Raw genomic sequence first — 56,409 nt, forward strand, 5'->3', positions numbered from 1 at the left:
ACCTGACCTACATCTGGGAGCAGGACAACACGGGGCTCGGCACCGCGTTGACCGACAACCGCAAGATCTTCGGTCCGCTCTTCCGGATCTTCAGCGACAACGCCGTGGTCACCAACGACGCGGCGCTGCTGAGCCCCTCACCCGGGCAGAACAACGCCGGGAGCAGCGCCAAGCGCAGCTTCCCCGACCTGGGCCAGGTGATGCGCGGCGTCACCAACGCCGAGACGGGCGCCTGCCCGACGCCTCGCATCGACACCGAGGAGGAGGAAGAGGCCGAGACCGTCATCATCACCGACGCCGAGCTGGACTGCTTCTCGGAGTTCCTGCCCGCCCGCGACTACGAAGGCACTGCGTCGGAGAACAACCGCAAGCTGGTCTTCCGGCTCACCGCCCGCGACGGCTTCACCGAGGGTGGCGGCTCGTCGTACGACGACGTGAAGCTGCGGCTGAAGAAGAAGGCCGGGCCGTTCCTGGTCAAGAACTTCGACGACGGCGAGGCCATCAAGGGAGGCAAGAAGGTGCGTATCGCGTGGGACGTGGCCCGCACCCGGTCGCTGGCCAAGAACGTGCGGATCAAGCTGACCACCGACGGTGGCGAGACGTGGCGCAACGTGGTCCGCAAGACCAAGAACGACGGTGCGGTGCGGGTCAAGGTCCCGGACGTCACCAGCGACGACGCGTGGTTCAAGATCGAGGCGCGCGGGAACGTCTTCTTCGACACCAATGACGAGGCGTTCTCGATCGAGTAGTTGTGCTTGAGGTCCCGCGGGCGGGCTGGTGCCTTGCTCGCGGGGTCTCGACGACACTCGTCGCTGGCGCTCCTCGTTGCTCGACCAACGGTGCGGGTTAAAGGATCCAAGTGGCTCTGGGGGATGATGTGCGTGCTGCGCACACGACTCTGCTGGGAGACCGCATGACCTCGACGGCCACCGCAACGGCGGGGACCCTCACCGACGACGAGCTGGCGCAGGCGGGGGAGCTGCTCTCCGGGGTCGCGGCCGCGTTCGACGCCAAGGTCGTCGGCCAGCAGCGGCTGCGCACCGCGATGCTGGTCGCCCTGATGACCGAGGGCCACCTGCTGCTCGAGAGCGTGCCGGGCCTGGCCAAGACGCTCGCGAGCTCGACGCTCGCCGAGGCGGTGCAGGCGAAGTTCGCGCGCATCCAGTGCACGCCCGACCTGCTGCCCAGCGACATCATCGGCACCCAGGTCTACGACCCGCGCCACCACACCTTCGAGACCCAGCTCGGGCCGGTGCACGCCAACATCGTGCTCCTCGACGAGATCAACCGCGCCAGCGCCAAGACGCAGTCGGCCATGCTCGAGGCGATGCAGGAGCGCCAGACCTCCATCGCCGGGCAGGTGCACCGGCTCCCGCGTCCCTTCCTGGTGCTGGCCACCCAGAACCCGATCGAGGAGGAGGGGACCTACGTCCTCCCCGAGGCGCAGATGGACCGGTTCCTGCTCAAGGAGGTCCTCGACTACCCCAGCCACGAGCAGGAGATGACGGTGCTCGACCGCATCGTCGACGGCACCCTGGGCCGGGGCTCCCAGCAGCTCGCCAGCGATGGCGTGGTCACGCCCGGCCAGGTGCAGGAGCTGGCAGTGCTTGCCGAGCGCGTCTACGTCGACGACGCCGCCAAGCGCTACATCGTCGACGTCGTGCACGCGACCCGCGACGCCTCGCGGGTGCTCGGCGCCGAGGTCGGCGCCTACGTGGAGACCGGTGCCAGCCCCCGCGCGACCATCGCCTTCCTCCAGGTCGCCAGGGCGCTGGCGGTCCTCCACGGTCGCGGCTACGTGGTGCCCGAGGACGTGCGCGAGCTGGGGCACAGCGTGCTGCGCCACCGGCTGCGCCTGTCCTTCGAGGCCATGGCCGACCGGGTGCCGGTCGACAGCATCATCGACGCGCTCTTCGCCGCCGTACCGACCCCCTGAGCACGCGGTGACCGGTCACGTCCCGCGGGTCAAGGCCCGGTTGAGCCTGCACGCCCACCGCCGGGTGCGCGGCCACCTCGAGGGCGAGTACGCCTCGGCACAGGTGGGGCGCAGCATGGACTTCAACGACCTGCGCGAGTACGTGCGCGGCGACGACGTGAAGGACCTGGACTGGAAGGCGTCGGCCCGCACCGGCCAGATGCTGGTCAAGCGGTTCGTCGCGCAGCGCAAACACACCGTCCTGCTCGCGGTCTCCACCGGGCGCGAGATGGCGGCCGCGAACGCAGTAGGCGTCCCCAAGCGCGACCTGGCCGTCTTCACCGCTGGTCTCGTGGGCTGGTTGGCCGTGCGCCACGGCGACCTGGTCGCCCTGGCGCACGGGGACGCCGAGACACAGGCGGGGGAGCGGGCCGCCGGCGGTGAGCTGCACCTGGAGCGCTGCCTGGGCGCCGTCCACGATGCGACCACGACGCGAGCGGCCGCATGCGACCTGCCTGCCCTGCTGCGCCACGTGGCCCGCACCGTGCGGCGCCGCACGCTGCTGCTCGTGGTCTGTGACGACACCGAGGCCACCCCGGCGCTGGTCTCGGCGCTGCGACGGATGACCGCCCAGCACGAGGTCCTGATGATCACCATCGGCGACCTCGACCCCACCGTGCTGCCCGCCGAGGCGGCTCCGGCCCTGGACCTCGGGCGCGGGCGGCTGCTGCCCTCGTGGGTGCGTGGCGACGACGAGCTCGCGCAGCAGCTGGCCGAGACCAGCGCAGCCGAGTCCCGGGCCTTCCGCGAGACCTGCGCCTCGTTGGGCGTCGTGCACGAGCACGTGAGCGACGAGGCGGGCGCCCTGGCCGCCGTGGGCCGGCTCCTGGAGAGGCAGCGTCATGCGCGCCGGCGGTGAGCTGCGCCCGCCCGCGGCGTACGACGACCAATGGCTGTGGTGGGCGGTGGCGGCCCTGGCCGCGGTGGCGGTCTACTACGTGCTGGTGCTGTGGGCGACCCGGACCCGCCTGGAGCGGAGCCAGCCCACGGCGGGGCACCGCCCGGACGACGTCTCCTCGCGCCTCGACCGCATCGCCGCCGCGGTCGGCAACGGGAGCATCACCCCACGGGAGGGGCACCAGCAGATCAGCGAAGCCGTCAGGGCCCACGTGGCCGCCGTCAGTGACCTCCCTGCCCGCAGCATGACCCTGGCCGACCTGCAGCAGGCTGCCCCGGGGCCGTTGGCGGACCTGGTCGAGCTGGTCTACCCACCGGCCTTCGCGCCCGGCAAGGCGACGGCCCGCGAGCGGTTCGACATCGCCTTGCAACGAGCACGTGAGGTCGTGGCGACGTGGTGAGCCTGCCCGATCTGCGGTGGCCCTGGGTGCTGCCGGCGGTCCTGGTGCTGCTCGTCCTGCTGCTGTGGTGGTGGGGAAGGGCGAGGCGACGTCACGCCTGGGACAGCCCCGGGGTCGTGCTGGTGGCCGGCGTCGAACGGCTGCGCCGGCTGCCGCGCTACCAGTCCCTGCTCCGCCGCCGCCTCGCGGCCTACGCGGCCGTCGCGGTGGCCACGCTCGCCGTGGTGGCCGTCGCCGCGCTGCTAATGGCGCGGCCGCAGACCATCGAGGTCGAGCAGCCCGACCGGCGCAGCCGCGACATCATGCTGTGCCTCGATGCCTCGGCGTCGATGGACGACGACAACGTGGCCGTCGTCGACGAGGTCCGCGACATCATCGGTGAGCTGCCGGGTGACCGGATCGGGCTGACTCTCTGGTCGCAGACCGCCGTCACCGTGCTGCCGCTCACCGACGACGTCGACTACGTGCGGGCGGCGCTGGAGTCGTCGCGCGAGGCGTTCCGGACCAGTGACGAGACGTTCTTCGGCGGGGTGCAGCTGAACTCGAAGGGGGCGTCGCTGATCAGCGACGGCATCGTCTCGTGCACGCAGCGCTTCGACAGGCCGTCGCAGGAGCGGACCCGGATCGTGCTGGTCTCCTCCGACAACGACCCCAAGGGGGACCCCGTCTACACCCTGCCGCAGGCCGCGGCGTACGCCGCCGAGCAGGACGTGGTGGTCTACGCCGTCGCGGCCCCCGAGCTCGGAGAACAGGCGAGGGCCGAGGATCGGGCCGACTTCGCCGACGCGGCCGCGACCACCGGCGGTTTCCTGGCGCTGGTCGGGCAGGACGGTGCGACCGGCGAGATCGTGAGCCGGATCGACGACCTCGAGAGGCGCAAGGTCGCGGAAGCCCCGCGGCAGGTCAGGCGGGACGACCCGGCGACCGCGGTGCGACTCGCCTCGGCGGCACTGGTGGTCCTGCTGGTGGCGTGGGTCGCTCAGTGGGTGCTGCTGGGGATGCGTCTCCCGACGCACTCGCGACGTGCCGGAGGGGAATCGTGAGCCGGGCGAGCGTGGTGGTCGTACTGCGGCGGTCGGCCATCGTCGCCGTGCTGCTGGCGATCGCCACGGGGCTCGGCAACGTTGACGCCCCCACCCCGGAACGTCGACCGCTCCTCGATGTGGTCGTCGCCGTCGACACCACCACCTCGATGGCCGCCCAGGACCACGACGCGGGTTCGAGGTTGGCGGCGGCGCGCGACGACCTGGTGGCCCTCACCCAGGCGCTCCCGGCGGCGAGGTACACGCTGGTGTCCTTCGGCTCCGAGGCAGAGGTCGAGCTGCGTTCCGGCACCGACCCCGTCGTCGTCGAGGAGGAGGTGCGCGCCCTCGAGGTCGAGGCCCCCACCGACGGTCAGGGGTCCCGGGTGGATCGCGGCCTCCCCCTGCTGGAGGACCTGGTCGCGCCGGAGGCGTTGGAGGAGTCGGCTGGACTCGTGGGCGGTGCCGACCTGCGGCGGGTGCTGGTCTTCATCAGTGACGGTGAGAACACCGCCGAGGGTGAGCAAGCCTCGTTCGAACCGCTCAGCGACGACCTCGACGCCGCTCTCGTGCTGGGGTTCGGCACCGCGCAGGGAGGTCGGATGCCCGCTGACGCGGGACAGCGCCGGCAGGACGAGAACGCCGGATGGGTGCTCGACCGCGAGACCGGGGCGCCGGCACTGTCGCGCCTCGATGAGGACAACCTGCGCGACATCGCCGAGGAGAGCGGTGGCTCCTACGTGCACCGCACCGGTGCGGACGGCATGGTGACCGTCGCCGCGGAGCTCGAGGAGGCCGCCTACGCCGGTCTGGAGGAAGTGGACGCCGAGCGCCAGGTGACCTGGCTGTGGGCGACCCTGCTCCTGGTCCTCCTCCTGCTCGAGCTCCGGGTCGCGTGGCGGGAGATCTCCGAGGGCATGAGCGAGGTCAGGTCATGACGGCGACCACTCTGCGAGAGAGGTGGCGCAAGGGCCTGCTCGTCGCAGGGCTCCTGCCGTTGCTGCTCGCCGTGGCCCTGGTGGTCAAGGTCGCGTTGATGGTGGGCTACGACCGAGGGGGCCGCGCGGCGTACGCCGAGGAGTCCTTCCGCGAGGCACGCTCGTCGTTCGCCGCCAATGCCGTGCTCAACTGGTTCGAGCCCTGGGTCGCGCCCTACGACGAGGGCCTGGCCCGCTACCGGTTGGAGGACCACGACGGCGCGGTTCGGCTCTACCGACTGGCGTTGGTCGAGGCCCCGGCGACGGAGCAGTGCCGAGTGCGGGTCAACCTCGCCCTCGCGCTGGAGGCGCGTGGGGACCGTGCCTCGGCGGAGGGGCGACCCGATGACGCCCGTGTCGAATGGACGGAGGCCCTGTCGGCTCTGGACGCCGGGAGGTGCCTGGACCTGTCGGAGGCGTCCCGACCCGCCGACGTCGCAGCGGCTCAGATCGTCGACGATCGGGTGCGGGGCAAGATGGCCGAGGAGACCACCGACCCGCCGCTCGAGCCCGAGCCGCCGCGGGAGGAGCCCGAACCCCCGCCGCCGACGTCCGAGCAGCTGGCCCAGCTGGAGGAGCAGAACCAGAAGGCGCAGGAGCGGCGTCGCGAGGAGCAGGAGCGGCGTGAGGACCGTCAGCGGCCGACGCCGCCGGAGGGGGAGCCGCCGGTCTACGAGTGGTGAGCCGAGGCCGCGTTGGACGGTTGCCTACCCTGGGGGCATGAGCGCCACGCGGACGTCGGTCGATCGACGAGGCACCTGGTTGCCCGCGATCGTCATTCCGCTCGGCTTCGTGGCGCTGCTGTGGGTCGTCGAGATCGGCGACCAGCTCACCCCGGGCGCGACGCTCGACGACAACGGCATCCGACCCCGCACGGACGAGGGTCTGGTCGGGGTGCTGCTGGCCCCGCTGCTGCACGGCGGCTGGGGGCACCTGGTCAGCAACTCCGGGCTCGCGTTGCTGCTGTTCTTCCTCGTCCTCGTCGGCAGCGTCTCGCGCGGTCTGCTCGCCACCGCGGTCATCTGGGCGGTCGCCGGCCTCGGCACCTGGCTCGTCGCCGGCTCGGGCACCAGCCACATCGGCGCCTCGGGGCTGGTCTTCGGGTGGCTGACCTACCTGGTGGTGCGCGGCTTCTTCGCCCGGAGCGCGGGGCAGATCGTGGTCGGGCTGGTGCTGTTCCTGATGTACGGCTCGATCTTGTGGGGCGTGCTGCCCGGGCAGCCCGGGATCTCCTGGCAGGGGCACCTCTTCGGGGCCCTCGGCGGGCTGGTGGCTGCGAGGCTGCTGGCATCGCGCCCGGCCGCTACTCGCTGACGTTGAGAGCGGCCCGGCAGTAGTCGACCAGGGCGGCGTCGGCCTCCACCGGCTCGAAGCCCGTCGACTCCAGCTTGGACAGGTCGAGGACGCTGGTGGCCGGGCGGGGCGCCGCCTGCTTGCCCTGCATGTAGTCCGCGGTGCTGATCGGCGTCACGTCGTCCGATGAGCGGCCGGCCAGCTCGAAGATCCGGCCCGCGACGTCGGCCCACGACGTCGCGGCTCCACCGTTCGAGACGTTGTAGGTGCCATGCGGCGCGCCGGTGTCGACCAGGTGCCTGGTCGCCCGTGCGAGCTCTGCGGCGAAGGTCAGGCGACCCACCTGGTCGTTCACCACGGACGGGCTCACCCCTCGCCCGGCCAGGTCGAGCATGGTGCGGACGAAGTTGCGTCCCTCGCCCACGACCCATGAGGTGCGCAGGAGGTAGTGGCGGTTGGCGGTCGCCACGGCTAGGTCGCCCGCGGCCTTGCTCTGGCCGTAGACCCCCAGCGGGCTGAAGGGTTCGGACTCGTCATGGACGCGCGAGCCGTCGAAGACGTACTCCGAGGAGTAGTGGACCAGCGTGAACCCGTGCTCGGCCGAGAGCGTGGCCAGCGTCGCCGGGCCGCGGGCGTTGGCAGCCCAGGCGGAGCGTCGGCCCTCGGCGGTCTCGGCGTCGTCGACGGCGGTATAGGCGGCGGCGTTGACAACCAGTCCGTAGTCGGACCACGGCCAGGCTGCCAGTGCCGCGTCGTCGGTGAGGTCGAGGGCCAGGACACCGCTGGCCTCGTCGGCGCGACGACCGGCCAGGTCGGCTTGGGGGAACTCGGCAGCCAGCGCGCGTCCGAGCTGTCCGGTGGCTCCGATGATCAGGGTCTTGAGGGGGCGTACCGGCTCGACGGCGTCGAGGCTGGGGTTGGCACGGTCCTTGTCGGAGACCTCAGCCTCGTCGAGGCTGATCGGCCAGGGGATGGCAGCCGTCGGGTCGCCCAGGTCGAGGGCGGGGTAGCGGATGCCCGGTCGCCAGTGGGCGTTGACCAGGTAGCTGTAGACGGTGTCGTCCTCAAGCGCCTGGTAGCTGTTGCCGACGCCCCGGGGCACGAACACCGCTACCGCGGGGTCGAGCTCGAGGTGCACGGTCGCACCGAAGGTGGGTCCCTCCCGCATGTCGACCCAAGCGGCGAAGACACGCCCGGCGGCGATGGAGACCAGCTTGTCCCAAGGCTCGGTGTGGATGCCGCGGGTGGCGCCACGGTGGGCGTTGTAGGACATGTTGTTCTGCACGGGGCCGAAGTCGGGCAGGCCGGCTGCCACCATCTTCTCGCGCTGCCAGTTCTCCTTGAACCAGCCACGCGAGTCCTCGTGCACCGGCATCCGGACCACGAGCAACCCGGGGATCGCGGTGGCCTCGACGCTCAGGGCGGCGGGGGAATCAACCACGGGTCACTGCCCCTTCGCGGCGTACGTCGCCTCGACGCCCTCCTTGTGGGGCCGCCACCAGCTCTCGTGGTCGACGTACCACTCGATGGTTTTGGTCAGCCCGGCCTCGAAGTCGCCGAACCGGGGCTGCCAGCCCAGCTCGTCGCGCAGCCGGGTGGAGTCGATGGCGTAGCGCAGGTCGTGTCCGGCCCGGTCGGTGACGTGGTCGAAGTCGTCGGCGGGGCGACCGAAGTGGCGCAGGATCAGGCCGACCACGTCGAGGTTGTTCTTCTCCCCGTCGGCGCCGATCAGGTAGGTCTCGCCGATCTGTCCCTCGTTGAGGATCGTCCACACGGCCGAGGAGTGGTCGTCGGCGTGGATCCAGTCGCGGACGTTGAGGCCTGCGCCGTAGAGCTTGGGGCGCTGGCCGGTGATGACGTTGGTGATCTGGCGGGGGATGAACTTCTCGACGTGCTGCCAGGGGCCGTAATTGTTGGAGCAGTTGGAGATCGTGGCCCGGACGCCGAAGCTGCGCACCCACGCGCGCACGAGCAGGTCGGAGCCGGCCTTCGTGGCGCTGTAGGGGCTGCTGGGGTTGTACGGCGTCTCCTCGGTGAACCGCTCGGGGTCGTCGAGCTCGAGGTCGCCGTAGACCTCGTCGGTGGAGATGTGGTGCAGCCGCGTGCCGGCCCGTCGCACCGCCTCGAGGATCGTGTAGGTGCCGACGATGTTGGTCTGCACGAACGGCGACGGGTCGCTCAGGGAGTTGTCGTTGTGCGACTCGGCCGCGTAGTGCACCACCGCGTCGTGCTCCCCCACCAGCCCGTTCACGAGGTCGGCGTCGAGGATGTCGCCCACGACGAGGTCGACCCGGTCTGTCGGGAGTCCGTCGAGGGACTCGCGAGTGGACGCGTAGGTGAGCTTGTCGAGGACGGTAACGCGGGCGTCGGTGTGCTCCACCAGGTGGTGCACGAAGTTCGAGCCGATGAAGCCGGCGCCGCCGGTGACGAGGATGCGATCCATGGGGCGCAGCCTAGAGATCCAACGTTGCTCTAGGGTAAACGCCATGCGCGGCATCATCCTGGCCGGTGGGACCGGCTCTCGTCTCCACCCGATCACGCTCGGCATGAGCAAGCAGCTCGTGCCGGTCTACGACAAGCCGATGATCTACTACCCGCTCTCGACACTGATGCTGGCCGGCATCCGCGACATCCTCATCATCACCACCCCACATGAGGCCGCGCTCTTCACCCGGCTGCTGGGGGACGGCAGCCAGTTCGGCATCAACCTGACCTACGCCGTGCAGCCCAGCCCCGACGGGCTCGCCCAGGCCTTCACGATCGGCGCCGACCACGTGGGCGACGAGCCGGTCGGGCTGGTGCTCGGAGACAACATCTTCTACGGCCCTGGCATGGGCCACCGGCTCAGCCGGTTCGCCGATCTAGACGGCGCAGCTGTCTTCGGCTACCGGGTGGCGGACCCCACTGCCTACGGTGTCGTCGAGTTCGACGACCGGAAGCGCGCCATCTCCCTCGAGGAGAAGCCGACGCACCCGCGCAGCCACTACGCCGTCCCCGGGCTCTACTTCTACAGCCCCGACGTCGTCGACTACGCCCGCGACCTCAAGCCCTCCGACCGCGGCGAGCTCGAGATCACCGACCTCAACCGCATCTACCTCGAGCAGGGGCGCCTCCAGGTCGAGGTCCTGCCGCGGGGTACCGCCTGGCTGGACACCGGCACCTTCGACTCGCTCAACGACGCCAGCAACTTCGTGCGCACCCTCGAGCACCGGCAGGACACGAAGATCGGTGCGCCGGAGGAGGTCGCGTGGCGGGCAGGCTTCCTGACTGACGAAGAGCTCGCCGCCCGAGCCGCGCCGTTGGTCAAGAGCGGCTACGGCAGCTATCTCCTCCGCATCCTGGAAGAGAAGTAGCTGACGCCCGCTCTGCGAACGGGCGCCGACATCCGTGCTAGCGCGTGCTGGCTAGAGTCGCTGGCGTGGTGAGCCCTGGGGTCAAGATCGCGCTGGTGCCGGGCGTGCTGGCGCTGCTGCCGGCGTACGCCGGGCGGGTCGACCCGGTGGCGGGGCTGCGGGCAGCTGCTCTGGCTGCCGTGGAATGGCTGGGCCCCGATGTCCAGGTCATTGGGGATTCGCAGGGGTTGCGGGTGGCTGAGGCGCTGGGTGTGTCACCGGGCCTCGACGACGCTCGTCGCCGGGGCTCCTCGCTGCTCGACCCACGACGGGGCGGGTCGGTGCTGGTGGTGGCGAACGGGTCGGCTCGGCGGTCGGAGAAGGCGCCGGGCCATCTCGACGAGCGCGCCGCCGCCTTCGACGCCGAGCTCGAGAAGGCACTGCGGTCAGGTGATGTCCAGGCGCTGCGGGGTCTCGACCGTAGCCTGGCGACTGAGCTGTTGGTCGGCAACCCCGACGGGCTGGCGGGATTGGGCGACCTGATCGTGCCGGGTGTCGGCGCCGAGATCGACTACGCCGACGACCCGTTCGGAGTGCAGTACTGGGTGATGCGTTGGAGCAACCCGGCGTGATCGCCACCCACCGGTGGGACGACTGGTCGCTGGCCGACCTCCTCGAGGCCAAGGGTGAGCACCGGGTCAGCCTGGTGGTGCCGGCGCGCAACGAGGAGGGCACCGTCGGGGAGGTCGTCGCGCGCACCCGCGATGCGCTGATGGAGACCGTCGCGCTCGTCGACGAGCTGGTGGTCATCGACTCCGACTCCACTGACACCACCTTCGCAGTCGCCACCGACGCCGGTGCCGCGGTGCACCGCTCCAAGGAGGTCCGTCCCGATCTGGGCAGCCACCCCGGCAAGGGCGAGGCGATGTGGAAGTCGCTCTTCGTGACCACCGGCGACCTGATCGTCTTCATGGACGCGGACCTGCTCGACTGGGACACCCACTTCGTGCCCGGCCTGCTCGGCCCGCTGCTCACCAACTCGCAGACCTCGCTGGTCAAGGGCTTCTACGAGCGCCCCGGCGCCGATGGGCTGCAGGGCGGCCGGGTCACCGAGCTGGTCGCCCGGCCCTGGCTCGCGCTCCGGCACCCCGAGCTCGCCGGGCTGGTGCAGCCGCTGGCGGGGGAGTGGGCGGTGCGCCGCTCACTCTTCGAGTCGCTCTCGGTGCCCACCGGGTACGCCGTCGAACTCGCCGCCCTCGTCGACAGCGCCCGACTGCACGGCGTCGAGGCGATTGCCCAGGTCGACCTGGGGCTCCGCTCGCACAGCCAGCAGCCGCTGCTCGACCTCGGCGCGATGGCCACCCAGATCCTCGCGGCCATGCTGGCGCGCGAGGGCGGCGCCGCGTCCGAGATCGTTGAGGTGGCGCTGCGCCAGTTCCGCCCGGCCGGAGGTGCGATCGAGGCTGTCGAGCGCGGCGTACCGACGCTCGAGCGACCGCCGGCTCGAGATTTGACCGCGCGTCCCGTCGCTCCCACCCCGGGTGAGCCGCCTGGTTGAGACACTGCTCCGATGAGAGTGGGGGACCAGGGCGTCGGCGAGCGCGCGAGCGGCGAGGAGGCCGAATCGACCAGCAGCGAGATGCTGCGCGCCACCCTTGATGCCGTGCCTGACGCCGTCATAGTCGTCGGTGAGGACGGCGTCATCACGGCCGCCAACACGCAAGTCGAGCCGGTCTTCGGGTGGCGGCCCGAGGAGCTGGAGGGCCAGCGCATCGAGGTGCTGGTCCCGCCGCGGCTGCGCGCCACCCACCCGCAGCGGAGAGACGGCTACAGCCACCGCCCGATGGGGCTGCTCCAGCTGCCGGCGTACCGGCGCGATGGTGTGGAGTTCCTCGCCGAGATCTCCCTGGCCTCGGTGCCGCTGGGTGAGCGACGGCTCGCGGTCGCCACGGTGCGCGACATCACCGAGCGGCTGCGCCTCGAGGCCGAGGCCGACCGGCTGCGCGACGAGTTGCTCGCCACCGTCACCCACGAGCTGCGCACTCCGCTGACCTCGATCATCGGCTACGCCGAGCTGCTCGACGAGCTCGAGCGGGATGCGCTGACGCCACTGGGTCGCGACATGCTGGAGAGGATCCGCAGCAACGCCGATCGCGAGCTGCGCCTGGTCACCGACCTGCTCACCATGGCCGTCGGCAACCTCGACCAGATCCGGTTGCGGCTGCAGGACGTCGACGTGCTGGCATTGGCCGGCGAGGTCGTCACCGAGCGCCGCCGTGAGGCTCGCCGCAAGGGCGTGTCCCTGCACGTGCGTGGCGACGCCGAGACCCTCACACCGGTCCGCGGCGACCGGCACCGCCTCACCCAGGTCATCGACAACCTCGTCGGCAACGCCGTGAAGTTCACCCCGGCCGGCGGCCGGGTCGACGTCACCGTCAGCGCGCTGGCCGACTCGATCGTCATCACCGTCGCCGACACCGGCGCCGGCATCGTGCTGCAGGAGCAGAAGAAGGTCTTCGAGCGGCTCTACCGCAGCCGCAGCGCCACCGCCGACCAGGTCCCCGGCACCGGCCTGGGCCTGGCGCTGGTCGACGGCATCGTCGACGCCCACCGCGGCAGCGTCGCCCTCACCAGCACCCCCGGCGAGGGCACCACCGTGACCGTGCAGCTGCCGCTGCGCCCGCCCGAGGACTGAGACGGACGTCACTTGCCTCCCCGCCCCTCGTTGAGCGGGCATGCGTCGCCTCTCCGCCGGCCCGTCGGCTGCGAGCTGGTGCTGCCGTTCGTGGGCGGCCCGCCGCCCGCCTGAGCGAGAGGCGGCCGCCGGTTGGCCATCACGGGAGAACCGACTGGTGCGCAGTGACTGCGCCGGCCATAACATCTGTCGGCCTCGACTGCCCCGATTGGCGCTGCGACCGCCGCCGTGCAGGCCGGCGCCACGACGCCCGCAAAGATCACCAACGCAGCGGCGGCTACCTATCGGCAGCCCGTGATCGTGCCGTCCGAGTTGGCAACCGCCCCCTCGCCTGTGCCTACCCCCTCCGACCTGACGGTTGCGGCGGGTCGAATGGTTGTGGACTATCGCCGCCAGGTCGGCACCGTCAGCAACAGGTGGCAGCGAGGCAGCGTGCAGCACACCGAGGTGTTCGGCGCCGACGCTGGCGCCGTGGGCGACTACGCCGCCGACAACGGCTTTATTGTCGCGGTCGACGCGATCCTGGTCGACGGCACGGACGGTAACGGCGAAGGCGGCACCACGCACCGAGACAAAAACGTCGCCGGCTACTTCGGGACGCACCGCTCGGGCGGCACCCGCTCGGGATGGGCCCTCAATAGCGTCACCACCACCGAGGTCTCGCCGTCTTCGACCATGCAGACCATCGGCTACGAGATCGACATCAACAACAACTCCGGTGTCGACGCGGGCGAACTCACCTCCCTTGACGGCCTCGTGGTCATTACGCCATCCCCCGGTTTGGCGTCCTCCTCGATGCCGCCAACGGCACGAAGTGGCTCGTCGGACACCCGCTACATCTTCGATGCGGAGGTCGGGGCGCACCAGTCCCGCACCTGCGTTGCTGGCGTCGACCGGCAGGTCGGGGAGCTTGACGCCCGCGGCGTCCTGACCCTGAGCAATAACATCGGCGGTGCGCCGACCATCACCGCGGGCGGCAGCGCCGCCGCCGTGCCCCTCACGCCCTCAACGAAGGGCGGCACAATTATCGCCCTCAACGCGCCGACGCGCCTGCCGGCCTACACCACGGCTGGACGCCCTGCCGCGTTTGTCGGCGTCGGGCTCACGGTGTGCCCGAGCAGGCGGCCGATGCACTCGAATGGCGCGACGTGGCGCGACGCGGCAGGGGTGGCGGTCTGATGCAGGGCATGCCCTACGGCCTCGCGGTCACCATTGACCAGCAGGCCTTAGCCCTCGCCCAGGGTGGCGATCGAATCGAGGCGTTGGAACGCGAAAACACTGAGCTTCGCGCACAGCTCTCTTCCCCTCCGCCCGACTGAGCGCCTGGCGGGCGGTGCCTTAACCTTGCCCGGTGGACCCGATACTCGCCGCGACCGCAGGCGGAGCAACCTTCACCCTGTGCGTCCTGGTGGGCTCATCGCCGCGGCTGTTCGTCACGCTCACCGCTGGCTACATCCTGTTCTTGCCAAAGGTCAGCGTCGTCCCCATCCCCGGCACCACAGTGGGACTTCGCGGCGAGGACGTGCTCATCGCCCTCCTAGCGGTCAAGGTTGTCCTCGACCTGCTTGGCTCGGCCCTACCCGCGGAGCTGATCCGCGTCGCCAAGTGGCTCTTTGCGCTCCTGCCGATCGGGCTGGTCGGGATCGTCATGGGACTCGATGACGGGATCTTCGAGTCTCCCCTAGTGGCGATCCTGTTCCTGGCGCGTCGTTACGAATACTTCGTCCTAGCCGTCGCCGCCTATCTCTACTTCCGCGACCGGCAGGCTCACCGAGATCAGGCGCTGCGGCTCCTGGCAGCAGCCGTGTGGGTCAACGTGGCCGTGGCGCTCGCACAGGCGTTCGGCGTCGTTGGGGGCATTCCTGACGGCGAGTATGTCGACGTCTCGGACCGCGTGATCGGCCTAACGGGCGGCCCCTACGAGCTGGCCGCGCTCCTCACGATCGCCCTGCCGCTGTTCGTATGGCGAGTCACGTCGGGGCACCAGCGAACCTCCGCGCTGGTCGCGGTCGTCGCGATATTGACGGCCCTGTGGTTCACCCAGTCCCGCGTCGGCCTGGTCTCCGCCGGACTTGTCATCGTCGCGATGCTGATCGTGGCCGCACGCAGGAGCCCCAACCTGATTGTCGCTGGCACCTTCGCGACCGCCCTCGGGGTCATGGCCGTTGTCCTGCGACCTGCCGCCACATCGTCGGGGGAAAGCCGGTTCGCCACCGTCGAGCCGGCGAGGATGTGGGAAGCGACCAAGGTTGCATACTCAAGTGGCGACTACCGCCTGATCGGCAACGACCGGGTCGTCTCGAGCATCAGCGACCAGTCCTTCGCGTTGCGCATCGACCGCTGGTTCAACTACCTCGACGGACTTATGCGGTTCAACCCCATCGCCGGCCTCGGGCCCTCTGCGGGCAAAGAGGCTGTGGATGGCAACTATGTGCGGGTGCTGTTCGAGTTCGGGCTCTTGGGGCTGGCCGTTCTCGCGCTGCTAATTCTGGCCGTGCGCCGCGCTGCGCTGCGGATGCCGGACGGTCCGCTGCGGGCGATGGCAGTCTGGGGCGGTCTGGGCCTGCTGGCACAGGCCACATTCATCGACGTCTTCGAGGCGTCGAAGGTGGCCGAGACCTATTGGTTCGTGTTCGGCCTCGGCATCGCGGGCATGATCGCCGAGCGCGACTCTGAGCCGAACGAAGCGTCCTCAACCAATCCCGCGTCAGCGCTAGGCAGGTAGCCGACGCACTCCCACCTCTGCACCCCGCAAGACGTCGGGGTCTATCGGCGCTCCCTCATCAAGCCCGCCAAATGACCGGGATAGGCTGGATAGCTGTTACGGCGCCGGTAGGAATCACGACCCCGAGGAGGAAGCGGGAGCGAAGCGCCCAAGCACGAGACCAACACCCCGAGAGCGTGCCCCGGCTCAGTTGCCTGCATGTCGCGCGATGACACCGTCTGACACGTGACGACGCCAGGCCCGACGTCACTGGGGGGTGTGTACACGCCGGGCCTGGCGTCACTACTTCTGTTCCCCGCACGTCGCGACTCATGCACCCGATCGAGTTATTTCATGATTTGTTGTTCGAGGGCCCGCCTGGCCGGTCCGCCCGCCCCTTTCGCCGGGGAATGCGGACCCCGCCCGGGACGTTGAGATAGATCGTGCCCATCGACGACTCACGCCGCGTGTCCATGCTCATCGGCGTCCTGTTCGGTCTGGCGGGCATGGGCTCGGCCGCCGCGGCCGTCGCGCTGCCGGCGCTGGGTCAGGACTTCGGCATCGGGGTCGGCGCCACTGCCTGGACGATCAGCCTCTACGCGCTGATGTTCGCGGTGACCACCGCGCTCTACGGCCGCTTCTCCGACCTCGTCGGCATCCGCACCCCGCTCCTGGTCGGCATCGGCCTGATGACCGGCGGCGCGCTGCTGGCCGCCCTCGCGCCGACGTACGGCGTGCTGCTCTTCGCCCGCCTCGTGCAGGGCGCCGGTGCCGCGGCCGTGCCGACGCTGGGGGTGGCGATCCTCAGCGGCCGGTACGACGGCGCCGTGCGCGGACTCGCGCTCGGCCGGCTCGCCGGCACCGCGGCGGCCGTCACCAGCCTCGGCCCGCTGCTCGGCGGGGTCGTTGAGCACGCCTTCGGCTGGCGCGCGGTGATGGCGATCCCGATGCTCGGGGCGCTGGTGATCCCGTTCGTGTGGCGCGCGCTGACCACCGAGGGCAGCGGCGCCCAGCTCGACGTAATCGGCGCGATCCTGGTCGCCCTGACCGCCGCCGGGCTGGTGCTGCTCATCCAGTCGCCCTCGACCGGCCTGGTCATCGCGCTCGTCGGGCTGCTGCTGCTGGGTCTCGGCACCCCGCTGGTCGCGCTGCAGGTGCGACGGCGACCCGACGGCTTCCTGCCACGCGACGTGATCCGCAACCCCGTCGTCGTACGCTCCGCGCTGGCCGCGGCCGCGGTGCCCGCAGCCTGGTTCGGGCTGCTCATCGCCGTGCCGGCGGTGCTGGTCAGCGGAGCCGGCTGGGAGCCCTGGCAGGTCGGACTGCTGCTGCTGCCGTCCTCGGTCGTGGCGGTCCTGATGCCCCGCTTCACCGGCCCGATGCTCACCCGCATCGGGGCGGTCCGCACCCTGGCCATCGGCGCCGTCGCCTCGTCGCTGGCGCTCTTCCTCGCCGCCTGGGGCGCCGCCGTGCTCTCCCCGGTGCTGCTCGCCCTCGTGCTGATCCTGGTCACCTTCGCCTTCGGCGCCGGGCAGCCCGCCCTCTCCGCCTCGGTCGGGGAGGCCGTGCACGTGCACGTGCGCGGCGTCGCGCTCGGTATCGCGACCCTGGTCTTCATGACCGGCGGCTCCGTCGGCTCGGCGATGGTCGGCGGGCTCGGTGGGGTCACCGGGCTGCCGTGGGCGCTGGCGATCCTCGGGGTGCTGCCGCTGCTGGGCATGACCGCGCTGATCAAGATCCTCAAGCACTCCCCGGAGGCCGTGCTGGCCGAGGCGGACATCGAGCTCGACTGAGCCGCGCCGTCATCGGGCACGGAGCCGGTTAGTAGCGGGCGAAGTTCTGGGTGTAGTAGCGCCCGTACTCGCTGTCGGGGTGGGTGGCGTAGCCGATCCCGATGTGGGTGAAGTCGCCGAGCATGTTGGCCTTGTGGCCGGGCGAGGCGTACCAGCCGTCGACGACGTCGTCGGGGCCGTAGCCGGCAGCGATGTTCTCCCCGGCCCGTCGCCAGCCGGACGGGTACTGCTCGGAGTAGCTCGGGTTGTGGTGGAAGACGTCGTTGGCGGCCATGTGGCGCGACCAGTCCTGGGCGACGGTGTCGAGCTCGTCCATGAGCGTCAGCGGTGCGAGACCGTGGGCGGCCCGGTAGGCGTTGGTCTCCTCGAGGATCTGCTGCCGCACGGCTTCCTCGGTCGCGGGGTCCGGCCCGAGGTCGCCCGGCTCCTCGGGGGCGTCGGTGGCGACCGTGATCGTCCAGTAGCCCGTGTCGTCGTCGCGCAGCTCCATCCCGATCCCGAGCCAGGTGCCGTCGGCGCCGAGCACGTCGCGGGCGTCCGCCTCGAGGGCGCCCATCAGCGCCTCGGGCAGCCCGCCGAGGACGGTGTGCTCGGCGACCACCTCGTACGACGCCGGGGCGTCCTCGAAGGAGGTGCGGGTCAGCACCTGGCCCCGCTCGGCCTGCTCGACGCTCCAGGCCTGGGCGTAGCCGCCCAAATCGTCGGTCTGCCAGAGCTCGCCGAGACCCCGATCGTCGCGGTGCTCGTCGATCAGGGCGCCCAGCTCGGCGCGCAGGTGGCGCATCGGTTGCGACGACAGCTGCGGCTCCGAGGCCGCACTGCCGGTCACCTCGAGCGTGGGGGAGGCGGCCCGGCGCAGACGGTGGTTGCGCAGCACCTGCACCCGGTACGTCGCCCGCCCGTCGAGCGCCTCGGTGGCGAGTCGGTAGCGGCCCGACCGGCGCACCTTGCCGTCGTCGACCACCCGCCACGGGCCGTCCTGCTTCTCCTGCAGACGGACCCGGGCGCCGCGCGAGGACCCGCTCACCGAGCCCTTGAACTTCACCGCGTCGCCGGTGACCGGCGTGGTGTCGCTCGCGGAGATGCTCACCGTCGGTTTGACCCGTCCTTTGGCCCCGGCGGGCGTCGCGCCCACCGTCAGCAGGGGCGTGGCGGCCAGTGTCAGCACCAGGGCAGGGACGAGGGGCGCGCGCAGCATGGTGCCTCCTGGGGGACGTCGACCGGGGGGTGCCGACGACAGCACGCTACTCAGGACCGGGGCGGTGGGTGTGCGTTTCGAGAACCCGCTCGTCGGGACCGGGAGTCGAGCTCAGCCGCCTGCGACCAGCCCGGCGTCGCGGAAGGCCTGCTCCAGGCTCGTGGCGATCAGCTCGTGCCCGGCGTCCAGCGGGTTGCCGGCGGGGCCCTGGGGCAGGTCCCCCCAGCCCTCCTTGGTGGGGCGCAGCACCAGCGCGTCGTCGACCGCGCGCCACGCCTGGGTCATCTGCTTCTCCTGCTTGGAGCTGACGCCCTCAGGGCGGAACGAGCTGATCGCGACCAGCGGCGTGCCGGGCAGGTCGGCGGTGATCCGGTCGCCCAGGTCGGCGATCGCGTCGGTGACGGCGTCGGCGTCGGTGGCGCCGGCGTACCCTGCCTGCACGAGCACCGCGTCGGGGTCGATCTCGGCGAGCGGGGCGTCGGCGTACAGGTCGGTGACGGTGCTGCCGCTCTCGCCGGGGACGGTGTAGCCCGCGCCGGGCTCGGCCACCACCCGCACCGTCCAGCCGAGGTCGGCGGCCAGCAGGGAGGTGTACGCCGCGGCGTCGCCGGAGGCGCCGTCGCCCGCGGCCCAGCCGTCGCCGATGACCAGCAGCTCCGGCCGCGGACGGTTGTCGGTCGGGGTGAGCGCCTCGAAGGTGGGCGGCTCATAAGCCGGCGGCTTGGGCTCGGGGGCGGGCGTGGGCGAGCCGGGGGCCTCGGGCAGCCGGTCGTTGCTCGAGGCGGGGTCGACGGCCGACTCGACGTCGGTGTCGGCCGCGATCTGGTCGTTCCAGCGAGACCAGGCGTACGCGGTGCCGCCGACGACCCCGAGCGCCAGGAGCGCGACGAGGATCGCGGCGATGGGCAGTTCTCGGCGTCGGCTCACCCACGTGAGTGTAGGGAAGAACGAGGTCGTGGCCGAGCCAGGGACTTCGTCTCTTACCAGCGGTGCTGGGGGGTCGGTGGTGGAGGAGGTTGCGCAGCAGCCGGCTCGGAACCCGGTGGAGTGCGGCATAGGGCGGGTTCGGTTCTTGCGGGGTCTCGGCGACGGTCGGCGCCGGGGCGCCTCCCTGCTCGACCAACGGTGGATGGTTTCGAGACGGGACTTCGTCCCTCCTCAACCAACGGGGGCGGGGTGGGGCGTTGTCTTTGGATCGTGTGAGGAAGCGGGCGGATCGGGGTGGTGTGGCTGGCGTCACGCGTGGCCGGGGTCACATGCTCGGGGCTCCAGATCCCAGGAGGCACCATGACGACCACCCCGTACGCCGGCATCCAGCCGGGCACCGACGCCGGCGGCCCGCCGCGCTGGCGGCTGATCGGCCCCGGCCTGGTCGTCGCGGCGACCGGGGTGGGCGCGGCCGACCTGGTCGCCACGATGATCGCGGGCAGCAAGTACGGCTACGCGCTGCTGTGGGCCGTGGTCGTGGGCTGCGTGATGAAGGTGGTGCTCGTCGAGGGCGCGGGGCGCTTCTCGCTCTCCACCGGGCGCACCATCTTCGAGGGGTGGAGCAGCCTGGGGCGCTGGACCCACGCCTACTTCGGGCCCTACATCGTGATCTGGGGCTTCGTCTACGGCGCCGCCGCGATGGCCGGCACCGGCCTGGCGCTGCACGCGCTCTTCCCGGTGCTCGGCGTCACCGCCTGGGGCATCGTCTCCGGCCTGATCGGGCTGGCCCTGGTGTGGTCGGGGCGCTACGCGGTCTTCGAGAAGACGCTGAGCGTGCTGGTGCTCCTGATGTTCGTCTGCATGGTCGCCGCCGCCGTCGTCACCCTGCCGAACCTGCCCGACATGGCCGCCGGGCTCGCCCCGCGCATCCCCGACGGCGCCCTGATCAACGTGCTCAGCGTCGCCGGCGGCGTCGGCGGCACGATCACCCTGGCGGCGTACGGCTACTGGCTGCGCGAGAAGGGCTGGAGCACCCCGGCGTTCATGCGGGTGATGCGCCTCGACAACGGTGTGGCCTACCTGGTCACCGGCATCTTCGTCATCGCCACCCTCGTCGTGGGCGCCGAGCTGCTGTACTCCGCCGGCATCGCCGTCGACACCGGCGACAAGGGCATGCTCGACCTCTCCGAGGTGCTGCGCGACCGGTACGGCGCCGCCACCGGCACGATCTTCCTGGTCGGCTTCTGGGCCGCCGCGATGAGCTCGCTGGTGGGTGTGTGGAACGGCGTCAGCCTGATGTTCGCCGACTTCGCCGGCCACGTGCGCGGCCTGCCCACCGACCACCCCGACCGCCAGGGCGGCGGCCGCTGGTACCGCGCGTACGTGCTGTGGCTGACGCTGCCGCCGATGCTGATGCTCTTCCTCGGCAAGCCCGTCTACCTGATCCTCGCCTACGGCGTGCTCGGCGCGCTCTTCATGCCGTTCCTCGCGATCACCCTGATCTGGCTGCTCAACACCGACCGCACCCCCAAGCAGTGGCGCAACAAGCCCTTCGCCAACGTGGTGATGGTGCTGTGCGCGCTGACCTTCCTGGCCCTGGCCGTCGACCAGGTCCGCTCCGCGGTCAGCGGGGTGCTCTGAGCCAGGCGGCGTACGATCCCGGGGTGCAGCTGCTGCTCGTCGAGGACGACGCCGGGGTCGCCGCGGCCCTCGTGGAGACCCTCGAGGGCGCCGGCTGGGACGTCACCCACGCCCGGCGCGGCGACGACGGGCTGCACCAGGTCGCGGCCGCCGACCTGGTCGTGCTCGACCTGGGGCTGCCCGACATGGACGGCCTCGACTTCCTGCGCACCCTGCGCCGCGCCTCCACCGTGCCGGTGCTGGTGCTCACCGCCCGCGACGGCGACGGCGCGACCGTGCTCGGGCTGCGCGCCGGCGCCGACGACTACCTGGTCAAGCCCGTCGGACAGGCCGTGCTGGTGGCCCGGGTGCACGCGCTGCTGCGGCGCAGCCGCGTCGACGAGGCCACCCGTGAGCCCGCCGCCCTGGCCTGGGGCGGGCTCGAGCTCGACCTGGGTGCGCGGCGCGCCACCCGCGACGGCGCCGAGGTCGCGCTGACCGCCACCGAGCTCGACGTGCTTGAGGCGCTCGCCGCCCACCCCGGCGAGGCCGTCAGCCGCGAGGCGGTGCAGCTGCACGTGTGGGGCACCCCCGCGCTGGGCCGCTCCCGCTCGCTGGACTTCTTCGTCGCCTCGCTGCGCAGCAAGCTCGGCCCCGACCTGCCGCTGCACACCGTCCGGGGCTTCGGCTACCGGCTCGGCTGAGCCGGCTCGGGCAGGGGAAGCAGGTGGAGAGACGGGTCCGGCTCGTGGTGGGGCTGCTGCTGGTCGGCGCGCTGCTGGCGCTGTCGGTGCCGCTCGCGCTCGCCCTGGCCGACCGTCGTACGGCGGCGCTGGCGGTGGAGCGCGACCGGCAGCTGGTGGCGCTGGCCGAGCTGGGCGCACGCGAGGGCGACGTGGTCGCGGCCGTCGCGCGCTACCACGAGCTCTACGGCGAGGACGTGCTCGTCACCGACGCCGGAGGTGCGGTCGTGGCCGCCGCCGGGTCCCTCGACGTCGACGCGGCCGAGGTGGCCGACGCGGTGCGGGTCGGGCTGGTCGGCCAGCCGAGCCCGGCGCTGGAGCGGGTGCTGCCCTGGTCGGGCGCCGAGCCGCTGCGCAGCGCGGTGGCCTTCGAGGACGGCGAGGTCGCGGCCCTCGCGCTGCTGCGCGTCGACACCGGCGACGCCGCCGCCGACGTGGCCCGCGGATGGGCGTGGGTGCTGCTCGTCGGGGTGCTGCTGATGCTCGCCGCGCTCGGGCTGGCCCGGTGGCTGTCCCGGTGGGCGGTGCGGCCGGTGCGCTCGCTCGAGAGCGCCGCGCGAGACCTGGCCGCCGGCGGGCGCGGCGACGCGGTGCTGGCCAGCGGACCGCCCGAGCTGCGCGGGCTGGTCGACGAGTTCAACCGGATGGTCGAGGTCGTGCAGCGCTCCCTCGACGACCAGCGGCGCCTGGTCGCCGACGCCTCCCACCAGCTGCGCAACCCGCTGGCCGCGGTGCGGCTGCGCGCCGACTCGCTGGGCCGCCACCTGCACGAGTCGGGGGCCGCCACCCACGCCGGCCTCACCGCCGAGCTCGAACGCCTCGAGCGCCTGCTCGACCAGCTGATGCGTCTCGCGCGCGCCCAGGAGAGCGGCACCTCCGGGGTCGCCGGCGCCCGCGCCCCGCAGGCCCGCGGGCCGCTGGCGCGGGTGCTGGCCGAGCGGGTCGAGGCGTGGGCGCCCGCCTTCGACGCGGCGGGGCAGACGGTCGCCGTGGCGGGGCCGGTGCCCGACGTCGAGGTGGCCCGCGACGACGTGGAGCAGGTGCTCGACGTCGTGCTCGACAACGCCGTGCGGCACGCCGGGGCGGGCGCGGCTGTGGCGCTGCGGGCCTCGGCCTCGGGGGCCGCCTGCTCCGGGCTGGTGGTGGTCGAGGTCGACGACGACGGGCCCGGCCTGGCCGAGGGGGAGTGGGAGCGCGCCGCCGAACGGTTCTGGCGCGGCTCCGACGACCCGCACGGCTCGGGGCTCGGGCTCGCCATCGCCCGCGAGCTGCTGCTGGCCGCCGGCGGCGACCTGGTGGTCGGGCCGGGGCCGCGCGGCGGGGTCCTGGTGCGGATCACCCACCCCGTCGACGGGGGCCTCTCGTGACCGGGGTGACGGGTGTGAGCCGCCGGGTGCTGCTCGGGGGCGCCGGGGCCGGGGTGCTCGCGGCCGTCCTGGCCGGGTGCGGCACCGACGTACGGCGGCTGCGGGTGGCGGCCGGTGACGACGGCGGGATCTACGCGGCGTTCGCGGCGCTGCTGGCGCCGCGGCTCGAGGTGCGCGTCGACGGTCTGGACGTCGAGGTCGCGGTGACCGCCGGGTCGGTGGACAACCTGCGCCGACTCGGGCGCGGCGAAGCGGACGTCGGGCTGGCGCTGGCCGACAGCGTCGGCGACCCGGGCGGCGATCCGGGCAGCGGTGACGTGGTGGCGCTGGCGCGGACGTACGAGAACTACCTGCAGCTGCTGGTGCGCGCCGACTCCCCGGTGCGCGACGTGGCCGGGTTGCGCGGGCGCTCGGTGGTGCTGGGCGCGGCCGGGTCCGGGGCGGCGGTCTCCGGGGCGGTGCTGCTGGAGGCGGCCGGGCTCGCGGCCCCCGCGGCCGACGTGCGGTACGCCGGGCTGGCCGAGTCGCTGCGCGAGCTCGACGACGGCTCGGTCGAGGCGGTGCTCTGGTCGGGCGGCATCCCCACCCCCGCCATCGCCGCGCTCGACGGCACCCGCCCGCTGCGGATGCTCGACCTCGGCGGCTGGGCCGAGCCGATGGCCGAGGTCTCCGGCTACCCCTACCGCGCCCGCCGCGCCCCCGACGTCGCGTACGCCGCCGCCGGCACCGCCACCATCGGCGTCCCCAACCTCCTCCTGGCCCGCCCCGACCTCGCCGACGACCTCGCCGGCGCCGTCGTCGAGACCCTCGCCCGCGACGCCGCCGCGCTGGTGCCGAGCTCGGCCCGCGGCGTGCAGTACCTCGCCCCGCCCTCGATGATTCAGACCGGCTCGGTGCCCCTGCACCCCGGCGCCGCGGCGGCGTACCGGCGGTTGCACGGCTGACAGCCGAGCAGTCACTTTCGAACCACCGACCGGTCAGGTTTGAACCCTCGACCGGTCACTTCTGCACCTCGAGATCCATGCTCGAAAAAGTTTTCGATCTGCCTGTTGAAAACGGGGTTTGACCTGGTGCTTTGTCGGTGGGCCCTGAGATACTTTACTCATGTCGACCACCGCCGCGCACCCTGTCGGGAGTGCTGTCGCGCGGGTGCGTTCGGTGCTGAGCGAGGTCGCGGGTACGCCGTTGTGGTCGATGAGCCAGGGCGAGGCTGCTGAGGTGCTGGCGGAGGTCGCGCGGGTGGAGGCCATGTTGGTCGAGGTGCGCTCGGGGTTGCTGACCCATGCCGATACCGTCGGGGTGCAGGAGCGCAACGCCTCGCCGTCGTTGGCGGTGTGGCACTCCAACGTCACCCGGTGCACCAAGCGGGAGTCGTTCCGGCAGGTACGCCTGGCCGAGGGCCTGGCTCGTCACGTGCTGGTGCGTGAAGCGCTGGGGCGCGGGGACCTGGTCGCGGAGCAGGCGTCGGTGATCTGTACGTCGTTGGACGCGTTGCCCGACGACCTCGACCCGGCGGTCCTCCGAGACGCCACTGCGGCGTTGGTCGAGTTCGCGCAGGTGCACGACGCGAAGGCGCTCAGGGTGCTGGGGCGTCGCATTCTCGATGTGGTCGCCCCGGAGGTGGGGGAGGCGTGGGAGGCCGAGCTGCTCGATCGTGAGGAGCGCGAGGCGGAGAGGTCGTCGGTGTTCCGGATGCGTGAGGACGGCCACGGCCGTATCCGGGGTTCCTTCACGGTGCCGCTGCTCGTGGGGCAGATGCTCGAGCGGGCGCTGCTGGCCTTCGCGGCCCCCAAGCACCAGGTCGCCACCCGTGTCACCGGTGACGACCAGGACACATCTGACGAGGCCGCGGTGCCGGTACGTCGTCCGACCGCGCAGCGCCTGGGGGCTGCGTTCGTGGAGCTGGTCGAGCGCCTCGACCCGGCTGGGCTTCCGCGGGCCGGTGGGGTGAACGCCACCGTGGTGGTGACGATGACGCTGGAGTCGCTGCAGGGTGGGTTGGCCGCGGCCACGCTCGACACCGGTGCGCGGGTGAGCGCTGCGACCGCGCGCCGGCTGGCGTGCGAGGCCGGGATCGTGCCGGTGGTGTTGGGCGGCCGGAGCGAGCCGCTCGACGTGGGGCGCAGCCAGCGGCTGTTCACCGTCCCGCAGCGTCTTGCCCTGGGGGTGCGTGACGGCGGCTGCACCGCGAAGGGGTGCGATGCCCCGCCCGCGATGTGCCACGCCCACCACGAGGACTTCTGGTGCAGGGACGGCCACACCAAGGTGGAGCGGGGGCGGTTGCTGTGCCCGTACCACCACCGACGCATCCACGACCCGGAGTACGAGACCGAGATCGGTGGGGACAACCAGGTCAGCTTCCACCGGCGGACGTAGGGGTCTGCTCGGTCCTCGCCGGGTCTGGACGACGGTCGGCGCTGGGGTGCCTCCCTGCTCGACCAACGGTGGTGCGTGCCTGCTCGACCAACGGTCAGGGGGAGTCGTCGCGCCACAGCGCGACGCTGCACGCCATGCCGGCGAGCCACAGCAGGATCACGGGGATGTCACCGGCGTGCATGCCGTGGCTCTGGCTCACGGTGAACAGGACCCGGCCCGTCCACGGTCCGTGGCCGGCGACCAGGAACAGCGCGAGGACCGACACGATCAGGTAGATCGCGATGGCGATCAGGCGTCGGCGCTGCACCGGGAGAGGGTAGTCGGGCGGTGGCGGGCTGGTGGCTTTCGCGTACCCGGTTCCGTGTAGAGGTCTGCTCGGTGGTTGCCGGGTTTCGACGACGGTCGGCGCTGGGGCGCCTCCCTGCTCAACCAACGGACACGACGGTCGGCGCTGGGGCGCCTCCCTGCTCAACCAGTGACTCCGCTAGCGCCCCTCTCTACTCTGTCAGCTGCTGCTAGCGGTGCTAGCGAACGGGTTCCCCATGTTTCATTGGGGTTACTCACCGGTAGTGACTCGTCACACACCCGCTAGCACTTGCAAGCGCTAGCAGCAGCAAGCATGATGGGGGACATGGCAAAGGGAAAGGTCTCGAACGCAGTCGGGACGCTGGGTGACTACCTCAAGGAGCAGCGCACCAGTGCGCAGCTCTCCTTGCGGCAGCTCGCCGAGCAGGCCGGCGTGTCCAACCCCTACCTGAGCCAGATCGAGCGCGGGCTGCGCAAGCCGTCCGCCGAGGTGCTGCAGCAGCTGGCCAAGGCGCTGCGCATCTCCGCCGAGCAGCTCTACATCCGTGCCGGCATCGTCAGTCCTGACGAGGGCACCGGCGGGTCCGTGGAGCTCGCGGTCTTGGGCGACCCCGCCCTGACCGAGCGGCAGAAGCAGTCGCTGCTCGACGTCTACCAGTCCTTCATCGCGATGAACATCGCCACCGGCGAGGCTCAGCCGCCCGTCACCGACGAGGACTGAACGACCACACGACGTACGCCGCTCGCCCGAGCGGTACGACCAGATCGCCCGGCGTCCACCGGGAAACCAACCGAAGGAGCCGACATGGCCAAGACCAAGTTCGACATCAAGTCCGAGGCGACCAAGGGTCTCTACGCCGGTGCCGGCGTGGCCGACCTCGTCGTCGAGACGGTGCGCGAGTACGTCACCGACGTGCAGACCCGCATCTCCGGCGTCCAGAAGGACGTGCAGACCCGCGTCGCCGACGTGCAGAAGTCGGTCACCGACATCGACCTCAAGCCCGAGGCCCTCCGCAAGCAGGCCGTGACCACGGTCAACGCCCGCGTCGACGCCCTCACCGAGGACGCCAAGGCCCGCCGCAGCGCCATCGAGGCCCGCGTCGCCGAGCTGCAGTCCGAGGCCCTCGCCCTGCCGGGCAAGGTCCAGGGCACCGCGACCGCGACCTACACCGACCTCGCCAAGCGCGGCGAGACCCTGGTGACCCGCATCCGCCGCCAGGAGTCGACCAAGGCCACCGCCACCTCGGCCAAGACCACCACGGCCAAGGCGAAGACCACCAAGACCCAGGGCACCAAGGCGGCCACCACGACCGCCAAGAAGGCCTCGACGTCGACCAAGACCGCCGCCAAGAAGTCGACCACCGCGACCAAGACCGCCGCGAAGAAGACCTCCACGGCCGCCAAGACGGGCGCGAAGTCGACCACCACCACCGCCAAGAAGGCCTCCGCCCCGGCGCAGTCCTCGGCCAAGGCCACCGGCACCGCCGCGGCCAAGACCGCCGAGAACGCCGCCAAGGCGACCACCGAGGCCGCCAAGAAGGTCGGCGACTGATCGTCTCCTCCGCCTCGCGCTGAGGTTCGGTCACGCGTCACCAGCGCGCCGAGGCACCAGGACCCCCGCACCCACCAGGGTGCGGGGGTCCTGCGCATGTCGGACCGGGACCCCGGCTCCTTGCCCGGACCGGGGCCCCGGCACCCCGTCCACCCCGAGTCGGGTGGAGAGCTACCACCCGGGCGTGGTGAGGTCTCGGGGCTGGGCTTTACCCAACGCGACCGACCACCCCCGCGGCTCACCCCCGCGAGGACAACCCAGGGGGTGGGCTCAGTCGCGCAGCGCGGCGACGAGCTCGCCCAGCTGCTCCGGCGCGACGTCGTACCCGGGGAAGTAGCAGCAGACCCGGTCGGTCAGGTCGCCGAAGCGGCGCTTGAGCTCGGCCGCGCACTCGCTGGGAGTGCCGCGCACCGCGATCGTCTCGATGTGGCGGGTGGTCACCAGCGCCATCATCTCGGCGACCGCGCCGGTCTTCGACAGCGCGTTGAGCTCGGGCTGCAGGTCGCCCCAGCCCTCCATCTCGAGCACCGAGCGGTACGCCGGCGTGGAGCCGTAGAAGGCCAGCAGCCCGCCCACGCCCCGGTCGGCGGCGGCCTGCTCCTCGGGCGTGGTGCCCATCGAGACGATCGCCTGCGGGTAGATCCTGAACTCCTCGCGCGGGCGGCCCGGCCCGCGACCGGCCAGGCCCTCCTCGAGCGCCGGCAGCGTGCGCTCGCGCACGTGGCGGTGGCTGTGGAACGGCATCACCAGCAGGCCGTCGGCGACCTCGCCGGCCGCGCGGGTCATCAGCGGGCCGAGCGCACCGAGCAGCACCGGCGCCACCCCGTGCGGGTTGGGGCCCGGCACGAACGTCGGCGGCATCAGCGTGTGCTTGGTGAACTCGCCGCGGAAATCGAGGCGGGTGCCGTCCTGCCAGGCGGTGAGGATCGCGCGGGTCGCCAGCACCGCCTCGCGCATGCGGGCCGCGGGCCGCGACCACGTGGCGCCGTACCGGTTCTCGATGTGCGGGCGGATCTGGCTGCCCAGCCCGAGCCGGAACCGGCCGCCGCTCATCAGCTGCAGGTCGTACGCCGCGTGCGCCAGGTGCAGCGGCGAGCGCGGTGTGGCGATGGCGACGTTGGTCATCAGGTCGACGTCGACGCCGGCGCTGGCCGTGGCCGCGAGCGGGAGGAAGACGTCGTGGGGTCCCTCGAAGGTGAACAGCCCGGCCACCCCCGTCGCGGCGAGCTCGGCGGCGCGCGTGGCGGCCTGGTCGGGGCGGGCGTCGAGCTGGATGTCGAGGAGCACGCGCTGATCTTGACACGTGTCAGTTCCCTTGGGGAGGGGTCGCGTCCCCAACATCGGGTATTCGTCCGCAGGAGCAGTGACGCGGCGCGGCGCCGGGTGCATCCTGTTCCTGCGGATGCCCGGGCCCGCGGTCTTGAGACTCCCGCCGGCCCGGACACCCGCCTACCTTCGCCGCCCAGTTCCTGGTGCGTAGCCTCGTCGCATGCACGACATCCGCACGACCAGCCTCGCCTCGGTCCACGCGCTCTACGTCGCCAAGGTCGAGCGCAAGGGCCGCACCCGCGCCGAGGTCGACGAGGTCGTCCGCTGGCTGACCGGCCTCGACCAGGCCGGCCTCGAGCGCCACCTCGAGGCGGGCACGACCTTCGCCGACCTCTTCGACGAGGTCGAGCTGCACCCGGCGGCCGACCGGATCACCGGCGTCGTCTGCGGGGTGCGCGTCGAGGAGGTCGAGGAGCCGCTGATGCGCAAGATCCGCTATCTCGACAAGCTCGTCGACGAGCTCGCCCGTGGCAAGGCTATGGAGAAGGTGCTGCGCGGCTGAGCGGCGGCCGGTCGAGCAGCACCGCGCCGACCCCCGCCACCACCCACACCGCGGTCAGGGTCAGCAGCGCGGCGGTGAACCCGCCGTCGCCCCCGCCGTACGCCGCCACCAGCGCGACGCTCAGCGCGCTGCCGACGGTGAAGCCGAGGTAGCGCAGCACCTGGTTGAAGGCCACCGCCGAGCCGGTCTCGGCGCGCGGCACGTGCGGCACCATCAGCACCGCCAGGCTGGAGAAGGTGAAGCCCGACCCAGCGCCGCCGAGCGCCATCGCGAGCAGCGCCTGCCACAGGTGGTCGTGGAAGAGGCCCAGGCCCAGGGTCGCGGCCAGGAACATCGAGCAGCCGGTCGGCAGCAGCCAGCGCGGGCCCAGGCGGCGGCGCACGACGCGGGCCAGCTGGTTGCCGAGCACGCTCATCAGCGAGTACGGCACCAGGATCAGCCCCGCCACCAGCACCGAGCGGTCCAACCCGAAGCCCGGCTCGTCGGCGCGCACCAGCACCACCACCAGGGTCAGCAGGGCGTACATGCCCAGCCCCGCGACCGCTGCGACCAGGTTGGGCGCGGCCACGCCCGGGCGGGTGGCCAGCCGCAGGTCGACCAGGGGCGAGGGGCTGCGCAGCGTCACGCGCACCCACACGACCAGCCCCGCGAGACCGGCCGCGGCCAGGCCGAGCGTGCGCGGCGAGGCCCAGCCCCACACCTCGCCCTCCGAGACCGCGAGCAGCACTGCGAGCATCGCCGCGCTCAGCAGCAGCGCGCCCCACCAGTCCACCCGCGCCGGCGTCTCGTCGGCGCTGCTGGGCAGGTGCCGCCACGCCAGCAGCCAGGTCAGCCCGGTCATCGCGGTGCCCAGCGCGTACGCCGCCCCCAGCCCGCCGAGCTGCGCGACCAGCGCCGTCACCGGGTAGCCCAGCCCCGCGCCCGCCACGGTCGTCACCGACAGCAGCGCGATCGCCCGGTCCTGCCGCTCGTGGGCCAGCGCGTCGCGGGCCACCGCGATCGCCAGCGGCAGCAGCGCCATCCCGATGCCCTGCAGCGCCCGCCCCGCCACCAGCACACCGAAGCCCTGCTCCAGCGCCGCCGACACCGCGGAGACCACCGTGCCGAGGGTGACCACGCCGAGACCCACCAGGATCGTGGGCCGGCGCAGCCGCCCGCTCGCGAAGCGCCCCACGACCGGCGTCGCGACCGCGCCGGCCAGCAGCGCCGCGGTCAGCGACCACTGCGCCGTGCCCAGCCGGACGTCGTACGCCGTCGCGACGCTGGGGACCAGCGGCGCGCCCAGGCTGCTGACCACCGCGGTGATGGTCGTCAGCAGCGCCAGCGTCGGCAGCAGCGCCAGCGTCGGCAGCAGCGCGCGGGACGGGGTGCCGCCGACCTGCGGGACGGGGCGGCGGCTCACCCCCCGAACCTAGGCCCGCGGGCAGGGGCGACCCTCACTAGGGTGTGTCCGATGAACCAGCCCCCGCGCGACCCGCACCGTGTCCAGGCAGACCTGGAGGCGGCGCTCGAGGCCGCGGCCGAGCAGGCCCGGCTGGCCACCCGGCTGCAGGTCGCCGACACCGAGCTCGCCGCCGCGGAGGCGCAGGTGGCCGAGGCCCGGGGTCGGCTCGCCGACGAGCGCGCCGACGTCGCCCGGCTGGAGTCGTTCAGCCCCACCCGGATCTGGGCGGGGCTGCGGGGGAGCCGCGAGTCCGACCTCGACCGCGAGCGCGCCGAGCAGCAGCGCGCCGAGTACACCGTCGCCGTCGTCGAGCTGCGCCGCGACCGGGCGCGCGAGGCCTGCGCGGCGCTGCGCTCGGCGTACGACGCGCTCGGTGACGTCGCCGCCCGCCGCGCGGCAGCGCTCGACGCGAAGGCGGCGTGGCTGGCCGAGACCGGCGCCCCCGAGGCCGAGGAGCTGGCCCAGCTCGCCTCCGACCTCGGCGCGGTGCGCTCGACGACCACCGAGCTGCGCGAGGCGCTGGGGGCCGCCGACGACGCCGCCGACGCGCTGGCCCAGGCCGACAACCTGCTCAGCTCGGCGCGCGGCTGGTCGACCGCCGACACCTTCTTCGACGGCGGGCTGCTGACCGACGTGGTCAAGTACGACCGGATGGACCAGGCGCAGGCGCTGATGCGCCGCGCCGACGACGCCCTCTCCGACCTCGGCGTCGAGCTCGCCGACGTGGGCATGGAGCCCGTCGGCGGCATCGAGATCACCCAGCTGGTGCGCGCCTTCGACGTGTGGTTCGACAACATCTTCAGCGACTGGGCCGTGCGCGAGCGGATCGGCGAGGCCGCCACCCGCGTCGCGGAGGCCCGGGGCGCGGTCGGCGAGGTGCGCCGCCGGCTCGTCGACCGGCTGCTGCAGGCCGAGTCGAAGGAGGCGGTGCTGGTGGCGCGCCGCGACGAGCTGCTCGGGGCGGGCACCTAGGCCAGCAGCTGCCGCTCGAGAGCGGCCAGCTCGCCGTCGCCGAGACCGCGGTCGCGCAGGTAGGCCCGCGCGCCGCCGTACGTCTGCTCGACCAGGCGCAGGAAGCGCCGCATCGTCTCGGGGGTGGAGCCGAACGCCTCGGCGGGCAGCGCCTCGAGCCGCTCCTGGTAGGACGGCAGCCGGCGGAACTGCTCGCGCAGCAGCGGCATCGCCTGCTCGGTGCGGGCGTAGTCGGCGACCACGTCGTCCTCGCGCACCCCCACCGCGGCCAGGGTCAGCGCGACGGCGGTGCCGGTGCGGTCCTTGCCGGCGGTGCAGTGGGCGAGCACGGCGGTGCGGGCCGGGTCGGCCACCAGCCGCGCGAAGCCCACCAGCGAGTCGGCGGAGTGCTCGGTGAAGCGCAGGTAGTGCCCGGCCACCCAGTCGCTCTGGTGGGCGGAGTCGAAGTCCCAGCGCGCCGGGCCGGCGTGCACCTCCAGGTGCTCGGCGGCCACCGCGTCGAAGGCGGGACTGGTGGCCTCGACGGCCTCCTTCTCGCTGCGCAGGTCGACCCGGGTGGCCACGCCCAGCTCCTCGACCAGGCGGGCGACCTGCTCGGCGTCGACGAACGCCGGGGTCGCGCAGCGCAGCAGCACCCCGGGGCGCACGGTGCGCCCGTCGGTCGTGCGCAGACCCCCGACGTCGCGCAGGTTCAGCAGGTCCGGGGCGGGGGAGGGGGCGGTGCTCACGCCCCCGATCGTGCCTGGTCGACGGTTGCCCGGCGCTCCCGGGGTGGCCCGGACCGCACCCGGGGCCCGGGGACGACGACGCGCCCCGCCCCTCCCACGCGGGAGGCGACGGGGCGCGTCGGCGTACGGCGTCAGGCGCGGGTCAGGACTTGTTGGCCTTGCGCGCCTGCGAGGCGGTCTTGGCGCGGGCGTTCGCGTCGAGCACCACCTTGCGGATGCGGACCTGCTCGGAGGTCACCTCGACGCACTCGTCGTCGCGGCAGAACTCCAGGCACTGCTCCAGCGACAGCTTCTTCGGCGGGATGAGCTTCTCGAAGTTGTCGGAGGTCGCGGAGCGGATGTTGGTCTGCTGCTTCTCCTTGGTGATGTTGACGTCCATGTCGTCGGCGCGCGAGTTCTCGCCGACGATCATGCCCTCGTACACCTCGGTGGTCGGCTCGACGAACAGCACGCCGCGCTCCTGCAGCGAGGTCATGGCGTACGCCGTCGCCGCGCCCTTGCGGTCGGCGACCAGCGAGCCGTTGTTGCGCGAGCGGATCTCGCCGGCCCACGGCTCGTAGCCCTCGGAGATGTGGTGGGCGATGCCGGTGCCGCGGGTGTCGGTGAGGAACTCGGTGCGGAAGCCGATCAGGCCGCGGGCGGGGACCAGGAACTCCATGCGCACCCAGCCGGTGCCGTGGTTGGTCATCTGCTCCATGCGGCCCTTGCGGGAGGCGAGCAGCTCGGTGATGGTGCCGAGGTACTCCTCGGGCGCGTCGATGGTCAGGCGCTCCACGGGCTCGTGGACCTTGCCGTTGATCTCCTTGGTGACCACCTGCGGCTTGCCGACGGTCAGCTCGAAGCCCTCGCGGCGCATCTGCTCGACCAGGATGGCCAGGGCCAGCTCGCCGCGGCCCTGCACCTCCCAGGCGTCGGGGCGCTCGGTGGGCAGCACGCGCAGCGACACGTTGCCGATGAGCTCGGAGTCGAGACGGTCCTTGACCAGGCGCGCGGTGACCTTGGCGCCCTTGACCCGGCCCACCAGCGGGCTGGTGTTGGTGCCGATCGTCATCGAGATGGCCGGCTCGTCGACGTGGATGAGCGGCAGCGCGACCGGGTTCTCGGGGTCGGCCAGGGTCTCGCCGATGGTGATGTCGGGGATGCCCGCGATCGCGACGATGTCGCCGGGGCCCGCGGACTCGCCGGGCTTGCGCTCGAGGCCCTCGGTGACCAGCAGCTCGGTGATCCGCACGTTCTTGGTCTCGCCGTCGCGCTTCATCCACGCGACGGTCTGGCCCTTCTTCAGGGTGCCCTCGTGCACGCGCACCAGCGCGAGCCGGCCCAGGAACGGCGAGGAGTCGAGGTTGGTGACGTGCGCCTGCAGCGGCGCGCCCTCGGTGTAGGTCGGGGCGGGGATCGTGTCGAGGATCGTCTGGAAGAGCGGCTCGAGGTCGGGGGAGTCGGGCAGCTCGCCGTTGGCGGGCTGGTCGGTGCCGGCGACACCGGCGCGGCCCGAGGCGTAGACGACCGGGAAGTCGAGGGCGTCCTGGCTGTGGCTCTCGTCGAGCAGGTCCATGAACAGCTCGTAGGTCTCGTCGACGACCTCGGCGATGCGGGCGTCGCCGCGGTCGGTCTTGTTGACGACCAGGATCACCGGCATGTCGGCGTTGAGCGCCTTGCGCAGCACGAAGCGGGTCTGCGGCAGCGGACCCTCGGAGGCGTCGACCAGCAGCACGATGCCGTCGACCATCGACAGGCCGCGCTCGACCTCGCCACCGAAGTCGGCGTGGCCGGGGGTGTCGATGATGTTGATGGTCATCGGCTTGCCGCCCGCCGCCGGACCCGCGTAGTGGATCGCGGTGTTCTTGGCGAGGATGGTGATGCCCTTCTCGCGCTCGAGGTCACCGGAGTCCATGACGCGCTCGGCGACGCCCTCGGCCTGGTGCTCGGTGAACGCGCCGCCCTGGCGGAGCATCGCGTCGACCAGCGTGGTCTTGCCGTGGTCGACGTGCGCCACGATGGCGACGTTGCGGAGATCGGTACGAGTGGTCTGTCCAGACATGCGGGAGCGGCGTCGCTTTCGATTGACGAACGGCCGGATCCGGCCGCATCGATTCTACCGGCGGCGCCGCCGTACGCCGATTCGAGCGGTCTGCATGAGTCCCCGGCCGGCCGGGGACTCCGGTACTTGTCAGGTGTTGCAACCCCTGACAAGTGCATGAGTCACCGGTCAGCCGGGGACTCATGCACGCGGGCCGAGGGCGCTCAGCCGGCCAGCGAACCGCCGAAGATCTGCCAGGCCAGCAGGCTCTTGGCGACCAGGCTGAGCACCAGGTACGCCTTCTCGCCGAAGGCGTAGGAGCGCCACGGGCCGATGCCCTTGTACTGCAGCCACTGGTTGAGCCCGAAGCTCATGAAGAAGACGAACAGCGAGGCCACGATGCCGTAGACGAAGCCCGGCACGGTGTCGGCGCCGACGGTGTTGACCAGGATCGCGACCCAGGGGGCCAGGCCGGCCAGGGTGCCGAACCAGAAGGGCAGCATGGTCGTGTGCTGGCGACCCGGCGGGTTCATCACCTCCTGGATCCAGCCGAAGAGGATCATCGAGACGTTGGCGCCGATGATCGCGATCAGCGCCTCGACGCCGGTGATGCCGTTGTAGAAGGCGATCAGGATGATCATCAGGGTCGCGCTGAGCGAGTACTCCACCCAGCGGAAGCGGTTGATGCCGCCGCGCAGGTCGGCCTCGTAGCGTCCGCGCCACAGGGTGCCGGTCAGGCCGTGGTCGAGCGCCGCGAGCAGCAGGAACGCCGCGATCGCCCAGCCGATCCGCACGTCGAAGAGCACCTCGGGCGCCGGCGGGGTGCTGCCCGGGGGGCCCTGCGGGAAGGTGGAGGTGACGCCGATGGCGAAGTCGGTGGCCAGCACCAGCACCACCACCGCCTGGGCGGCGTGCAGGACCGCCAGCCCGATGTTCCAGCGCTTGAGCGAGGTCAGGGCCTCGTCGGTGACCCCGCTGGCCACCTCGCGCTCGGGGGAGACGTGCCTCGCGTGCGTCATCGGACCACCAGCTCCTTGCCGTCCATCGCCACCTCGGTGGCCTCGCCACCGATGGCCTCCAGGATGGCCCTCACGACCTGCTCGTGGGGCATCGGTGCAGGTAGGCGCGGCGGTTCGCCGGCCAGGGCGCGGGTGTCGAGGCCGGTGTCGAGGTGCGGCGGGCGTACGTCGAGCACCCGGAAGGAGCGGCGCTGCTCGCGGCGCAGCACCTGCAGCCAGGTCGCCAGCGCCGCCTTCGCCGCGGAGTAGTCGGCCATGCCCGCGGTCGGCAGGTCGGCCAGCACGGCGCTGAGCACCGCGGCGGTGCCCTCGCCGTCGCGCGCCTCGGCGAGGTACGGCGCCGCGGCGCGCACCAGCGCGATCGGCCCCAGCGTGTTGACCGCGAACAGCTCCTCGGCCACCGCCTCGTCCAGCTCGACCGCCCTGCCGAACCCGGCCGCCCCGGTGGCCACGACCAGCAGGTCCAGCCCGCCCAGCTCCTCGACGGCCCCGTGCACCGCCGCGGCGCACGAGCCCGCGTCGACGACGTCGAGGTGCCGGCCGGTGGTGCCGAGGCCGGCGGCGACCTCGCCCAGCCGCTCGGGGTCGCGGCCGGCGGCCACCACCCGCGCCCCCTGCTCGTCCAACCCCTCGGCCAGGGCGCGCCCCAGCACGCCCGTCGCACCCGCCACCAGCACCCGTGCTCCCTCGGTCCTCATCCCTCGAACCTAGGCCGGGTCGCGGCCCGGACCAGGACCCCTGGGGGTGGGTGCCGCGTGGCTATCGTCGACTCCATGGCCTCCATCGCGACCACCGACCGTGTCGACCTCGACGGGCTGCTGGAGTTCGTGCGGCCGCGGCACAGGATGACCCTGATGACCCTGCGCGCCGACGGCCGCCCGCAGGTCTCGCCCGTCACCGGCGGCGTGGACGCCGACGGCCGCCTGGTGGTGTCGACGTACCCGCAGCGTGCGAAGGCCGCCAACCTGCGCCGCCGCCCCGAGGCGACGGTGCTGGTGCACTCCGACGACTGGGACGGGTCCTACGTGCAGGTCGACGGCACCGCCGAGGTGCTCGACATGCCCTCGCAGGAGGCCGAGGACGCCCTGGTCGAGTACTTCCGCTGCATCTCCGGGGAGCACCCCGACTGGGAGGAGTACCGCGCCGCGATGCGCCGCCAGGGCAAGTCGCTGCTGCGGATCACCCCGGTCTCGTGGGGCCCGGTCGCCACCGGCGGGTTCCCGCCGGACCGCGCCCCGGCCTGAGGCGGGCCGCTCGGGGGCCTTCCCACCGTCGGTGGCCGGGTGTTGGCTGGGCGGATGACTCTCGGACCCGCCCGGCGCCCGCACCACTGCTTCGTCCCGCCGTACCTCCAGCGCGCTCTCGGGTACGACGCCACCCTCGCCGTCGACGAGGCGCTGCGCTCGGCCAGGCTGGCCGGGCCCTCGCCCGCGGCGACGCTGATCACCACCCCCGGAGCGCCGGCCTGGACCGTGCACGACGCCGGGTCCACCACCACGCTGCCGGGCCGGCCGGTGCGCGCCACCGGGGAGCCTGCCGTCGGGGACGCGGCGGTCGACGAGGCCGCCACCGGGATCGCGGCGTCGCTGGCGCTGCTGCTCGAGGTGTGGGGCCGTGACTCCTACGACGGCGCGGGCGCCCCGGTGTCGCTGAGCGTCCACTACGGCCGCGACTACGCCAACGCCTTCTGGGACGGCACCCAGCTGGTCTTCGGCGACGGTGACGGGGTGGTCTTCGACCGGTTCACCAAGCCCGTCGACGTGCTGGGCCACGAGCTGGCGCACGCGCTGACCGAGCACACCGCCGGGCTCGTCTACGCCGACCAGCCGGGCGCGCTCAACGAGCACGTCTCCGACGTGGTGGCCGCCTGCCTCAAGCAGCGGCTGCTCGACCAGCGGCCCGACGAGGCCGACTGGCTGGTGGGCGAGGGGCTCTTCCTGCCCGGTGTGCAGGCGCGTGGGCTGCGCGACATGGCCCGGCCCGGCTCGGCGTACGACGACCCGCGCCTGGGTCGCGACCCGCAGCCGGGCCACATGGACGACTTCATCGTCACCACCGACGACCACGGCGGGGTGCACCTGAACTCCGGCATCCCCAACCGGGCCTTCCACCTCGCCGCGCTCGCCATCGGCGCCGCCGACCCCGGGCCGGCCGGCACGTCCTGGGCCGGCGCCGGCCAGGTCTGGTACGACGCCCTGACCGGCGGCGCGGTCGGGCCCCTCACCGACTTCGCCGGGTTCGCCGCCGCCACCGTGGCCGCCGCCGGGCCGCACGCCGACGCGGTCGCCGAGGCGTGGGCCGCGGTCGGGGTCACGCCGGGCGCGCCCACGGCGGGCGCGCCCACGGCGGGCGCGCCCACGGCGGGCACGCCCGCCGGCTCCCCGGACGAGGAGGGGTCCACCACCGGTCCCACCGCCGGGGTCGTGCGGGTGCGGCGCACCGGGGGGTTCGCGGGGCTCGCGACCGAGGCCGACGTCGACCTGGCCTCCGACGACCCCCGGGTGCCCGAGCTGCGCGGCCTGGCCGGGCGCGTCGACGTCAGCGCCGTCGCGGCCCGCCAGCCCGAGCCCCAGCCCGACCGGTTCGTCTACGACCTCGACGTCTGCGGCGACTGCGCCAGCGTGGGCGAGCAGGCCCTCACCCCCGACCTGGCCCGCCTCGTCGAGCTCGTCCTCGACCTCCGCCACCGCTGACCAGGCGCAGATCTCGCACCGACCCGGAGATGTCGCGTCGAGCCGGCGCGAACCGTCACCAGGCGTCGCCGGGCCGGTCCTCGCAGACCACGTCGACACGCAGGTCGGGCACTAGGAGCGGGTCGAGGCGCAGGATCATCAGCCCGTCCTGCTCGCCGTCGGCGACCGTGCCGGTGGGGGTCCGGGTGTACGACGTGCCCTGCCAGCGCTCCCAGCCGAGCCGCTCGTAGAAGCCGGTGGCGCTGCCGGTCGAGAGCATCGCGACCGGCCAGCGGCCCGCGATCTCGTCGTGCAGGCGCTGCATCACCGCCCGCCCGAGACCCCGACCCCGGTGGGCGGGGTGCGTGGCGACGGCCTCGACGTACGCCACCGTGTGCCACGTCGGCCCGAACCGGATGCGGCGGGGCACGGCGCTGGCGTGGGCGACCGGGTCGCCGTCCGCGCGCACGAGCACGTGGACGCCGCCGTAGGCGTGCGCCTCGTCCTCGTCGCTGAACCCCTCAGGGAACGCGAGGTCCCACAGGGCCCGCAGCCCGGCCCGGGTGGCGTGGTCGAGGTCGGCGCTGCCGAGCGCGACCAGCTCCACCGGACCGGCGTCCGCTCAGGACAGGGCGCGGGCCAGGGCCGCTTCGACGTGCAGGCTGGTCGAGCCGAGCACGGGGATGTTGGCGTCCGACTGGTGCACCAGCAGCTCGAGCTCGGTGCAGCCCAGGATCACCGCGCCGGCGCCGGCGTCCCACAGCTCGTCGATCAGACCGACGACGGTGCGCCGCGACTTGGTGACCACGCGGCCGTGGCACAGCTCGTCGTAGATGATGCGGTTGACCGTGTCGTGGTGGTCGGGGTCGGGCACGTGCACCGTCAGGCCGCGCTCGCGCAGCCGGTCGGTGAAGAAGGAGCGCTCCATCGCGAAGGTGGTGCCCAGGAAGCCGACCTCCTTGACGTCGTTGGCCACGCACGCGTCGGCCAGCACGTCGGCCAGGTGCAGCAGCGGGATGTCCACCGCCGCGGCCACCTGGTCGGCGACCCGGTGGAAGGTCGTGGTGCACAGCATCAGGAAGTCGGCGCCGGCGCGCTCGACCCCCTGCGCCGCGGCCACCAGGATCGCCGCGACGGCGTCCCAGTCCTCGGCCTCCTGCAGGGCCGTGACCTCCGCGAAGTCGACCGAGGTCATCACGGTGCGGGCCGAGTGGAGGTCGCCGAGGCGCTTCTCCACACCGGTGTTGAGGGCTTCGTAGTAGGCGGCGCTGCTCTCCCAGCTCATCCCGCCGATGAGTCCGATGGTCTGCACCGGCGCAGTCTCTCACGCCCGGCCGAGCGGTCAGTTTTGAACCACCCAGTGGTCAGTTCTGAACCCGCACAGCGCACGGGAGCGACCGGTCGATGGTTCAGAAGTGACCGCTCGGCGGTCGAGGCGTTCGCGGGCTCACGCCTGGCGGTGGACCTTGTGCTGGGCGGCCTGGGCGCGGGGGCGGATGACGAGCTCGTCGACGTTGACGTGGGGCGGGCGGGTGACCACCCAGGCGATCGCGTCGGCGACGTCCTCGGCGACCAGCGGCTCGGCCACGCCGGCGTACACCGCGTCGGCCTTCTCCTGGTCGCCGTCGAAGCGCACCAGCGCGAACTCGTCCGTGCGCACCATCCCGGGCGCCACCTCGCAGACCCGCACCGGCTGGTCGAAGAGCTCCAGGCGCAGCGTCTCGGTCACGACCTGGGTGCCGTGCTTGGCGGCGGTGTAGCCGGCGCCGCCCTCGTAGGCGATCCGCCCGGCCGTCGAGCCGACGTTGCAGATCACGCCGGCGCCCGAGGCGACCAGCCGCGGCAGCAGCGCCTTGGTGACCTGCATCAGCCCGATGACGTTGACGTCGTACATCGCGCGCCACTGCTCGGCGTCGCCCTCGGCGACCGGCGCCGAGCCGAACGCGCCACCCGCGTTGTTGACCAGCACGTCGAGCCCCGGGCGGCCCAGCTCGCCGGCGAGCCCGCCGACCCGGGCGGCCAGCGCGTCGACCGACGCGGCGTCGGTGACGTCGCAGACGACGGCGGTGCCGCCGATCTCGACGGCCAGCGCCTCGACCCGCTCGGCGCGGCGGGCCGCGCACACCACGTGGAAGCCCTCCGCGCCCAGGCGCCGCGCGGTCGCGGCCCCGATCCCGCTGCTGGCTCCGGTCACGACGGCGAGGAGGGTGCTCATGGGCGCATTGTGGCCCACCGGGCCCGGCGCGCCGACGCGCTGGTGGACCCACCGTCCACCTGCGAGCATGGGGGCGGAGGTCTGAGGAGGGGGTCCGCTGTGGACAGGGGTACGACGTCCGCGGCCGTCGCCGGTGCGCTCGCCGCGCTGGTCGGCGGGCTGCTGTGGGTGCTGGCGTGGGCCGGGGTGGGCCCGCTGGCCTGGTGGCCCGGCGCCGTGCTGCTGGTGCTGTCCGCCGTCGCGGTCGGCGCGGGCCTGGTCGACCGGGGCGCAGCCCCGCTGCGGCTGGTCGTCGGGCTCTGCCTCGCCGTGCTCGGCTGGGCCCTGCTCGCCGTCGTCGGCGGGGTCAGCGGGGTGGTCGACGGCGACGCCGCGGCCCGGGTCGACGGCCTCGTGGGCGCCGTCGCGGCGCTGCTGGGGCTGCTGGTGCTCGGGCGCGAGCTGCGCCGTCGGCGCCGCGGCGCCCGGCCCGGCAGCCGGGCCGCGCGGCGTACGCCACCGGGGCGGCGCCGTACGGGTGGGGCGCACGCGGGCTGACGGGTGTCAGAGTTTCATCGGGCACCCGATGGAGCTCGCGCCACCACCACGAAGGTTCAGACAGGTGGCGCCAGTTCCATCGGGTACCCGATGAACCTTCGAGCCCGCCCCCGCGACCCCGACCGGCCCGTCACCAGGGTGGGGGAATCAACCGGCGTCGACGCTGGTTGAGCGACGAGGACCGATGACACCCGCACCACACGGACGGAGGCCTGCGTGAGCAGCCAGCAGCGGATCGAGCGCCCGGTGCGGCGCCTGGCGATGATCAGCCTCCACACCAGCCCCCTCGACCAGCCCGGCACCGGCGACGCGGGCGGCATGAACGTCTACGTCATCGAGCTGGCCAAGCGCCTGGCCGCGCAGGGCACCGAGGTCGACATCTTCACGCGCGCCACCTCCTCGGCCCTCGAGCCCGTCGTCGACCCGTACGACGGGGTGCGGGTGCGCCACATCCACGCCGGCCCCTTCGAGGGGCTGACCAAGACCGAGCTCCCCGGCCAGCTGTGCGTCTTCGCCCGCGAGGTGCTGCGCACCGAGGCCGCCCACCCGGTGGGCCACTACGACGCCGTGCACAGCCACTACTGGCTCTCGGGCCAGGTCGGCGCGCTGGCCCGCGACCGGTGGGGCGTGCCGCTGGTGCACTCGATGCACACGATGGCCAAGGTCAAGAACGAGGCGCTCGCCGACGGCGACACCCCCGAGCCGCAGGCCCGGGTGATCGGTGAGGAGCAGGTCGTCGAGGCCGCGGACCTGCTGGTCGCCAACACCGACCTCGAGGCCAAGCAGCTGATCAATCTGTACGACGCCCACGCCGGTCGTGTCGAGGTGGTCCACCCCGGCGTCGACCTCGACGTCTTCCGCCCCCGCGAGCGTGCCGACGTACGCCGCGAGCTCGGGCTGCCCGTCGACGCCGACGTGCTGCTCTTCGCCGGGCGGATCCAGCCGCTGAAGGGCCCCGACGTGCTGCTGCGCGCGGTGGCCGAGCTGCTGCGGCGCGACCCCGGGCTGCGCGAGCGGCTGGTCGTGCCGGTCGTCGGCGGCCCGTCGGGCAGCGGCCTGGAGCACCCCGACGCCCTCGCCACCCTGGCCCGCGAGCTGGGGCTCGACGACGTGGTGCGCTTCGTGCCGCCCGTCGCCCAGGACGACCTGGCGCGCTGGATGGCCGCCGCCACGCTGGTGGCCGTGCCCTCGTACAACGAGTCCTTCGGGCTGGTCGCCGCCGAGGCCCAGGCCACCGGCACGCCGGTGGTGGCCGCGGCCGTCGGCGGGCTGACCACGGTGGTGCGCGACGGCCACAGCGGGCTGCTCGTCGAGGGCCACGAGGCCGGCGACTGGGCGGACGCGATCGCGCGGGTGCTCACCGAGCCGGTCCTGGCCCAGCGGCTGCGCTCCGGTGCGGTGCTGCAGGCCAAGGGCTTCTCCTGGGAGGCGACCGCGCAGTCGATGCTCGCCGGCTACGAGCGGGCCCGGTGGATGATGCGGCAGGAGGCCACGGCATGAGCGAGCAGCAGGACCCGAGCGGCACGAGCGGCCCCAGCGCCCCGGCCGGCCCCGAGCAGCAGCGGGTGGCCGAGGTGGTGCGCGGCTGGCTGGCCACCAACGAGATCGAGGTCGAGGAGCCCAGCCCCGGGCTGTTCTCCTTCGCGCTGCCCGGCGAGAAGAAGCTGCAGACCCCCGTGCGCCTCGACGTCGGCGCCCACGCCCTGGGCGTGCACGCCTTCGTGTGCCGCAATCCCGACGAGAACCACGAGCGCGTGTGGCGCTGGCTGCTGGAGAAGAACCTGCGCCTGTACGCCGTCGCGTTCGCCGTCGACCGCACCGGCGACATCTACCTCGACGCGCGGCTGCCGCTGGGCGCGGTCGACGAGGCCGAGCTCGACCGGCTGCTGGGCTCGGTGCTGACCTACGCCGACGAGTCCTTCAACGCCATCCTCGAGCTCGGGTTCGCCTCCTCGATCCGCAAGGAGTGGGAGTGGCGCACCCTGCGCGGGGAGTCCACGCGCAACCTCGAGGCCTTCCGCGGCTGGCTCGAGTCGGGCGCGGAGCCCACGGTCGACTGACCCCGGGAGGGTAAAGACGACTTACCCCATGTGGGGTATGACGCGGGGCCGCCCCGACCAGCAACATCGTCCCCACGACGCCTCAGGCGCGTCGGCGGGGAGGAACCAGGTGAACGCGAGCTCTATGTCCCGGCTCGTGGTGGCCGCTCTCCTCCTGAGCGTCTCTCCCGTGGTGGGGGCCGCGGGAGAGACGCCTTCCGCCCCCGGTGTACAGATCAGTGCACCGGGCGGCGGCGAGCGCGTCGCGACGGGGTGGAGCGGCCCGGTCGTGGTCGAGGTCTCCGGCGCCACCGCCCTGCACGAGGGGCACCTGAGCCTGTCCTGCCCCTCCAGCGGCTACGAGCACCGGACGACCTTCAGCGTCACCGAGGGCCAGGTCGAGGTGCCGGTGGCGCCGGTGGAGGCGCCCGCCGGCGACTGCTCGGCGACCGCCGAGGTGCGGGGTCCGCTCGAGGCCGGTCCGTCCGACGAGCCGGGCGGCAGCGCCCGGGTCCACTTCTCGGCCTGGCACCGCGTCGGTTTCACCGACGCCCGGATCAGCCCGGTCTTCTACCCCACGGTGCGCGACGGGTACGCCGACGCCGCCGACCTGGTCTTCGGCCTCACGGCCGCCGCCGAGGTCGACCTGCTGGTCTTCGACCCGGTCACCCAGCGGGTGGTGCGGGAGGAGAGCCAGCGGTTCGAGGCCGGCTCGCACACCTGGTCCTGGAACGGCGCCACGAGCGCCTGGCGCCGTGCGCCGGTCCTGCCGACCGGGCGCTACCTGCTCGCCGCGGTCACCGAGGACCCCGTGACCCGCACGTCGGTCGGGGTGATCGGCTGGACCGAGATCGCGCGCCGAACCCTCACCCGGCGCAGCGTGCGCACCGTGCCGGCGCTGCAGGCCGAGCGCGTCCTGCGCGGGGCCTGCGGCAGCGGTGCCGGCGAGGCGGTCGTCGCACTGGTCTGCCGCGGCACCCGGACGTCGTACGCCGAGCTGTCGGGCGTCGTGCAGGTGCCGCGCGGGGCCCGGCTGCGGCGGGTCGGCTCCCACCACGACAAGCCCGCCGCCGACGAGCGCCCCGGACGGGTGCTCCACGACCTCGAGCGGCTCTCCGCCAAGCGGGCGCGGGTCACCCTGCGCATCGACGGCCGCCGCGCCCTGGTGGTCGAGGACCTGTACGTCGTGTGGGCGCAGCGCATCCAGCAGCGCCCGGTCTCCACGGTGCCGGGCCCGGAGGGCATCGTGGCCGGTGAGGTGACCGGTGGGCCGGGGCGGTGGCACATCGAGCTCGCCGACCCCGACGGTCCCTGACCGCTCCGCCACGCGCTCCGCACGCTCAGGCGACACCCGACGTCATGTCGCCGACCTGGCCGGGACCGTCGGCGCGCCCCAGGTCCAGCGACGACAGCGGGCCCGGTCGGCCCAGGTGGTAGCCCTGGGCGAGCTCGCAGCCCAGGAGCCGCAGGCAGTCGACCTGGTCGGCTGTCTCGACCCCCTCGACGACCACGTCGACGGGGGCGGTGGCCAGCAGCGCCAGCACGGCGCGCACGAGGTCGAGGTCGGCCGGTGAGGTCGCGATCCCGGCGACCAGCGACCGGTCCACCTTCACGGTGTCGACGGGCAGCCGGTGCAGGTGGGAGATGGAGGAGTAGCCGGTGCCGAAGTCGTCGATGCCGATGCGCACGCCCAGGCGGCGCAGCCGCAGCAGGGTGGCCAGCACGTCCTCGTCGCCGGTCATCACGTCGGTCTCGGTGACCTCGAGGAGCAGCCCCGAGGGTGGCACGGCGTGGCGCCCCAGCAGGTCGGCGACACGCTCGGCGTACCCGGGGTCGCGCAGCTCGCCGGGGGAGACGTTGACGTGCACGGTCGCGGTGTGTCCCCGGCGACGCCAGCCGGCGGCCGTGGCCAGCGCCCGGTCGAGGACCAGGGCACCCAACCGGTGCACCAGGCCGGACCGCTCGGCGGCCGCGACCGCCTGCAGCGCCGGTACGGCGCCGCGCACCGGGTGCGTCCAGCGCAGCAGCGCCTCCACGGCGTGCACGGAGCCGGTCGCCAGCGAGCGCACCGGCTGGAAGGCCAGGTCGATCTGGGTGGGGTCGTCGAGGGCCTGGGCGAGGTCGCGCAGCAGGGCCAGGTCGTGGTCGGGACGCGAGAGCACCTCGGGCCGGAACCAGCGCACCCCGCCGGGGGAGCGGCGGGCGGCGTCGAGCAGGGTGGCGCGCACGTCGCGCAGCAGGTCCTCGGGCGGGTGCTCGTCGGTGAAGCCGCGCAGGCCGAGCGTGACCACCGGCCAGATCTCCGCGGGCGTCGTCCACACCTTCCCGCGCATCCGTTGCGCCACCTCCATGGCGTCGCGGTCGGCCTGCAGCGGCGCCGAGAGCAGCACTCCCAGCGCGCCCCCGAGCGGGGAGATGCGCAGCGGGCGGAACTCCACCGACCCGGCCATGGCGCGACGCACCACCACCTCGGTGACGGTCTCGAGCGTGCCGGCACCGTGCGCGTCGGCGATGTCAGCGGCGTTGGAGACCCCGACGGCCACGAGCGTCATCCGCAGCCCGCGCCGGGTCGCGCGCTCGTGCATCTCGCACAGCGTCGTGACCAGGCGCTCGACCCCGGCGTACGTCGCCTCGTGGCCCTGCAACGAGCCCGGCGTCACGTCGCGGCGCAGGACCCCGTCGCGCGGCGGCGGGCTCGGCTGCAGCGCCGGGACCGCCGGCGTGCGTGTGTCCTCTCGCATCGTGTCGACCCCCATGTCGTCGTCGAGGCGTGCCCGACGGAGAGCGGCGCGGGGGCGCAGTTCTAGACCGGACGGAGGTCACCGTGGCCCATCTCGCCATGTGGGCGCAGTCTGGTCTAGACCTGAAACCCCTGTGGCTGGTGGGTTTGCGGCCCAGGATTTTACGTTGGCGGTGGATCAATTGTCCGGAGCGGGCACACCGTGAGGTCAGGCGAGCCCGGTCAGTCGCAGGTAGGCGCCGGCGACCGGGTGGCCGGCGAAGAGGCCGACGCCGGCGCCCACGAGCATGAACGGCCCGTACGGGACCCTCGTCCCGCGGCTCACGGTCCCGGTGACCAGCAGCAGCCCGCCCACCAGCCCGCCCAGCACGAAGCCGGCCCCGAGCCCCACGAGTGCGCTCCCGGTGCCGACGGCGCCCAGCGCCAGGCCCAGCACCGGTGCCAGCGCCACGTCGCCGAGGCCCATGCCGCGCCCGCGCGTCGCCGCCCAGGCGCCGGCGTAGACGACCGTCCACGCGCCGGTCGCGACCAGCATGTCCAGCACCGGGACCGACCCGCCCAGCGCCTGGTCGAGGGCGAGCAGTCCGACCAGCGGGACCGCGGCGGCACCGGTGACGGCGAAGGGCAGGCGGCCGTGCTCGAGGTCGATCAGCGCCAGCGCCACCCCGGCGCTCGCCACGACCAGCAGCGCGCCCATCACCTGGGGGTCGTCCACCCGCAGCGCGACGGCGACCATCAGCGCCGCGGTGCCGGCCTCGACGAGGGGGTAGCGCACGGGGATGGGCTCGCGGCAGTCGCGGCAGCGCCCGCGCAGCAGCACCCACGACACCACCGGCACGTTGTCGCGCCCGCGCACCTCGTGCCCGCAGGCCGGGCACGCCGAGCCCGGGGAGACGACGGACAGCCCGAGGGGCACCCGGTGGACCACCACGTTGAGGAACGAGCCGACCGCCAGGCCGAGGGTGCCGACGAGGCCCACCAGGAACGGCAGGGGCAGGCCCGCACTCACGCGCTGCGCCTGCGGTTCGCACCCACCGCGACGTCGTACGCCGAGCGCTGCTGCTCGCTCAGGAGCACCCACAGCTCGGGCGGCAGGCCCCCGCGGGTGGTCGGCAGCGCCGCAGCGTGCCGTCCGCGGGGCATGGGCTCGGCCGGGACGAGGGCGGCCAGGTCCTCGAGCGGAGCGAGGGCCGGCCCCGGCGCAGCGGGGTCGACGAAGGCCTGCGCCGCCTCCCGCGCGCAGCGCAGCAGCGCAAGGGGATCGCGGTCGTCGAGGGCACCCACCAGGTCGCCCAGCTCGCGGCCGGCACCGGCCAGGTGCGGCGAGAGGGCCGCCAGGTCGGCGGCCCACTGGCACAGCACGGCTGCCTCGAGGTCCCCGACCTCGGCCAGGCGCCGCGCCAGGCCGGCGTACGTCGTCGGCACCGGGCCGGGCGCGGGCACCTCCGCAGCCTCTGGCTGCTCGAGCAGGCGAGGTCCCTCGGTCGTCTCGGTCGACGCGGGGCGCACCGGCAGCGCCGGCAGGCCGGGCAGGTCGGGCAGGTCGGGCAGGTCAGGCACGTCGGCACCGGCCCGGCGCCGGCGCAGGACGACGAGCACCGCGACCAGCGCGGCGGCCACGAGCAGCAGCCCGATCAGGGGTAGGAGCGGTGCGACCGCGACATGGGGGACGGGGGCAGGGTCAAGGACGCGCACGGACACTCCTGGCGAGGGCTCCGGGTATGGGGGGGCACCAGGAGCATCGGCACCGGGCAGCCCGGTCTGTAGCCCCGCTAGCGGTCGAGCCGCGAGGCGCTGACCCGGTGCCACTGGCCGACCCAGTCGCCCAGCTCGTCGAGCGGCATCGGGGCGCCCAGCCAGTAGCCCTGGAAGGCGTCGCAGCCCATCGCCCGCAGGCGGTGGACCACCTCGGCCTCCTCGACGCCCTCGGCGACCACCCGGATGTCGAGGCCGTGGGCGGCGTTGACCATCGCCCGGCACAGCCGCTCGGCCTCGGGGTCGGCGCCGACCTGGCGGACGATGGCGGGGTCGATCTTGATCTCCCGGACCGCGGAGTACTGCCACAACGCCGTCAGCGACGTCTGCGCCGATCCGAAGCCGTGCACGCTGACCCGGCAGCCCAGGGTGCGCAGCGACTCCAGGAGCCCGCGCACCTCGGTGGTCGCCCGGGGCGCCGGCTCGGTGATCTCGAGGACCAGGTCGGAGGGCGAGGCACCGGTGTGGCGCAGCAGCGCGGCCACGTCGTCGAGCAGGCGCGGGCCGAGCATGCTGCGCGCCGAGACGTTGACGGCCACCGAGCAGCCCGGGGCCAGGCGCTGGAGCTCGATCCGGTCCGCGAGCGCGTGGGCCAGCACCAGCCGCGTGAGCGGCACGATCGCGTCGCTGCGCTCGGCCTGCGGGAGGAAGGACTCCGGCAGCAGCAGTCCGTGCTCGGGGTGCTGCCAGCGCACGAGGGCCTCGAAGCCGGTCACCGCGCCGCTCCAGCCGTCGACCTGGGGCTGGTAGTGCACCCGGACCTCCTCGCCGCCGGCGATGGCCGCGAGCAGCTCGTCACGCAGCTGGCGGCCCAGACGTCCGGCCGCCGCCGGCAGGGGCCGTCGCCACCCGGCCGAGGGGCTCGACTTGGCGTCGTACATCGCCTCGTCGGCGACCCGGAGCAGGTCGGGGACGGTCCGGGCGTCGACGCCGTGCACCGCCAGGCCGAGCGAGGGGGCGACCGTGAGGCTGACGTCGTCGACGTGCACGGGCGCGGAGAGCACGTCGAGCAGCGCAGAGGCCCGTCGCTCGAGCGCGGCGTCGTCCTCGCCGATCACGATCATCGCGAACTCGTCACCCCCCAGACGCACCGCGAGCTCGTGCTCGCGCTCCTGGGAGCGGGTACGCCGCGCGACCTCGGCGAGCACCTGGTCGCCGGCGTCGTGACCCAGGGTGTCGTTGACGTGCTTGAAGCCGTCGAGGTCGAGGACCACGAGCCCGACGCGGCAGCACCCGGACTGCTCGGACCGGGCCAGCACCGCACGTCCCTGCGACTCCAGCGCCGCCCTGCCGGGCATCCCGGTCAGCGGGTCGCGGGGATCGTCGGCACCGCCGAGCCGACGCAGCCGAGGCACCCAGGGCCACCGGCCCCGGTGGCGCTGGGGGTGCTCACGCGTGGGGAGGGTGATCACGAAGGGACCCCAGCGCCGCAGGGCGACGAGCACGAGCAGACCGAGCAGCAGCACCGCGGCGGCCGTGACGGCGGCCGCGGGGGGCTCGGTGAGTCCAGGCATGTCATCCCGACTGGCTCGTGATCCGCGTGTCGGGCTCGGGCACCGGCGGCGCCACGAAGGTGGTTCCCGACAGGGTCAGGGTGAGCGTAGGCGACCCTGCCTCGCCCGAGAGCGAGATGGAGCGGACCAGCACCGCCCGGTCCAGCCCACCGAGCCGGTCCAGCAGTCGGGTGGCCTGCTCGTAGCTGCCGGTCAGGGTCATCGAGACCGTCTGCACCGCGTACTCCGCGACCGGTGCGGCCGCGTCGGGCTGCTGCGTCGCCGGGTCGCCCGCTTGCGGCGCGGCGACGGGCGCCGGGGCGTCGGGGCCCGCCCCGACCGGCACGGGCGCGCTGGGGCTGAGGGTGGTGATGTCACGGGCTGCGTAGCCCGCCTGCGTCGCTGCCTCGTCGACGAGGGCGAAGAACCCCGGCTGGTCGGCGGTGGCCGGCACCAGGCGGTCGAGCACCTCGGCGGCCTTCCTGGTGGAGCCGAGGTCCTCGGCCCGCGACTCCAGGTCGGCCAGGTCAGCGGCCAGCACCCGGTTCCGCTCGACGGCGTCGTCGGTGGCCCGCCGGGCGTTCCCGACGTCCTCGGTGAGCGGGCCCAGCAGCAGCAGCCAGCCCGCCGCGGCGAGCAGCAGCAGCGTCAGCGAGCCCAGGACGAGGGTGGCGGAGGGGGAGCGGAGGCTCACGGGGTGGCTCCTTCGGCGGGCTCGAGGGTGCCCAGGCGGGCGCCCAGGTCGTCGTAGCGCTTGCTGAACACCTTCACGGCCAGGGCGACCGAGCCGCTGAAGGTGATGGGGGCGCCCTCGCTGGTGGTCGTGCTGGTGACGAAGGGCTCGTCGAACCACGCGCTCTCGTCGAGGGCGGCGACGAGCTCGCCGACGCTCCCGCGGTCGGTGGCGGTGCCGGTGAGGTTGAGGCAGCCCACGACCACGAGCGTCGCGAACGGGTCGGGGCCGGGGCAGGCCGCGGCCTCCAGGCCACGGGTGGGGTCGGCGACGCTGCCGTCGGCGGCCACCACCCGGCCCGCGTCGGGCCTGCGGCCGGGCAGGTCGACCGTCACCGACTCCAGGCCGGCGCCGGGCGGGAGGGCCCCGTCGAGCTCGACCAGGACCCTCGCGAGGTCGACGTCGGTGGCCATCGCCTCCTGCACCGTGCCCACCCGGCGCGACACGCCCCCGACGTAGGCCTGGACGGGCGCGAGCGCCGCGATCTCGCGGCCGAGCTGGGCGCCGACCGCCTCCTCGCCGCGCAGGTCGGCCTCGGCGCCGGCCAGCGCGAGACGTTGGAAGGTCCACGCGCCGCCCGTCAGCAGCACCAGCGCGAGACCGGCCGCGCCCAGCCGGCGGCGCCAGCGGTGTACCCGCAACCGGTCGTGGACCCAGGGGGAGAGCAGGTCGACCGTCGCCGGGCCCGGGCCGGTGACGGCGGTGTCACGGCCGGACCGACGGCCCCCGGTGCGTGCGGTGCTCATGCGCTGCGCCCCAGGCACAGGCCGCCGGGCAGCGCGAGGTCGTAGCCGTCGTCGCCCGGGAGCCCGAGGTGCGCGCCGAGGTCGAGCCGGCCCACCGGCAGGCCCAGCACGCCGGAGGCCTGCTCCAGGAAGCCGTGCTGGTGCCCGGCGCCGCCGCTGAGCACGGCGCTGGTCGGCACGTGGGCCGGGTCGGTGGCGGCGTGGAAGTCGAGCGTGGTGCGCACCTCGGTGAGCAGCCGCTGCGTGGCCTGGTCCAGCACGGGGTCCGGGGCGGCGCTGGTGCCCTCCTGCTCCGGGCCGCCGCGCTTGCGCAGCTCGGCGGCCGGCCAGTCCAGCCCGGTCTCCTCGGCCAGTGCCCGGGTCAGAGCGTCGCCGCCGACGCCGGGGGAGACCCGCACGAAGTGCGGCACGCCGCCGGTGTGCACCGCCACCGAGACGGTGTCGGCGCCGATGTCGACCACGGCCTGCGTCGAGGCGTGCTCCGGACCGGTCGGCGCGTCCTGCGCGGCGACCGCCGCGCGCACCAGGGCCAGCGGCGCCAGGTCGGCGGCGACCGGGCGCAGCCCGGCGGCCTGCACGCAGCGCACCATCTCGTCGACGGCACCACGGGCGGTGGCCACCAGCAGGATCCGCACCACCCTGCGCACCGCCCCGGTCGTGGGGTCGACCTGCTCGTCCTCGCCGAGGAGCACGTGGTCGAGGTTGGCGTCGTCGACCGCGACCGGCAGCACGTCGGCCACCTGGTAGCGCAGCGCCCGGCGCAGGTCGGCCGGCGGCATCCAGTCCAGCTCCAGCGGGCGCACCAGCACCGACCCGCTGCCCACCCCCAGCCGCACCGAGCGGGACGCGATCCTCTGCTCGCGCCACAGCTGGCGCAGCGCGGCGGTCACCGCGGCCGGGTCGACCACCAGGCCGGCCTCCACGGCACCCACCGGCAGCGGCACCCGGCCGTGCCGGCGTACGACGGGACGGCGGCCGCGGCGCAGCTCGACGGCGCGCACGGCGGTGCGGCCGATGTCGAGCCCGACGACGGTGCGGGGCATGGGACCTCCTCGGGGAGCGGCGCGGGGTGGTCCGCGCTCCCCGGTGTCATCGGCCGCGCCGAGGGCGGACTTGACCGCCGACCGACCGGTCCGGACCACCGCTACAGGCCGGCCCGCCGGCTGCCGACAACCCCGGTGGCTCGACCGACCACGAGAGGAGCCCCGGTGGGCGACACCTGGCACGACGGCGACCAGCGGCGCGTCGACCCGCGGCTGCGTGCCCTGCTCGAGGCGGTCGTCACCGCCGGCGCCTCCGACCTGCACCTGCGCGCGGGGGCGGTGCCGCGGATGCGGCGCGGGGGCCTGCTCGAGGCGATCGGCGACGAGGCGTACGACGCCGGCGCGCTGTCGCTCGCGCTGCGCGGGTGCATGACCGACGCGGTGCGGGCCGGGTTCGAGCGCGACCTGGAGGCCGACTTCGCGCTCGCGGTGCCGGGGGTGGCCCGGTTCCGGGTCAACGTGTTCCGTGCCCGGGGCGCCGACGGGGCGGTGCTGCGGCTGATCAGCGACCACCCGGTGCCGCTGGAGGAGCTCGGGCTGCCGGACGTGGTGCGCCACCTGGCGCTGCGGCCCCGGGGCCTGGTGCTGGTCACCGGCCCGACCGGGTCGGGCAAGTCCACCACGCTGGCGGCGATGGTCGACGCGCTGAACGCCGCGCGGCCGGTGCACATCCTGACCCTGGAGGACCCGATCGAGGTGCTGCACGCCGATCGGGCCGCCACCGTGACGCAGCGCGAGCTGGGCAGCGACACCCGCGACTGGGCGGGGGCGCTGCGGGCGGCGATGCGCCAGGACCCCGACACCATCCTGATCGGCGAGCTGCGCGACGCCGAGACCGTGCGCGCGGCGCTGTCGGCCGCCGAGACCGGTCACGCGGTGCTGGCCTCGATGCACACGACCGATGCGAAGGAGACGGTGCTGCGGCTCGTCGAGTTCTTCCCGCCGCACGAGCAGGGCCGGGTGCGGGCGGCGCTCGGGGCCAGTCTCGAGGGCGTCGTGTGCCAGCGGCTGGTGCCGCGCGCCGACGGCAGCGGCCGGGTGTGCGTGCTCGAGATCGGGGTGCGCGACGCGCGGTTCGCCGAGGCCGTCGCCGACCCCGAGCGCACCCACTCCATCCCCGACGTGCTGGCCGACGGCGGCTACTCGGGCATGCAGTCCTTCGACCAGCACCTGCTGCGCCTGGTCCTCGACGGCACCATCGACGTGCGCACTGGCACGATGGCCGCCACCAACCCGCACGACTTCGGCGTGATGCTGCGGCGCTCGGGGCACGCGGGCCAGCGGCCCGCGACGGTGCCCGCGGAGTCCGAGCCGGCGCCGGGACGCCGACGAGCACTGGAGCCGCAGCAGTGACCACCACCCCCGACCCCGCCGTGGACCCCGCCGTGGACGCCGCTGTCGACCTGACCGCACTGGCACTCGACGAGCTGCGCGCCTACCGCAGCCGGCTGCAGGCCGAGGAGGAGCGGGTGTCGTACTGGCGGCGCCTCGTCCACGCGCGCACCGACCTGCTCGGCACCGGCCGGGGCGCCGGAGGGTCGCTCGGGCTCGAGCAGCTGGTGCGGGCGTTGGGCGACACCGGCTCCGGGGCCACCCGCTCGGCCCTGCTGCGGGTGCGCGCCCAGGAGCCGCTGCCCGACCTCCCGGACCTCGCCGAGGTGTGGGCGGTGCCCGCCGGCGACGCCGAGGTCGACGCGGCGCTGGCCCGGCTCGCCGAGGCCGAGGCCACCCTGACCGGCTACCGGCGCGCGCTGTTCGACCGGCTCGACGCCGCGACGGCCGAGCTGGTGGACCGCTACCGCGCGGAGCCGACGCTCGCGCTCTCCGTCCTGGCCTGAGGGCCCGCGAGGCCCCGGCTGGTGCCGCGAGTGCCAGGGCTGCCGGGGATGCCGGAGGGCCGCGACCCTCAAGGTCGCCCGGCGCGGCGCCGAGACTCCTGACGAGCCGGTGAGCGCCGGTTCGTGGACCCTCGAGGAGCGGTGCGGTGACGGACCTGGCCCAGACCGGCTCGACGCCCGGCGCGACGCCCGGCACGACGACCGGCACGACAGGCGCACCGGACCGCGGCCTCGTCGTGCCGGGCCTCCTGGCCGACGGTCGGGTGAGCGAGGCGCAGGTGGCCCGGGCCGAGGCGGTCGCCGGGCCCGGCGGGTCGCTGCTCGAGGCGCTGGTCGAGACCGGTGCGATCGAGGCCGCCGAGCTGATGCAGTGGGGGGCGCAGGCGTCCGGGGTGCCCTACCTCGAGCTCAGCGACCTGGCGCTCGACCCGGCCGCGACCGCGCTGCTGCCGGCCGACTTCGCGCACCGCGCCAGCGTGCTGCCCGTCGGCTGGGAGGGCGGCCTGCTGGTCGTCGCGGCGCCGTTGCGCGCGGTCCTCGACCTGTCGCTCCAGGACGACGTCGCCCGGCTCACCGGTCAGCGGGTGCGCTTCTCGCTGGCCTCGCGCGGCGAGATCCGGCACCGGCTCAACCAGGTCTACCGCGCCGAGGGCGAGCTCGCCGACCTGACCGTCGGCCTGTCGACCGAGGCCGAGCACGACGAGGACCTCGACAGCCTCACCGAGGTGCACGAGGACGCGCCGGTGGTGCGCTTCGTCAACCTGCTGATCAGCCAGGCGATCGCCGACCGGGCCTCCGACATCCACCTCGAGCCGACCGAGCACGACCTGCGGGTGCGCTACCGCATCGACGGGGTGCTGCGCGACGCGCACCGGGCCCCGCGCAGCATCACCGCGGGCGTGGTGTCACGGCTCAAGATCATGGCCGAGATGGACATCGCCGAGCGCCGGGTGCCCCAGGACGGCCGGCTCAGCGTCACCCACCTGGGCCAGACGATGGACCTACGGGTCGCGACCCTGCCGACGGTGTGGGGGGAGAAGGTCGTGGCCCGGGTGCTCGACAACTCCAACACCCGCCTCGGCCTGTCCGACCTGGGCTTCAGCGCCCACAACTTCGACCGCTTCGAGCGGTCCTACACCAAGCCCTACGGGATGATCCTGGTGACCGGGCCGACCGGGTCGGGCAAGTCCACGACGCTCTACGCCACCCTCAACATCCTCAACCAGCCGCACGTCAACGTGATCACGGTCGAGGACCCCGTTGAGTACCGGCTGCCGGGCATCAACCAGGTGCAGACCAACCCCAAGGCGGGTCTGACCTTCGCCCGGGCGCTGCGCTCGATCCTGCGCTCCGACCCCGACATCGTGCTGATCGGCGAGATCCGCGACCACGAGACCGCCAACATCGCCGTCGAGGCCGCGCTGACGGGCCACCTGGTGCTCTCGACGCTGCACACCAACGACGCGCCGTCGGCGGTGACCCGGCTCGTGGAGATGGGCATCGAGCCGTTCCTGGTGGCCTCCGCGCTCGACGCGGTGGTCGCCCAGCGGCTGTGCCGCTCGCTGTGCGGGCGCTGCAAGGAGCAGTACGTGCCCGACCCCGAGGAGGTCGCCGCGCTCGGCTTCCCGCCGCTGGCGGCGGGGCAGTCGATCCACCGCCCGCGCGGCTGCTCGACCTGCGGGCAGACCGGCTACCGGGGCCGGATGGCGTTGCACGAGGTGATGCCGGTCAGCGAGGAGCTCGAACGGCTCACCGTGCGCCGGGCCGCGACCGACGAGGTGGGCCGCACGGCCCGGGAGCAGGGGATGACGACGTTGCGCGACGACGGTTGGTTGAAGGTGCTCGAGGGCCGCACCGCGATCGAGGAGGTCCTGCGTGTCGTGGGGTGAGACGTCGTACGCCGCCCCCGCGGCGCCCGACGCGACCGAGCTGCTCGACCTCGACGGCCTGCTGCGCCACGTCACCGAGGCCGGGGGCTCCGACCTGCACCTGACCGTCGACGCCCCGCCCACGGTGCGGGTGCGCGGCGAGATGACTCCCGTGCCGGGCTACCCCGCGCTGGAGGCCCGCCCGTTGCAGGAGGCGCTCTACGCGGTGCTGACGGAGCGGCAGCGGCAGGTGCTCGAGGAGACCCGCGAGCTCGACCTGGCCTACTCGGTGCCGGGGCTCGCGCGCTTCCGCGTCAACGTCTTCTGGCAGCGCGAGAGGCTCGGGGCGGTGATGCGGCTGATCCCCTGGGAGATCACGCCGTTGGCCGACCTGGGCATGCCGCCGGTCGTCGAGACGTTCGCGGGACTGCGCCGCGGGCTGGTGCTGGTGACCGGGCCGACCGGGTCGGGCAAGTCCACGACGCTGGCCTCGGTGATCGACCAGGTCAACCGGACCCGGCGCGGGCACATCATGACCGTCGAGGACCCGATCGAGTTCCTGCACCCGCACCGCGGCTGCCTGGTCAACCAGCGCGAGGTCGGCGACGACACCCGCGACTTCCGCACCGCCCTCAAGCACGTGCTGCGCCAGGACCCCGACGTCATCCTGGTCGGCGAGCTGCGCGACCTCGAGACGATCTCGGTGGCGCTGACCGCTGCCGAGACCGGCCACCTGGTGCTGGCCACGCTGCACACCCAGTCCGCGCAGGACACCGTCTCGCGCATCGTCGACGTCTTCCCCTCCGGCCAGCAGCAGCAGGTGCGCACCCAGCTGGCCGCGACCCTGCAGGCCGTGGTGTGCCAGAGCCTGGTGCCGACCGCCGACGCCGCGGGCCGGGTGGTGGCCGCCGAGATCATGGTCTGCACACCCGGCGTCCGCGCGATGATCCGCGACGGCAAGCTCCAGCAGATCCCCGGCGCGCTGCAGTCGGGGGTCAAGGACGGCATGCAGACCCTCGACTCCCACCTCGCCGCCCACGTGAAGGCCGGTCGGATCAGCCGGGAGACCGCCCTCGAGTACTGCGCCGAGCGCGAGGACCTGCTCGCCCTCATCGGGTCGGCGACGCGCCGCTCCACCCCCACCCAGGCCCCGGCGACCCCGGGTGCCGCGCCGGCGGCCGCCCAGCACGCCGGCTGGTCCTGACCCACCCCGCCCTGGAGGCACCGCGTTGAGCACGAGCCAGTACACCTACAAGGTCCGCGACACCACCGGGCGCTTCCGGCAGGGCAAGGTCAAGGCCGACTCCGAGAACGCGGTGGCCGAGAAGCTGCTGGCGATGGGCTACGTCCCGCTCGAGGTGCGCCAGAGCGGGACCGGGCTGCAGGCCGAGATCACCATCGGCCGGGCCAGGGTCAAGACCAAGGACCTCGCCGTGGCCGCGCGCCAGCTGGCCACCATGGTCGACGCCGGGCTGAGCCTGCTGCGGGCCCTGACGATCCTGGGCGACCAGGTCGAGAACTCCGAGCTGCGGCGGGTG

The 56,409-nt window shown here is 73.4% G+C and carries 56 protein-coding genes (2 of these 56 cut by a window edge); 35 read left to right on the top strand and 21 right to left on the bottom strand.

The window, feature by feature from the left end:
• The 8 genes from OCU29_RS06105 to OCU29_RS06140 all read left to right on the top strand — a co-directional run.
• Nucleotides 1-749: the final stretch of a reprolysin-like metallopeptidase gene (locus OCU29_RS06105; RefSeq protein WP_261819196.1), read on the top strand. 1,864 nt of this gene lie to the left of the window's left edge; only the last 749 of its 2,613 coding nucleotides appear in the window; its start codon lies beyond the left edge, outside the window; it ends in the stop codon at nt 747-749.
• A 164-nt stretch (nt 750-913) separates the two neighbouring features.
• Entirely contained in the window at nt 914-1,936 is a 1,023-nt protein-coding gene (locus OCU29_RS06110) for a MoxR family ATPase (RefSeq protein WP_261819197.1), read from the top strand.
• A gap of 7 nt (nt 1,937-1,943) precedes the next feature.
• Nucleotides 1,944-2,834, top strand: coding sequence for a DUF58 domain-containing protein (locus OCU29_RS06115; RefSeq protein WP_261819198.1), 891 nt, complete (start codon nt 1,944-1,946; stop codon nt 2,832-2,834).
• Nucleotides 2,818-3,273 carry a hypothetical protein gene (locus tag OCU29_RS06120; RefSeq protein ID WP_261819199.1) on the top strand — a complete coding sequence of 152 codons (456 nt, stop codon included), beginning with the start codon at nt 2,818-2,820 and terminating at the stop codon, nt 3,271-3,273. Before OCU29_RS06115 ends, OCU29_RS06120 begins: the two co-directional genes overlap by 17 nt.
• Nucleotides 3,270-4,316 (top strand): VWA domain-containing protein, encoded by a 1,047-nt coding sequence (locus tag OCU29_RS06125; RefSeq protein WP_261819200.1) that lies wholly within the window; start codon nt 3,270-3,272, stop codon nt 4,314-4,316. Before OCU29_RS06120 ends, OCU29_RS06125 begins: the two co-directional genes overlap by 4 nt.
• Nucleotides 4,313-5,233, top strand: a complete 921-nt coding sequence (locus OCU29_RS06130; RefSeq protein WP_261819201.1) for a VWA domain-containing protein — start codon at nt 4,313-4,315, stop codon at nt 5,231-5,233. The genes OCU29_RS06125 and OCU29_RS06130 overlap by 4 nt, the downstream gene beginning before the upstream one ends.
• Complete coding sequence (locus OCU29_RS06135) at nt 5,230-5,955, top strand: hypothetical protein (RefSeq protein ID WP_261819202.1); 726 nt, start codon at nt 5,230-5,232, stop codon at nt 5,953-5,955. The genes OCU29_RS06130 and OCU29_RS06135 overlap by 4 nt, the downstream gene beginning before the upstream one ends.
• 37 nt (nt 5,956-5,992) lie before the next feature.
• The gene (locus OCU29_RS06140) at nt 5,993-6,586 is read left to right on the top strand and encodes a rhomboid family intramembrane serine protease (protein WP_261819203.1); all 594 of its coding nucleotides are present in this window, start codon (nt 5,993-5,995) and stop codon (nt 6,584-6,586) included.
• Here the strand turns inward: OCU29_RS06140 and OCU29_RS06145 are convergent.
• Both OCU29_RS06145 and rfbB read right to left on the bottom strand, forming a co-directional pair.
• Nucleotides 6,576-7,940 (bottom strand): sugar nucleotide-binding protein, encoded by a 1,365-nt coding sequence (locus OCU29_RS06145; RefSeq protein WP_370463661.1) that lies wholly within the window; start codon nt 7,938-7,940, stop codon nt 6,576-6,578. The genes OCU29_RS06140 and OCU29_RS06145 overlap by 11 nt on opposite strands.
• Before the next feature lie 69 nt (nt 7,941-8,009).
• Nucleotides 8,010-9,008: a dTDP-glucose 4,6-dehydratase gene (gene rfbB, locus OCU29_RS06150; RefSeq protein ID WP_261819205.1), complete on the bottom strand. Its 999-nt coding sequence runs from the start codon at nt 9,006-9,008 to the stop codon at nt 8,010-8,012.
• A gap of 43 nt (nt 9,009-9,051) precedes the next feature.
• Here rfbB and rfbA point away from each other — a divergent pair, with 43 nt between their 5' ends.
• The 7 genes from rfbA to OCU29_RS06185 all read left to right on the top strand — a co-directional run bounded on the left by rfbA (nt 9,052) and on the right by OCU29_RS06185 (nt 17,089).
• Nucleotides 9,052-9,918, top strand: a complete 867-nt coding sequence (rfbA, locus tag OCU29_RS06155; protein ID WP_261819206.1) for a glucose-1-phosphate thymidylyltransferase RfbA — start codon at nt 9,052-9,054, stop codon at nt 9,916-9,918.
• A 65-nt stretch (nt 9,919-9,983) separates the two neighbouring features.
• The gene (locus tag OCU29_RS06160) at nt 9,984-10,529 is read left to right on the top strand and encodes a hypothetical protein (protein WP_261819207.1); all 546 of its coding nucleotides are present in this window, start codon (nt 9,984-9,986) and stop codon (nt 10,527-10,529) included.
• Nucleotides 10,526-11,455, top strand: coding sequence for a glucosyl-3-phosphoglycerate synthase (locus OCU29_RS06165; RefSeq protein ID WP_261819208.1), 930 nt, complete (start codon nt 10,526-10,528; stop codon nt 11,453-11,455). Before OCU29_RS06160 ends, OCU29_RS06165 begins: the two co-directional genes overlap by 4 nt.
• 12 nt (nt 11,456-11,467) lie before the next feature.
• Nucleotides 11,468-12,592: a PAS domain-containing sensor histidine kinase gene (locus OCU29_RS06170; RefSeq protein ID WP_261819209.1), complete on the top strand. Its 1,125-nt coding sequence runs from the start codon at nt 11,468-11,470 to the stop codon at nt 12,590-12,592.
• 432 nt (nt 12,593-13,024) lie between these two features.
• Nucleotides 13,025-13,771 (top strand): hypothetical protein, encoded by a 747-nt coding sequence (locus OCU29_RS06175; protein ID WP_261819210.1) that lies wholly within the window; start codon nt 13,025-13,027, stop codon nt 13,769-13,771.
• A 172-nt stretch (nt 13,772-13,943) separates the two neighbouring features.
• Nucleotides 13,944-15,317, top strand: coding sequence for a hypothetical protein (locus tag OCU29_RS06180; protein WP_261819211.1), 1,374 nt, complete (start codon nt 13,944-13,946; stop codon nt 15,315-15,317).
• 422 nt (nt 15,318-15,739) lie between these two features.
• Nucleotides 15,740-17,089, top strand: coding sequence for an MFS transporter (locus OCU29_RS06185; protein WP_261819212.1), 1,350 nt, complete (start codon nt 15,740-15,742; stop codon nt 17,087-17,089).
• 28 nt (nt 17,090-17,117) lie between these two features.
• Here the strand turns inward: OCU29_RS06185 and OCU29_RS06190 are convergent, their stop codons facing one another.
• Both OCU29_RS06190 and OCU29_RS06195 read right to left on the bottom strand, forming a co-directional pair.
• Entirely contained in the window at nt 17,118-18,287 is a 1,170-nt protein-coding gene (locus OCU29_RS06190) for a CAP domain-containing protein (protein ID WP_261819213.1), read from the bottom strand.
• 111 nt (nt 18,288-18,398) lie between these two features.
• Complete coding sequence (locus OCU29_RS06195; protein WP_261819214.1) at nt 18,399-19,214, bottom strand: SGNH/GDSL hydrolase family protein; 816 nt, start codon at nt 19,212-19,214, stop codon at nt 18,399-18,401.
• A 360-nt stretch (nt 19,215-19,574) separates the two neighbouring features.
• Between OCU29_RS06195 and OCU29_RS06200 the strand changes: the two genes are divergently transcribed.
• From OCU29_RS06200 to OCU29_RS06220, 5 genes are all read left to right on the top strand, one after another.
• Entirely contained in the window at nt 19,575-20,855 is a 1,281-nt protein-coding gene (locus OCU29_RS06200) for an Nramp family divalent metal transporter (RefSeq protein WP_261819215.1), read from the top strand.
• Between the two features lie 23 nt (nt 20,856-20,878).
• Nucleotides 20,879-21,538 carry a response regulator transcription factor gene (locus tag OCU29_RS06205; RefSeq protein WP_261819216.1) on the top strand — a complete coding sequence of 220 codons (660 nt, stop codon included), beginning with the start codon at nt 20,879-20,881 and terminating at the stop codon, nt 21,536-21,538.
• A 23-nt stretch (nt 21,539-21,561) separates the two neighbouring features.
• Entirely contained in the window at nt 21,562-22,944 is a 1,383-nt protein-coding gene (locus tag OCU29_RS06210) for a HAMP domain-containing sensor histidine kinase (protein WP_261819217.1), read from the top strand.
• A gap of 5 nt (nt 22,945-22,949) precedes the next feature.
• Entirely contained in the window at nt 22,950-23,888 is a 939-nt protein-coding gene (locus OCU29_RS06215) for a TAXI family TRAP transporter solute-binding subunit (RefSeq protein ID WP_261819218.1), read from the top strand.
• A gap of 160 nt (nt 23,889-24,048) precedes the next feature.
• Nucleotides 24,049-25,320, top strand: a complete 1,272-nt coding sequence (locus tag OCU29_RS06220; protein WP_261819219.1) for an HNH endonuclease signature motif containing protein — start codon at nt 24,049-24,051, stop codon at nt 25,318-25,320.
• A gap of 94 nt (nt 25,321-25,414) precedes the next feature.
• Here the strand turns inward: OCU29_RS06220 and OCU29_RS06225 are convergent, their stop codons facing one another.
• The gene (locus OCU29_RS06225) at nt 25,415-25,627 is read right to left on the bottom strand and encodes a hypothetical protein (protein WP_261819220.1); all 213 of its coding nucleotides are present in this window, start codon (nt 25,625-25,627) and stop codon (nt 25,415-25,417) included.
• Nucleotides 25,628-25,951: 324 nt separating this feature from the next.
• Here OCU29_RS06225 and OCU29_RS06230 point away from each other — a divergent pair, with 324 nt between their 5' ends.
• The gene (locus OCU29_RS06230; RefSeq protein WP_261819221.1) at nt 25,952-26,347 is read left to right on the top strand and encodes a helix-turn-helix domain-containing protein; all 396 of its coding nucleotides are present in this window, start codon (nt 25,952-25,954) and stop codon (nt 26,345-26,347) included.
• Nucleotides 26,348-26,431: 84 nt separating this feature from the next.
• Nucleotides 26,432-27,178: a hypothetical protein gene (locus OCU29_RS06235; RefSeq protein WP_261819222.1), complete on the top strand. Its 747-nt coding sequence runs from the start codon at nt 26,432-26,434 to the stop codon at nt 27,176-27,178.
• Nucleotides 27,179-27,448: 270 nt separating this feature from the next.
• Here the strand turns inward: OCU29_RS06235 and OCU29_RS06240 are convergent, their stop codons facing one another.
• Complete coding sequence (locus tag OCU29_RS06240; protein WP_261819223.1) at nt 27,449-28,465, bottom strand: TIGR03617 family F420-dependent LLM class oxidoreductase; 1,017 nt, start codon at nt 28,463-28,465, stop codon at nt 27,449-27,451.
• A 202-nt stretch (nt 28,466-28,667) separates the two neighbouring features.
• Here OCU29_RS06240 and OCU29_RS06245 point away from each other — a divergent pair, with 202 nt between their 5' ends.
• Complete coding sequence (locus OCU29_RS06245) at nt 28,668-29,009, top strand: DUF2200 domain-containing protein (RefSeq protein WP_179615374.1); 342 nt, start codon at nt 28,668-28,670, stop codon at nt 29,007-29,009.
• Here the strand turns inward: OCU29_RS06245 and OCU29_RS06250 are convergent.
• Entirely contained in the window at nt 28,984-30,411 is a 1,428-nt protein-coding gene (locus OCU29_RS06250) for an MFS transporter (RefSeq protein ID WP_261819224.1), read from the bottom strand. The two genes, OCU29_RS06245 and OCU29_RS06250, sit on opposite strands and share 26 nt — an antisense overlap.
• A 51-nt stretch (nt 30,412-30,462) precedes the next feature.
• Here OCU29_RS06250 and OCU29_RS06255 point away from each other — a divergent pair, with 51 nt between their 5' ends.
• Nucleotides 30,463-31,425, top strand: a complete 963-nt coding sequence (locus OCU29_RS06255; protein ID WP_261819225.1) for a hypothetical protein — start codon at nt 30,463-30,465, stop codon at nt 31,423-31,425.
• Here OCU29_RS06255 and OCU29_RS06260 read toward each other — a convergent pair.
• The 4 genes from OCU29_RS06260 to OCU29_RS06275 all read right to left on the bottom strand — a co-directional run bounded on the left by OCU29_RS06260 (nt 31,422) and on the right by OCU29_RS06275 (nt 35,890).
• Nucleotides 31,422-32,153, bottom strand: coding sequence for a tyrosine-protein phosphatase (locus OCU29_RS06260; protein ID WP_261819226.1), 732 nt, complete (start codon nt 32,151-32,153; stop codon nt 31,422-31,424). The genes OCU29_RS06255 and OCU29_RS06260 overlap by 4 nt on opposite strands.
• Before the next feature lie 142 nt (nt 32,154-32,295).
• A complete protein-coding gene (gene typA, locus OCU29_RS06265) occupies nt 32,296-34,194 on the bottom strand; it encodes a translational GTPase TypA (protein ID WP_261819227.1) in 1,899 nt (632 codons plus the stop codon).
• A gap of 203 nt (nt 34,195-34,397) precedes the next feature.
• Nucleotides 34,398-35,192, bottom strand: coding sequence for a heliorhodopsin HeR (gene heR, locus OCU29_RS06270; protein ID WP_261819228.1), 795 nt, complete (start codon nt 35,190-35,192; stop codon nt 34,398-34,400).
• A complete protein-coding gene (locus OCU29_RS06275; protein ID WP_261819229.1) occupies nt 35,189-35,890 on the bottom strand; it encodes an SDR family oxidoreductase in 702 nt (233 codons plus the stop codon). Before OCU29_RS06275 ends, heR begins: the two co-directional genes overlap by 4 nt.
• Nucleotides 35,891-35,965: 75 nt before the next feature.
• Here OCU29_RS06275 and OCU29_RS06280 point away from each other — a divergent pair, with 75 nt between their 5' ends.
• Both OCU29_RS06280 and OCU29_RS06285 read left to right on the top strand, forming a co-directional pair.
• Nucleotides 35,966-36,436, top strand: a complete 471-nt coding sequence (locus tag OCU29_RS06280; RefSeq protein ID WP_261819230.1) for a PPOX class F420-dependent oxidoreductase — start codon at nt 35,966-35,968, stop codon at nt 36,434-36,436.
• Nucleotides 36,437-36,490: 54 nt separating this feature from the next.
• Nucleotides 36,491-37,885, top strand: coding sequence for a protealysin inhibitor emfourin (locus OCU29_RS06285; protein ID WP_261819231.1), 1,395 nt, complete (start codon nt 36,491-36,493; stop codon nt 37,883-37,885).
• 55 nt (nt 37,886-37,940) lie between these two features.
• Here the strand turns inward: OCU29_RS06285 and OCU29_RS06290 are convergent, their stop codons facing one another.
• The 3 genes from OCU29_RS06290 to OCU29_RS06300 all read right to left on the bottom strand — a co-directional run bounded on the left by OCU29_RS06290 (nt 37,941) and on the right by OCU29_RS06300 (nt 40,079).
• The gene (locus OCU29_RS06290; RefSeq protein ID WP_261819232.1) at nt 37,941-38,471 is read right to left on the bottom strand and encodes a GNAT family N-acetyltransferase; all 531 of its coding nucleotides are present in this window, start codon (nt 38,469-38,471) and stop codon (nt 37,941-37,943) included.
• A gap of 15 nt (nt 38,472-38,486) precedes the next feature.
• Nucleotides 38,487-39,176: an aspartate/glutamate racemase family protein gene (locus OCU29_RS06295; RefSeq protein WP_261819233.1), complete on the bottom strand. Its 690-nt coding sequence runs from the start codon at nt 39,174-39,176 to the stop codon at nt 38,487-38,489.
• 135 nt (nt 39,177-39,311) lie between these two features.
• Nucleotides 39,312-40,079 (bottom strand): SDR family NAD(P)-dependent oxidoreductase, encoded by a 768-nt coding sequence (locus OCU29_RS06300; RefSeq protein ID WP_261819234.1) that lies wholly within the window; start codon nt 40,077-40,079, stop codon nt 39,312-39,314.
• A 99-nt stretch (nt 40,080-40,178) separates the two neighbouring features.
• Here OCU29_RS06300 and OCU29_RS06305 point away from each other — a divergent pair, with 99 nt between their 5' ends.
• The 4 genes from OCU29_RS06305 to OCU29_RS06320 all read left to right on the top strand — a co-directional run bounded on the left by OCU29_RS06305 (nt 40,179) and on the right by OCU29_RS06320 (nt 43,970).
• The gene (locus OCU29_RS06305) at nt 40,179-40,616 is read left to right on the top strand and encodes a hypothetical protein (protein WP_261819235.1); all 438 of its coding nucleotides are present in this window, start codon (nt 40,179-40,181) and stop codon (nt 40,614-40,616) included.
• A 216-nt stretch (nt 40,617-40,832) separates the two neighbouring features.
• On the top strand, nt 40,833-42,116 hold the full coding sequence (gene mshA, locus OCU29_RS06310; RefSeq protein WP_370463656.1) for a D-inositol-3-phosphate glycosyltransferase: 1,284 nt from the start codon (nt 40,833-40,835) through the stop codon (nt 42,114-42,116).
• The gene (locus tag OCU29_RS06315; RefSeq protein ID WP_179615387.1) at nt 42,113-42,676 is read left to right on the top strand and encodes a YbjN domain-containing protein; all 564 of its coding nucleotides are present in this window, start codon (nt 42,113-42,115) and stop codon (nt 42,674-42,676) included. Before mshA ends, OCU29_RS06315 begins: the two co-directional genes overlap by 4 nt.
• 268 nt (nt 42,677-42,944) lie before the next feature.
• Nucleotides 42,945-43,970: a hypothetical protein gene (locus OCU29_RS06320; RefSeq protein WP_261819236.1), complete on the top strand. Its 1,026-nt coding sequence runs from the start codon at nt 42,945-42,947 to the stop codon at nt 43,968-43,970.
• 25 nt (nt 43,971-43,995) lie between these two features.
• Here the strand turns inward: OCU29_RS06320 and OCU29_RS06325 are convergent, their stop codons facing one another.
• The 7 genes from OCU29_RS06325 to pilM all read right to left on the bottom strand — a co-directional run bounded on the left by OCU29_RS06325 (nt 43,996) and on the right by pilM (nt 51,165).
• Nucleotides 43,996-45,396: an EAL domain-containing protein gene (locus OCU29_RS06325; RefSeq protein WP_261819237.1), complete on the bottom strand. Its 1,401-nt coding sequence runs from the start codon at nt 45,394-45,396 to the stop codon at nt 43,996-43,998.
• Between the two features lie 207 nt (nt 45,397-45,603).
• Complete coding sequence (locus OCU29_RS06330) at nt 45,604-46,404, bottom strand: A24 family peptidase (RefSeq protein WP_261819238.1); 801 nt, start codon at nt 46,402-46,404, stop codon at nt 45,604-45,606.
• A complete protein-coding gene (locus OCU29_RS06335; RefSeq protein WP_261819239.1) occupies nt 46,401-47,090 on the bottom strand; it encodes a hypothetical protein in 690 nt (229 codons plus the stop codon). The genes OCU29_RS06330 and OCU29_RS06335 overlap by 4 nt, the downstream gene beginning before the upstream one ends.
• Before the next feature lie 77 nt (nt 47,091-47,167).
• Nucleotides 47,168-48,664 carry a bifunctional diguanylate cyclase/phosphodiesterase gene (locus OCU29_RS06340; protein ID WP_261819240.1) on the bottom strand — a complete coding sequence of 499 codons (1,497 nt, stop codon included), beginning with the start codon at nt 48,662-48,664 and terminating at the stop codon, nt 47,168-47,170.
• A 1-nt stretch (nt 48,665) separates the two neighbouring features.
• On the bottom strand, nt 48,666-49,337 hold the full coding sequence (locus tag OCU29_RS06345) for a hypothetical protein (RefSeq protein ID WP_261819241.1): 672 nt from the start codon (nt 49,335-49,337) through the stop codon (nt 48,666-48,668).
• On the bottom strand, nt 49,334-50,122 hold the full coding sequence (locus OCU29_RS06350; RefSeq protein ID WP_261819242.1) for a PilN domain-containing protein: 789 nt from the start codon (nt 50,120-50,122) through the stop codon (nt 49,334-49,336). The genes OCU29_RS06345 and OCU29_RS06350 overlap by 4 nt, the downstream gene beginning before the upstream one ends.
• A complete protein-coding gene (gene pilM, locus OCU29_RS06355) occupies nt 50,119-51,165 on the bottom strand; it encodes a type IV pilus assembly protein PilM (RefSeq protein ID WP_261819243.1) in 1,047 nt (348 codons plus the stop codon). Before pilM ends, OCU29_RS06350 begins: the two co-directional genes overlap by 4 nt.
• 165 nt (nt 51,166-51,330) lie before the next feature.
• Between pilM and OCU29_RS06360 the strand changes: the two genes are divergently transcribed.
• The 5 genes from OCU29_RS06360 to OCU29_RS06380 form a co-directional block, all read left to right on the top strand.
• Nucleotides 51,331-52,518, top strand: a complete 1,188-nt coding sequence (locus OCU29_RS06360) for a type IV pilus twitching motility protein PilT (RefSeq protein WP_261819244.1) — start codon at nt 51,331-51,333, stop codon at nt 52,516-52,518.
• The gene (locus OCU29_RS06365; RefSeq protein WP_261819245.1) at nt 52,515-53,003 is read left to right on the top strand and encodes a hypothetical protein; all 489 of its coding nucleotides are present in this window, start codon (nt 52,515-52,517) and stop codon (nt 53,001-53,003) included. Before OCU29_RS06360 ends, OCU29_RS06365 begins: the two co-directional genes overlap by 4 nt.
• A 146-nt stretch (nt 53,004-53,149) precedes the next feature.
• Complete coding sequence (locus OCU29_RS06370) at nt 53,150-54,892, top strand: GspE/PulE family protein (protein ID WP_261819246.1); 1,743 nt, start codon at nt 53,150-53,152, stop codon at nt 54,890-54,892.
• Nucleotides 54,879-56,075, top strand: a complete 1,197-nt coding sequence (locus OCU29_RS06375; RefSeq protein ID WP_261819247.1) for a type IV pilus twitching motility protein PilT — start codon at nt 54,879-54,881, stop codon at nt 56,073-56,075. The genes OCU29_RS06370 and OCU29_RS06375 overlap by 14 nt, the downstream gene beginning before the upstream one ends.
• Before the next feature lie 25 nt (nt 56,076-56,100).
• A protein-coding gene (locus OCU29_RS06380; protein ID WP_261819248.1) for a type II secretion system F family protein crosses the window boundary here: on the top strand, nt 56,101-56,409 show its beginning. 906 nt of this gene lie beyond the right edge of the window; 309 of the gene's 1,215 nt are visible here — the first part of the coding sequence; its start codon is at nt 56,101-56,103; the stop codon falls past the right edge of the window.

The sequence above is a fragment of the Nocardioides sp. OK12 genome (assembly GCF_024341885.1).
GTDB classification, from domain to species: Bacteria; Actinomycetota; Actinomycetes; order Propionibacteriales; family Nocardioidaceae; genus Nocardioides; species Nocardioides marinisabuli.

What these genes read in the sequence shown, in the direction of transcription:
- OCU29_RS06200 (WP_261819215.1), top strand. Translation starts at nt 19,575, where the DNA reads ATGACGACCACCCCGTACGCCGGCATCCAGCCGGGCACCGACGCCGGC.
- OCU29_RS06145 (WP_370463661.1), bottom strand. Translation starts at nt 7,940, where the DNA reads ATGCCGGTGCACGAGGACTCGCGTGGCTGGTTCAAGGAGAACTGGCAG.
- OCU29_RS06285 (WP_261819231.1), top strand. Translation starts at nt 36,491, where the DNA reads ATGACTCTCGGACCCGCCCGGCGCCCGCACCACTGCTTCGTCCCGCCG.
- heR (WP_261819228.1), bottom strand. Translation starts at nt 35,192, where the DNA reads ATGACGCACGCGAGGCACGTCTCCCCCGAGCGCGAGGTGGCCAGCGGG.
- rfbA (WP_261819206.1), top strand. Translation starts at nt 9,052, where the DNA reads ATGCGCGGCATCATCCTGGCCGGTGGGACCGGCTCTCGTCTCCACCCG.
- OCU29_RS06340 (WP_261819240.1), bottom strand. Translation starts at nt 48,664, where the DNA reads ATGCCTGGACTCACCGAGCCCCCCGCGGCCGCCGTCACGGCCGCCGCG.
- OCU29_RS06275 (WP_261819229.1), bottom strand. Translation starts at nt 35,890, where the DNA reads ATGAGGACCGAGGGAGCACGGGTGCTGGTGGCGGGTGCGACGGGCGTG.
- OCU29_RS06135 (WP_261819202.1), top strand. Translation starts at nt 5,230, where the DNA reads ATGACGGCGACCACTCTGCGAGAGAGGTGGCGCAAGGGCCTGCTCGTC.
- OCU29_RS06350 (WP_261819242.1), bottom strand. Translation starts at nt 50,122, where the DNA reads ATGAGCACCGCACGCACCGGGGGCCGTCGGTCCGGCCGTGACACCGCC.
- OCU29_RS06255 (WP_261819225.1), top strand. Translation starts at nt 30,463, where the DNA reads ATGAACCAGCCCCCGCGCGACCCGCACCGTGTCCAGGCAGACCTGGAG.
- OCU29_RS06190 (WP_261819213.1), bottom strand. Translation starts at nt 18,287, where the DNA reads ATGCTGCGCGCGCCCCTCGTCCCTGCCCTGGTGCTGACACTGGCCGCC.
- OCU29_RS06140 (WP_261819203.1), top strand. Translation starts at nt 5,993, where the DNA reads ATGAGCGCCACGCGGACGTCGGTCGATCGACGAGGCACCTGGTTGCCC.
- OCU29_RS06235 (WP_261819222.1), top strand. Translation starts at nt 26,432, where the DNA reads ATGGCCAAGACCAAGTTCGACATCAAGTCCGAGGCGACCAAGGGTCTC.
- OCU29_RS06230 (WP_261819221.1), top strand. Translation starts at nt 25,952, where the DNA reads ATGGCAAAGGGAAAGGTCTCGAACGCAGTCGGGACGCTGGGTGACTAC.
- OCU29_RS06280 (WP_261819230.1), top strand. Translation starts at nt 35,966, where the DNA reads ATGGCCTCCATCGCGACCACCGACCGTGTCGACCTCGACGGGCTGCTG.
- rfbB (WP_261819205.1), bottom strand. Translation starts at nt 9,008, where the DNA reads ATGGATCGCATCCTCGTCACCGGCGGCGCCGGCTTCATCGGCTCGAAC.
- pilM (WP_261819243.1), bottom strand. Translation starts at nt 51,165, where the DNA reads ATGCCCCGCACCGTCGTCGGGCTCGACATCGGCCGCACCGCCGTGCGC.
- OCU29_RS06325 (WP_261819237.1), bottom strand. Translation starts at nt 45,396, where the DNA reads ATGCGAGAGGACACACGCACGCCGGCGGTCCCGGCGCTGCAGCCGAGC.
- OCU29_RS06300 (WP_261819234.1), bottom strand. Translation starts at nt 40,079, where the DNA reads ATGAGCACCCTCCTCGCCGTCGTGACCGGAGCCAGCAGCGGGATCGGG.
- OCU29_RS06120 (WP_261819199.1), top strand. Translation starts at nt 2,818, where the DNA reads ATGCGCGCCGGCGGTGAGCTGCGCCCGCCCGCGGCGTACGACGACCAA.
- OCU29_RS06315 (WP_179615387.1), top strand. Translation starts at nt 42,113, where the DNA reads ATGAGCGAGCAGCAGGACCCGAGCGGCACGAGCGGCCCCAGCGCCCCG.
- OCU29_RS06220 (WP_261819219.1), top strand. Translation starts at nt 24,049, where the DNA reads ATGTCGACCACCGCCGCGCACCCTGTCGGGAGTGCTGTCGCGCGGGTG.
- OCU29_RS06245 (WP_179615374.1), top strand. Translation starts at nt 28,668, where the DNA reads ATGCACGACATCCGCACGACCAGCCTCGCCTCGGTCCACGCGCTCTAC.
- OCU29_RS06170 (WP_261819209.1), top strand. Translation starts at nt 11,468, where the DNA reads ATGAGAGTGGGGGACCAGGGCGTCGGCGAGCGCGCGAGCGGCGAGGAG.
- typA (WP_261819227.1), bottom strand. Translation starts at nt 34,194, where the DNA reads ATGTCTGGACAGACCACTCGTACCGATCTCCGCAACGTCGCCATCGTG.
- OCU29_RS06110 (WP_261819197.1), top strand. Translation starts at nt 914, where the DNA reads ATGACCTCGACGGCCACCGCAACGGCGGGGACCCTCACCGACGACGAG.